Source organism: Sphingobium fontiphilum, from assembly GCF_014196635.1.
Lineage (GTDB): Bacteria > Pseudomonadota > Alphaproteobacteria > Sphingomonadales > Sphingomonadaceae > Sphingobium > Sphingobium fontiphilum.
Map to the genome: position 1 here is coordinate 1 of NZ_JACIEB010000006.1, position 56,731 is coordinate 56,731.

At 65.4% G+C, this 56,731-nt stretch carries 53 protein-coding genes and 1 tRNA gene (1 of these 54 cut by a window edge); 23 read left to right on the forward strand and 31 right to left on the reverse strand.

The genetic code is table 11. The features are described from left to right. The first annotated feature begins 559 nt into the window (after positions 1 to 559). From GGR44_RS12385 to GGR44_RS12415, 7 genes are all read left to right on the forward strand, one after another. On the forward strand, positions 560 to 3,598 hold the full coding sequence (locus tag GGR44_RS12385) for a BPTD_3080 family restriction endonuclease (protein ID WP_183955917.1): 3,039 nt from the start codon (positions 560 to 562) through the stop codon (positions 3,596 to 3,598). Then, entirely contained in the window at positions 3,595 to 4,662 is a 1,068-nt protein-coding gene (locus tag GGR44_RS12390; RefSeq protein WP_183955918.1) for a PD-(D/E)XK nuclease family protein, read from the forward strand. Before GGR44_RS12385 ends, GGR44_RS12390 begins: the two co-directional genes overlap by 4 nt. After that, on the forward strand, positions 4,662 to 7,466 hold the full coding sequence (locus tag GGR44_RS12395; protein WP_183955919.1) for a site-specific DNA-methyltransferase: 2,805 nt from the start codon (positions 4,662 to 4,664) through the stop codon (positions 7,464 to 7,466). The genes GGR44_RS12390 and GGR44_RS12395 overlap by 1 nt, the downstream gene beginning before the upstream one ends. Next, complete coding sequence (locus tag GGR44_RS12400; RefSeq protein ID WP_183955920.1) at positions 7,467 to 7,895, forward strand: hypothetical protein; 429 nt, start codon at positions 7,467 to 7,469, stop codon at positions 7,893 to 7,895. It abuts the gene before it with no gap. A gap of 65 nt (positions 7,896 to 7,960) precedes the next feature. Next, the gene (locus GGR44_RS12405) at positions 7,961 to 9,994 is read left to right on the forward strand and encodes a 3'-5' exonuclease (RefSeq protein ID WP_221214369.1); all 2,034 of its coding nucleotides are present in this window, start codon (positions 7,961 to 7,963) and stop codon (positions 9,992 to 9,994) included. 240 nt (positions 9,995 to 10,234) lie between these two features. Then, positions 10,235 to 11,044, forward strand: a complete 810-nt coding sequence (locus GGR44_RS12410; RefSeq protein WP_183955921.1) for a hypothetical protein — start codon at positions 10,235 to 10,237, stop codon at positions 11,042 to 11,044. A 225-nt stretch (positions 11,045 to 11,269) separates the two neighbouring features. After that, entirely contained in the window at positions 11,270 to 12,097 is an 828-nt protein-coding gene (locus GGR44_RS12415; protein ID WP_183955922.1) for a hypothetical protein, read from the forward strand. 1,094 nt (positions 12,098 to 13,191) lie between these two features. Here GGR44_RS12415 and GGR44_RS12420 read toward each other — a convergent pair. The 5 genes from GGR44_RS12420 to GGR44_RS12435 form a co-directional block, all read right to left on the reverse strand. After that, positions 13,192 to 14,043, reverse strand: coding sequence for a tyrosine-type recombinase/integrase (locus GGR44_RS12420; RefSeq protein ID WP_343052343.1), 852 nt, complete (start codon positions 14,041 to 14,043; stop codon positions 13,192 to 13,194). A 9-nt stretch (positions 14,044 to 14,052) separates the two neighbouring features. Then, a complete protein-coding gene (locus GGR44_RS16960) occupies positions 14,053 to 14,172 on the reverse strand; it encodes an Arm DNA-binding domain-containing protein (RefSeq protein WP_246344632.1) in 120 nt (39 codons plus the stop codon). Positions 14,173 to 14,370: 198 nt separating this feature from the next. Beyond that, a tRNA-Gly gene (locus GGR44_RS12425) sits at positions 14,371 to 14,444 on the reverse strand. Between the two features lie 90 nt (positions 14,445 to 14,534). Next, positions 14,535 to 15,314 carry a crotonase/enoyl-CoA hydratase family protein gene (locus GGR44_RS12430; RefSeq protein WP_183955923.1) on the reverse strand — a complete coding sequence of 260 codons (780 nt, stop codon included), beginning with the start codon at positions 15,312 to 15,314 and terminating at the stop codon, positions 14,535 to 14,537. Further along, on the reverse strand, positions 15,311 to 16,255 hold the full coding sequence (locus GGR44_RS12435) for an NAD(P)H-dependent flavin oxidoreductase (RefSeq protein WP_183955924.1): 945 nt from the start codon (positions 16,253 to 16,255) through the stop codon (positions 15,311 to 15,313). Before GGR44_RS12435 ends, GGR44_RS12430 begins: the two co-directional genes overlap by 4 nt. 169 nt (positions 16,256 to 16,424) lie before the next feature. Between GGR44_RS12435 and GGR44_RS12440 the strand changes: the two genes are divergently transcribed. Continuing rightward, positions 16,425 to 17,480, forward strand: coding sequence for a hypothetical protein (locus GGR44_RS12440; protein ID WP_183956102.1), 1,056 nt, complete (start codon positions 16,425 to 16,427; stop codon positions 17,478 to 17,480). A 7-nt stretch (positions 17,481 to 17,487) separates the two neighbouring features. On the opposite strand, the gene GGR44_RS12445 is transcribed toward GGR44_RS12440, so the two are convergent. From GGR44_RS12445 to GGR44_RS12460, 4 genes are all read right to left on the reverse strand, one after another. Further along, positions 17,488 to 18,285, reverse strand: coding sequence for an inositol monophosphatase family protein (locus GGR44_RS12445; RefSeq protein ID WP_183955925.1), 798 nt, complete (start codon positions 18,283 to 18,285; stop codon positions 17,488 to 17,490). Continuing rightward, complete coding sequence (locus GGR44_RS12450) at positions 18,272 to 19,618, reverse strand: TldD/PmbA family protein (protein WP_183955926.1); 1,347 nt, start codon at positions 19,616 to 19,618, stop codon at positions 18,272 to 18,274. Before GGR44_RS12450 ends, GGR44_RS12445 begins: the two co-directional genes overlap by 14 nt. A gap of 91 nt (positions 19,619 to 19,709) precedes the next feature. Continuing rightward, entirely contained in the window at positions 19,710 to 20,603 is an 894-nt protein-coding gene (gene nudC, locus GGR44_RS12455; RefSeq protein ID WP_183955927.1) for an NAD(+) diphosphatase, read from the reverse strand. Continuing rightward, a complete protein-coding gene (locus GGR44_RS12460; protein ID WP_183955928.1) occupies positions 20,593 to 21,672 on the reverse strand; it encodes an A/G-specific adenine glycosylase in 1,080 nt (359 codons plus the stop codon). Before GGR44_RS12460 ends, nudC begins: the two co-directional genes overlap by 11 nt. A 26-nt stretch (positions 21,673 to 21,698) precedes the next feature. Here GGR44_RS12460 and GGR44_RS12465 point away from each other — a divergent pair, with 26 nt between their 5' ends. Genes GGR44_RS12465 through smc form a run of 4 tightly spaced genes read left to right on the forward strand, consistent with a single transcriptional unit; the run spans position 21,699 to position 27,261 of the window. Continuing rightward, complete coding sequence (locus GGR44_RS12465; protein WP_183955929.1) at positions 21,699 to 22,229, forward strand: DUF721 domain-containing protein; 531 nt, start codon at positions 21,699 to 21,701, stop codon at positions 22,227 to 22,229. Positions 22,230 to 22,284: 55 nt separating this feature from the next. Next, on the forward strand, positions 22,285 to 22,965 hold the full coding sequence (locus GGR44_RS12470) for a thioredoxin domain-containing protein (RefSeq protein ID WP_183956103.1): 681 nt from the start codon (positions 22,285 to 22,287) through the stop codon (positions 22,963 to 22,965). A 55-nt stretch (positions 22,966 to 23,020) separates the two neighbouring features. Next, positions 23,021 to 23,755 carry a DsbA family protein gene (locus GGR44_RS12475; protein WP_183955930.1) on the forward strand — a complete coding sequence of 245 codons (735 nt, stop codon included), beginning with the start codon at positions 23,021 to 23,023 and terminating at the stop codon, positions 23,753 to 23,755. Positions 23,756 to 23,814: 59 nt separating this feature from the next. After that, positions 23,815 to 27,261: a chromosome segregation protein SMC gene (gene smc / locus GGR44_RS12480; RefSeq protein WP_183955931.1), complete on the forward strand. Its 3,447-nt coding sequence runs from the start codon at positions 23,815 to 23,817 to the stop codon at positions 27,259 to 27,261. A 4-nt stretch (positions 27,262 to 27,265) separates the two neighbouring features. Here smc and GGR44_RS12485 read toward each other — a convergent pair whose 3' ends face one another. Further along, complete coding sequence (locus GGR44_RS12485) at positions 27,266 to 28,450, reverse strand: GGDEF domain-containing protein (protein ID WP_183955932.1); 1,185 nt, start codon at positions 28,448 to 28,450, stop codon at positions 27,266 to 27,268. 162 nt (positions 28,451 to 28,612) lie between these two features. On the opposite strand from GGR44_RS12485, the gene GGR44_RS12490 reads away from it, so the two are divergent. Continuing rightward, a complete protein-coding gene (locus GGR44_RS12490) occupies positions 28,613 to 29,719 on the forward strand; it encodes a pyridoxal phosphate-dependent aminotransferase (protein ID WP_183955933.1) in 1,107 nt (368 codons plus the stop codon). 4 nt (positions 29,720 to 29,723) lie between these two features. Here GGR44_RS12490 and GGR44_RS12495 read toward each other — a convergent pair whose 3' ends face one another. Together GGR44_RS12495 and ubiA are read right to left on the reverse strand one after the other, a co-directional pair. Further along, positions 29,724 to 31,199, reverse strand: coding sequence for a phospholipase D-like domain-containing protein (locus GGR44_RS12495; RefSeq protein WP_183955934.1), 1,476 nt, complete (start codon positions 31,197 to 31,199; stop codon positions 29,724 to 29,726). Then, positions 31,196 to 32,098, reverse strand: a complete 903-nt coding sequence (gene ubiA / locus GGR44_RS12500) for a 4-hydroxybenzoate octaprenyltransferase (protein WP_183955935.1) — start codon at positions 32,096 to 32,098, stop codon at positions 31,196 to 31,198. Before ubiA ends, GGR44_RS12495 begins: the two co-directional genes overlap by 4 nt. Before the next feature lie 94 nt (positions 32,099 to 32,192). Here ubiA and GGR44_RS12505 point away from each other — a divergent pair, with 94 nt between their 5' ends. Both GGR44_RS12505 and GGR44_RS12510 read left to right on the forward strand, forming a co-directional pair. Continuing rightward, positions 32,193 to 32,939, forward strand: coding sequence for a 16S rRNA (uracil(1498)-N(3))-methyltransferase (locus tag GGR44_RS12505; RefSeq protein ID WP_183955936.1), 747 nt, complete (start codon positions 32,193 to 32,195; stop codon positions 32,937 to 32,939). 111 nt (positions 32,940 to 33,050) lie between these two features. Continuing rightward, positions 33,051 to 34,424 (forward strand): glutamate--cysteine ligase, encoded by a 1,374-nt coding sequence (locus tag GGR44_RS12510; RefSeq protein ID WP_183955937.1) that lies wholly within the window; start codon positions 33,051 to 33,053, stop codon positions 34,422 to 34,424. 6 nt (positions 34,425 to 34,430) lie between these two features. Here GGR44_RS12510 and GGR44_RS12515 read toward each other — a convergent pair whose 3' ends face one another. From GGR44_RS12515 to GGR44_RS12555, 9 genes are all read right to left on the reverse strand, one after another. Beyond that, a complete protein-coding gene (locus GGR44_RS12515) occupies positions 34,431 to 35,732 on the reverse strand; it encodes a methyltransferase family protein (RefSeq protein ID WP_183955938.1) in 1,302 nt (433 codons plus the stop codon). Between the two features lie 51 nt (positions 35,733 to 35,783). Then, complete coding sequence (locus GGR44_RS17100) at positions 35,784 to 36,395, reverse strand: methyl-accepting chemotaxis protein (protein ID WP_281374253.1); 612 nt, start codon at positions 36,393 to 36,395, stop codon at positions 35,784 to 35,786. A gap of 143 nt (positions 36,396 to 36,538) precedes the next feature. Next, positions 36,539 to 37,294, reverse strand: a complete 756-nt coding sequence (locus tag GGR44_RS12525) for a sulfite exporter TauE/SafE family protein (RefSeq protein WP_183955940.1) — start codon at positions 37,292 to 37,294, stop codon at positions 36,539 to 36,541. Positions 37,295 to 37,324: 30 nt separating this feature from the next. Beyond that, positions 37,325 to 38,542: an argininosuccinate synthase gene (locus tag GGR44_RS12530; protein ID WP_183955941.1), complete on the reverse strand. Its 1,218-nt coding sequence runs from the start codon at positions 38,540 to 38,542 to the stop codon at positions 37,325 to 37,327. Positions 38,543 to 38,638: 96 nt separating this feature from the next. Beyond that, positions 38,639 to 39,301: an MBL fold metallo-hydrolase gene (locus GGR44_RS12535; RefSeq protein WP_183955942.1), complete on the reverse strand. Its 663-nt coding sequence runs from the start codon at positions 39,299 to 39,301 to the stop codon at positions 38,639 to 38,641. A 41-nt stretch (positions 39,302 to 39,342) separates the two neighbouring features. Next, positions 39,343 to 39,759, reverse strand: coding sequence for an RrF2 family transcriptional regulator (locus GGR44_RS12540; RefSeq protein WP_183955943.1), 417 nt, complete (start codon positions 39,757 to 39,759; stop codon positions 39,343 to 39,345). An 87-nt stretch (positions 39,760 to 39,846) separates the two neighbouring features. Further along, on the reverse strand, positions 39,847 to 40,884 hold the full coding sequence (locus GGR44_RS12545) for a glycerophosphodiester phosphodiesterase (protein ID WP_425511320.1): 1,038 nt from the start codon (positions 40,882 to 40,884) through the stop codon (positions 39,847 to 39,849). Then, a complete protein-coding gene (locus GGR44_RS12550) occupies positions 40,881 to 41,237 on the reverse strand; it encodes an ArsC family reductase (RefSeq protein ID WP_183955944.1) in 357 nt (118 codons plus the stop codon). Before GGR44_RS12550 ends, GGR44_RS12545 begins: the two co-directional genes overlap by 4 nt. A 3-nt stretch (positions 41,238 to 41,240) precedes the next feature. Further along, entirely contained in the window at positions 41,241 to 41,621 is a 381-nt protein-coding gene (locus GGR44_RS12555) for a RidA family protein (protein WP_183955945.1), read from the reverse strand. 202 nt (positions 41,622 to 41,823) lie between these two features. Between GGR44_RS12555 and GGR44_RS12560 the strand changes: the two genes are divergently transcribed. Further along, positions 41,824 to 42,369, forward strand: coding sequence for a thermonuclease family protein (locus GGR44_RS12560; protein ID WP_343052337.1), 546 nt, complete (start codon positions 41,824 to 41,826; stop codon positions 42,367 to 42,369). 4 nt (positions 42,370 to 42,373) lie between these two features. Here GGR44_RS12560 and GGR44_RS12565 read toward each other — a convergent pair whose 3' ends face one another. The 3 genes from GGR44_RS12565 to GGR44_RS12575 are packed head-to-tail and all read right to left on the reverse strand — an operon-like array spanning position 42,374 to position 44,381. Further along, on the reverse strand, positions 42,374 to 43,342 hold the full coding sequence (locus tag GGR44_RS12565) for a bile acid:sodium symporter family protein (RefSeq protein ID WP_183955946.1): 969 nt from the start codon (positions 43,340 to 43,342) through the stop codon (positions 42,374 to 42,376). Further along, the gene (locus GGR44_RS12570) at positions 43,339 to 43,713 is read right to left on the reverse strand and encodes a hypothetical protein (protein WP_425511321.1); all 375 of its coding nucleotides are present in this window, start codon (positions 43,711 to 43,713) and stop codon (positions 43,339 to 43,341) included. The genes GGR44_RS12565 and GGR44_RS12570 overlap by 4 nt, the downstream gene beginning before the upstream one ends. Further along, positions 43,710 to 44,381, reverse strand: a complete 672-nt coding sequence (locus tag GGR44_RS12575; protein ID WP_183956107.1) for an EI24 domain-containing protein — start codon at positions 44,379 to 44,381, stop codon at positions 43,710 to 43,712. The genes GGR44_RS12570 and GGR44_RS12575 overlap by 4 nt, the downstream gene beginning before the upstream one ends. A gap of 122 nt (positions 44,382 to 44,503) precedes the next feature. Here GGR44_RS12575 and GGR44_RS12580 point away from each other — a divergent pair, with 122 nt between their 5' ends. Further along, positions 44,504 to 45,496 carry an adenosine kinase gene (locus GGR44_RS12580; protein WP_183956108.1) on the forward strand — a complete coding sequence of 331 codons (993 nt, stop codon included), beginning with the start codon at positions 44,504 to 44,506 and terminating at the stop codon, positions 45,494 to 45,496. A 15-nt stretch (positions 45,497 to 45,511) separates the two neighbouring features. On the opposite strand, the gene GGR44_RS12585 is transcribed toward GGR44_RS12580, so the two are convergent. The 3 genes from GGR44_RS12585 to tsaD form a co-directional block, all read right to left on the reverse strand. Then, on the reverse strand, positions 45,512 to 47,002 hold the full coding sequence (locus GGR44_RS12585; protein ID WP_183955947.1) for a lipopolysaccharide biosynthesis protein: 1,491 nt from the start codon (positions 47,000 to 47,002) through the stop codon (positions 45,512 to 45,514). 69 nt (positions 47,003 to 47,071) lie between these two features. Further along, entirely contained in the window at positions 47,072 to 48,043 is a 972-nt protein-coding gene (locus tag GGR44_RS12590) for an NAD(P)H-dependent glycerol-3-phosphate dehydrogenase (RefSeq protein ID WP_183955948.1), read from the reverse strand. Next, positions 48,040 to 49,074 carry a tRNA (adenosine(37)-N6)-threonylcarbamoyltransferase complex transferase subunit TsaD gene (gene tsaD / locus GGR44_RS12595; RefSeq protein WP_183955949.1) on the reverse strand — a complete coding sequence of 345 codons (1,035 nt, stop codon included), beginning with the start codon at positions 49,072 to 49,074 and terminating at the stop codon, positions 48,040 to 48,042. The genes GGR44_RS12590 and tsaD overlap by 4 nt, the downstream gene beginning before the upstream one ends. Before the next feature lie 44 nt (positions 49,075 to 49,118). Here tsaD and hemC point away from each other — a divergent pair, with 44 nt between their 5' ends. The 4 genes from hemC to GGR44_RS12615 all read left to right on the forward strand — a co-directional run bounded on the left by hemC (position 49,119) and on the right by GGR44_RS12615 (position 52,457). Next, a complete protein-coding gene (gene hemC / locus GGR44_RS12600; protein WP_183955950.1) occupies positions 49,119 to 50,045 on the forward strand; it encodes a hydroxymethylbilane synthase in 927 nt (308 codons plus the stop codon). After that, positions 50,042 to 50,713 carry a uroporphyrinogen-III synthase gene (locus GGR44_RS12605; protein ID WP_183955951.1) on the forward strand — a complete coding sequence of 224 codons (672 nt, stop codon included), beginning with the start codon at positions 50,042 to 50,044 and terminating at the stop codon, positions 50,711 to 50,713. The genes hemC and GGR44_RS12605 overlap by 4 nt, the downstream gene beginning before the upstream one ends. A gap of 9 nt (positions 50,714 to 50,722) precedes the next feature. After that, complete coding sequence (locus GGR44_RS12610; protein ID WP_183955952.1) at positions 50,723 to 51,610, forward strand: hypothetical protein; 888 nt, start codon at positions 50,723 to 50,725, stop codon at positions 51,608 to 51,610. A 109-nt stretch (positions 51,611 to 51,719) separates the two neighbouring features. Continuing rightward, positions 51,720 to 52,457 carry an alpha/beta fold hydrolase gene (locus tag GGR44_RS12615; RefSeq protein ID WP_183955953.1) on the forward strand — a complete coding sequence of 246 codons (738 nt, stop codon included), beginning with the start codon at positions 51,720 to 51,722 and terminating at the stop codon, positions 52,455 to 52,457. Between the two features lie 99 nt (positions 52,458 to 52,556). On the opposite strand, the gene GGR44_RS12620 is transcribed toward GGR44_RS12615, so the two are convergent. The 3 genes from GGR44_RS12620 to hisN form a co-directional block, all read right to left on the reverse strand. Continuing rightward, positions 52,557 to 52,985, reverse strand: coding sequence for a protein tyrosine phosphatase family protein (locus GGR44_RS12620; RefSeq protein ID WP_183955954.1), 429 nt, complete (start codon positions 52,983 to 52,985; stop codon positions 52,557 to 52,559). Between the two features lie 63 nt (positions 52,986 to 53,048). Continuing rightward, positions 53,049 to 54,818: a DNA helicase RecQ gene (gene recQ, locus GGR44_RS12625; protein WP_183956109.1), complete on the reverse strand. Its 1,770-nt coding sequence runs from the start codon at positions 54,816 to 54,818 to the stop codon at positions 53,049 to 53,051. 4 nt (positions 54,819 to 54,822) lie between these two features. Next, positions 54,823 to 55,617, reverse strand: a complete 795-nt coding sequence (gene hisN, locus GGR44_RS12630; protein ID WP_183955955.1) for a histidinol-phosphatase — start codon at positions 55,615 to 55,617, stop codon at positions 54,823 to 54,825. 72 nt (positions 55,618 to 55,689) lie between these two features. Between hisN and GGR44_RS12635 the strand changes: the two genes are divergently transcribed. Continuing rightward, positions 55,690 to 56,115 carry a VOC family protein gene (locus GGR44_RS12635; protein WP_183955956.1) on the forward strand — a complete coding sequence of 142 codons (426 nt, stop codon included), beginning with the start codon at positions 55,690 to 55,692 and terminating at the stop codon, positions 56,113 to 56,115. A 36-nt stretch (positions 56,116 to 56,151) separates the two neighbouring features. Then, on the forward strand, positions 56,152 to 56,388 hold the full coding sequence (locus GGR44_RS12640) for a hypothetical protein (RefSeq protein ID WP_183955957.1): 237 nt from the start codon (positions 56,152 to 56,154) through the stop codon (positions 56,386 to 56,388). 16 nt (positions 56,389 to 56,404) lie between these two features. On the opposite strand, the gene GGR44_RS12645 is transcribed toward GGR44_RS12640, so the two are convergent. After that, positions 56,405 to 56,731: the 3' end of a ribose-phosphate pyrophosphokinase gene (locus tag GGR44_RS12645; RefSeq protein WP_183955958.1), read on the reverse strand. It continues 609 nt past the right edge of the window; the window shows 327 of its 936 coding nt (coding positions 610–936); the start codon falls outside the window, past its right edge — the gene reads right to left on this strand; its stop codon occupies positions 56,405 to 56,407.

Genomic DNA, 56,731 nt, shown 5'->3' on the forward strand with positions numbered 1-56,731 from the left:
TTCGATGCCTTCATGCCGCGCCTCCTTGCCCAGCCAAGGAAATCTGAGGCTGAAAACTCTAGCTCAAAGCGATCCAGTTTTCAGGTGGCAGAGCAGTCGCCATCGGGCGGAAAACAGCCGGTTCTTCGAGGTGTCCAACTCGCACAGCCTCAATAAACCGCACCATCGCGGGATGGTAGCTTAAATTTTTCCGCACATATTATAAATATTTTCTCACAAATTAATAAATTTAACTTCGAAACATCGATATCTTGATCATAAAAATTGTATCAAACTTATATATTAAATTAATTTATTGGAGAAAAATCTCAACTTCAAATATATATATTTTTATATTGTAAAACCCCCCCAACGTACAGAAATTTTATTTAGGTGCCGAAAATTAGCATTGCTATTGCGACGATCATATGGCGGGATTATGCATCTGCAGGCCTTTCCCTTCGGGTAAAACAGGCGAAAGGCGCATTCATGAGTGTTCCAACCCGGGATAGAATTGATAGAACCATTCGAGAACGAGATTGGGGCTAGCAAGATGCGCGAGGCGATATGGTGATGAGGCATGAGTGAAGTATTTTTTCAGTCGCCAATTCTCAATTCGCCATACACCGAGCCTGATCGCCATTGGGAACTGGATGGCAATGGTCAACCAACCAGCAGCATTGTCGGGCGCCGCCGTCCGAGCGCGCTCGTTTCGCCCATCCCCAAGGCCAAGAAGGTCCGGGGCAAGTCCGTGCAGCCCGACTTGCTCGCCGACGCGACGGGCCAGGAATATAATCCGACAGAAGTGATCAACGGTATTCGTTCGTCAATCGAAAGCTGGCGCATATTGCCGGAGAGCCAATGGCAGGTCACGCCGACAACAGCGCGACTGCTTCGCCACTGGCGCACGCACAAGTTCGCCAACCAACGCCCTTTCTTCTGCCAGGTCGAGGCCGTGGAAACGGTAATATGGCTGACCGAGGTCGCGCCACGCTCGTCATCGCAAGGCCGCCGCTTCTGGACGCATCTTGAAGCGGCCAATGCAGCGTCGAACCCAGAATTGATGCGCATGGCGCTGAAACTTGCCACTGGTGCTGGCAAAACGACGGTTATGGCTATGTTGATAGCTTGGCAGACGCTCAATGCCGTGCGCCATCCCAACGCGAAGCGATTCTCGAGAGGTTTCCTCGTGGTCGCGCCGGGCATCACGATCAAGGATCGTCTGCGCGTACTCCAGCCCAACGACCCGGAGAGCTATTACCAGAGTCGGGAGATCGTGCCCGAAGACATGCTGCTCGACCTCGGCCGCGCCAAGATCGTCATCACCAACTACCACACCTTCAAGAAGAAGGACGAAGTATCGCTCAACAAGGTGCAGCAGGCAGCACTGCGCACCACCCCCAAGCCGGAGAGTGACGGGGCGATGATCCGCCGCGTCGCGGGCGAGCTTATGGGGCTCAAAAATGTCGTCGTGCTCAACGACGAAGCGCACCATTGCTACCGTGAGCGCCCACTGACGGAAGAGGAGCAGAAGGCGCTGAGGGGCGACGAACTCGCCGCCGCCAAGGAGGCGAACGAAGCCGCCCGCCTTTGGATTTCCGGGATCGAGGCGGTGAAGCGCGAACTCGGCGTGTCGATGGTTTATGACCTGTCGGCTACGCCCTTCTTCCTGCGCGGCTCGGGCTATCGCGAGGGATCGCTGTTCGGCTGGGTGATGTCGGATTTCAGCCTGATGGACGCGATCGAGTGCGGCATCGTCAAGCTGCCGCGCGTGCCGGTGATGGACAATGTCCCCGGCGGCGATACGCCGATGTTCCGGAACCTGTGGGATCATGTCGGCAAGCAGCTGCCCAAAAAGGGTCGCGGCAGCGGCGCCGGAAAGAAAGGCGGGGGGCTCGATCCCCAGAAGCTGCCCAATGAGCTGCTGACCGCGATCGACGCCTTGTATGGCCACTACGAAAAGACCCACGCGCTGTGGCGCGAAGCGGGAGTCGGGGTCGATCCGGTCTTCATCGTGGTGTGCAACAACACCGCCACCTCGAAGCTCGTCCACGATTACATCGCCGGGTACGAGATCGCCGACGATTACGGCAACGTCACGCCGGTGACCGGCAAATGCCCGCTGTTCCGCAATTTCGATCCGGATGGCTCGGCGCTTCCGCGAATGCGCACGCTGCTGATCGACAGCATCCAGCTGGAAAGCGGCGAGGCGATCAGCGCGGATTTCCGCGACGCCGCGAGCGACGAGATCGCCCGCTTCAAGGACGAGTTGGTCCAGCGCACTGGCGACCGCGCCGCCGCCGAGAAGATCGATGACGCCGCCATCCTGCGCGAAGTGATGAACACGGTCGGTCGCAAGGGGCAGCTTGGCGAAGGCATACGCTGCGTCGTATCCGTGTCGATGCTGACCGAGGGTTGGGACGCGAATACCGTCACCCACGTCCTCGGCATACGCGCCTTCGGCACGCAACTGCTGTGCGAGCAGGTGATCGGCCGGGCGCTGCGGCGGCAATCCTACCAGCTGCAGACCGAGGGGCCGGACGCGGGCAAGTTCAAGGTCGAGTATGCCGACGTGCTCGGCATTCCGTTCGACTTCACCGCCCAGCCGGTGATCTCAAAGCCGTCGCCGCCGGAGAATATGGAGCGCGTCCACGCGATCAGCCCGGCACGCGACATGTCCGAAATCCGCTTTCCGCGGGTGGAGGGCTATCGCACCGAACTGCCGAGCGAGCGTCTGTCAGCGTCCTTTTCCGACGATTCGACACTGGAGCTGACGCCGGAACTGGTCGGCGCCACGGAAACGATCAATTCCGGCATCATCGGCGAGTCGGCTGATCTGACGATCGAACATCTGGCCGACACCCGCGCCGCGACGATCCATCTGAAACTCGCCGAATGGATCGTGAAGCGTCGTATGACCAACGCCGGGGATCGTCCCAATGTCGGCCTTATCATTCAGGCCAAGTCGATCGTGCGGCAGTGGATGGCGAACCATCTTGTCCTCGCTGGCGGCACGCAGCCCGCCCAGCTTCTCTATTACAATATCGCCGACCGCGTCGCCGATCGCATCATGAACGCGATCACGCGCGGTCAGGAGGGCGGCGGCCGCGTCATCGCCATGCTCGATCCCTATAATCGGGAGGGCAGCACCCGGCACGTCAGCTTCATGACCAGCAAGGACCGCTACGAGACGGGCGCGCGGTGCCATATCAACTATGCCGTGATCGACAGCGACTGGGAGGCGGAGTTCTGCCGCGTCGCGGACAGGCACCCGCGCGTGCTCGCCTGGGCCAAGAACCATAATCTGGGGTTCGAGGCGCCCTATAGCGCCGGGGGCGAAGCGCGGCGCTATCGCCCGGATTTCATCCTGCGCATCGATGACGGCCACGGGGACGAGAACCCGCTCAACCTTGTGGTCGAGATCAAGGGGGCCCGCGACGAGGATGACAAGGACAAGGCCGAAACGATGCGCACCCTGTGGGTGCCGGGCGTCAACGCGCTGGGCGAACATGGGCGCTGGGGTTTCGCCGAGTTCACCGATGTGTGGACCATCGCCACCGAGTTCGCGGTGAAAGTAGAGGCATGGCTGGACGAGATGGGTGGCGGAGTCTTGAAATGAGCGAAGAATTCATCCCCACTCTCACTCACGCCACCGAGCGAGACATCGACTTGCTCATCGTGGAGGAGCTTTACGCATCTGACCACTTCGTCGGTTGGATTGCGCAACGGGCTGGAATTCAGGGCAAAATCAGCAGTTCGGTGGTGCTTCATAGCAAGCGCCGAACTCGAAATCGTCGTGAGATAGACATATTCTGCGAGCTGAAAATTAATGATGGTTCCGAGGCGGCGATTCTGATCGAGAACAAGCTTGATGCATTGGAGCAACGCGATCAGGCCGAGAGCTATCGGGAGGAGTTGGCTGTGCATGCCAACAAATATGCAAACCAAGCAATGTTGATAATCTGCCCGGCCGCATATGTTGCTCAACATCGGGTATTCACCGGTAAATTTGATGCGACCGTCACCTATGAAGAATTGGCGCAGTATTTCAGGTCGCGTGAAGAGATGTCTGACGAGCAATCACGACGATACCGCTTTCGACGCGAATTGATCGAGCAAGCTATCAACAAGGCTAGGCGTGGCTACGAGCCAGTTCCCAACCAAGTCATTGGGGACTTCAATGCCATGTATTGTTCAATGCTCGAACAAGCCGCCCCGGAAATCATACCGGGACCGAGCATGCGAAAGCCTGCCAATCCGGATGAAAGTGTTTCCATGATATTCGACGCAGCCGCCTCATTCGCCTCGTTGCCATCTGACCTCAGGCCTCGGCGCTTTGCTCATGAACTCGGTAAAGGGCAGTCTCATCGTGCGAACTATGTGGCCGTGACATTCGCCAACTGGGGACCAGCGTTGTCAGCTTTGCGAGAACTTTTCCAAGCGGATGCGCAGGATATAGGCGCAACCTTCGCTACTAAGCCACCGTCCAAGCGGACGCCCCAGCCTGGCCTTGTCATGAGCTGCCCTACGCCTGCCGCTGATAATCAAACTGATTTTGCGGAACAGACTGCCGTAATTCTAGCCGGAATGACGGCGGCCGATACCCTGCGTCGCTGGCTGCTTGATAACCAGAATATTCTGCGAAAATGGAAAGCTGCGGTGGAGAAGGAGCTTGCACGCTAATGGCCAAGAAGCCTCTCACCGTCGAAACGCTCACCCATGACGAGGCGTCGCGGCGGAATGCGCCGACGGCGGAGCTGGAGGCGTTTGTGCCGCCGGATGTGAAGGCGCCGATCCGTGCCGCCTATGAACGGCGCAACCCCGATCTGGACCCGCAACTGGTGTGGCGGGGCAAGGATGTGGCCGACTGGTCCGACCTGATCGTCGAGGCGCCGCCGCTGTATATTCAGGAGAAGATCCACCCCAAGGCGCTGGTCGAGGATCTGAAGCGCGCGAGCACGCGCAAGGCGGAACCGGAGGCCGCGCCCGACCTGTTCGCCGATTTCAACGGCATCGAACCGGATCAGCGCACCGAATTCTATGCCCATGACCAGCATTGGTCGAACCGCATGATCCTGGGCGATGGGCTCAAGGTCATGGCGTCGCTGGCGGAGCGCGAGGGGCTGAAGGGTCAGGTGCAGTGCATCTATATCGACCCGCCCTATGGCATCAAATTCAACAGCAATTTCCAGTGGAGCACCACCAGCCGCGACGTGAAGGACGGCAAGGCCGATCATTTCAGCCGCGAGCCCGAACAGGTGAAGGCGTTCCGCGACACCTGGGCCGACGGCATCCACAGCTACCTCACCTATCTCCGCGACCGGTTGACCGTCGCGCGCGACCTGCTGACCGAGAGCGGCAGCGTGTTCGTGCAGATCGGCGACGAGAATGTGCACCGCGTGCGGGCGCTGATGGATGAGGTGTTTGGGGACGAGAACTTTGTTTGCGCGATCTCCGCGCAAAAGACCGGGAGCCAATCGGGCAACTTCTTGCAATCCACCAGCGACGATATTCTTTGGTATACGCGAAATAAGACTTTGGCTGAGCGCAAATTCCGCCCGTTGTTTATGAATAGGGAAGGCGATGGGTCATCGCTCTCGACGATCGAGCGCGATGATTATGGCGCTTATCCCCTCACGTCAGACGGGGTTCGCAGCACGAGCACATGCAATTTTGAGTTTGAGGGGCGTGTTTTTCACCCCGGTAAACTCGCGCACTGGAAGGTCATACCGGATGGCTTGGACCGCGTCGGACGGGCAGGCCGGTTGATCGCTCAGAAGACCCAGATTCGCATGAAGTACTTTTTCGACGATTACCCCGTCACGCGGCTCGGTGACTATTGGAATGACGTCGGTGGTGCGACAGACAAAGTTTATGTCGTGCAAAGTTCTCCGCGGATTGTCCAACGCTGCATCCTGATGACCACCGACCCCGGCGACCTGGTCCTCGATCCCACCTGCGGATCGGGCACCAGCGCGTTTGTCGCCGAGCAATGGGGCCGCCGCTGGATCACGATCGACACCAGCCGGGTGGCACTGGCGCTCGCCCGCGCGCGGATCATGGGCGCGCGCTATCCCTGGTATCTGCTCGCCGACTCACGGGAAGGGCAAATGAAGGAGGGCGAGGTGACGAGGCAAGTCCCCGCCGACACGCCCACCTATGGCCGGCTGCGCCAGGGCTTTGTCTACAAGCGCGTGCCGCACATCACGCTCAAATCCATCGCCAACAATGCCGAGATCGACACGATCTGGGAAAGCTATCAGGCGAAGCTGGAGCCGCTGCGCGCGGCGCTCAACGCCGCGCTGGGCACGGCGTGGGAGGAATGGGAGATCCCGCGCGAGCTTCCTTCCCCTTCAGGGGAGGGGCCGGGGGTGGGGTCTCCCGGTTCACGCGACGCTGCGGGTGCGGCGACACCCCACCCCAACCCCTCCCCTGAAGGGGAGAGGCTATTGGCCGCGTGGTGGGACGCGCGCATCGCCCGGCAGCGCGAGATCGACGCTTCCATCGCGGCCAAGGCGGACACCGAATATCTCTATGACCAGCCCTATGAGGACAAGGGCCGCGTCCGTGTCGCCGGGCCGTTCACGGTCGAGAGCCTGTCGCCGCACCGCGTGCCCGCCGTCGATGTCGATGACAGCCTGTTCGACGAGCTGGAAGCCGCCGAGGGCCGCCGCCAGAAGAATGCCGCTGCGGCCGAAAGCGCCGACTTCGCCGAGATGGTGCTGGAGAACCTCAAGCGCTCCGGCGTGCAGCAGGCGCACAAGGCGGATCGGCTGGTCTTCGCCTCGCTCAAGCCCTGGCCTGGCCGCTTCATCTGTGCCGAGGGCACAGTGCGGCAAGCATCGGAGGGCGAGAGCGAGACGCTGGCCGACAGCCCGGAGCGGCGCGCCGCCATATTGGTCGGCCCGGAATATGGCACCGTCGCGCGTGCCGACCTGACCGCCGCCGCGCGGGAGGCGATGGAGGCGGGCTTCGACCTGCTGATCGCCGCCTCGTTCAATTTCGACGCCCATGCGTCCGAGTTCGACCGGATGGGCGCGCTGACCGTCTTGCAGGCGCGGATCAACCCGGACCTGCACATGCCGGACCTCGCCAACACCGGCGCGGGCAATTTGTTCACCGTCTTCGGCGAACCCGACATCCAGGTGCATGAAGAGGCAGACGGGTGCATCAGCATCGAGGTCGCCGGGATCGACATGTATAAAGGCGGCGAGATCGTCGCCAGCGACGCCGACGACATCGCCGTCTGGTTCATCGACACCGACTATAATTATGAGAGCTTCTTCGTCCGCCACGCCTATTTCCCCGGCGCGAACGACCCGTACAAGGCATTGAAGACCACGCTGAAGGCCGAGATCGACGCCGACGCCTGGGAAAGCCTGAAGCGCACCCGCTCCCGCCCGTTCCCCAAGCCCGCCAGCGGCAAGGTGGCGGTGAAAGTCATCAACCACCTCGGCGACGAGGTGATGAAGGTGGTGGGGGTGTAAATGGACAAGCGAAAAGCGACTGCCGCCGAAGTCACAGACGCTCCGACCCTGGCCATATCGCTGCCCAAAAGCGCCCATGCCTCCGATCCGATCAGTTGGGGAACAACCCCGGAAATCTACTCAAGCGCAGGCCTGAAAAAGGTCGCGATTGACAAACATGCCCGGACGGACGAGTTCGAGAAGCGCCTCATGGGGATATGGTGGGCGACTGGGGAAGCACCGGTTCCCTTCTTCTTCAAGACTCGGGACGGCACACTCCGATCGCTCGACGCCGGATGCGTTGGCTTCCTTCTAAACCGTTGGCGCCCGGAGATCGAAGCGATTGAGGCAGCGGATATGATCGTAGCGGTCATTCCAAAAGGTGATCTGCTGACACGATATGCTCCGATCAAAGAGCGGCTGATCGCACTGGTCACAGGTCAAAAATGACCCTTCTCTAAGCCTCGACCTTCACCAAAGCACTGGACCGCCTGACATCTGCCGAGCAGAAGCAGGTGAAGATCACCGCCTTCGACCTGGCGCAGGATGAGAGCGGCAATGGCCTGTCGCTCCACCGCGTCGAGGCGGCGCCCGGTTTCTGGACGGCCCGCGTCAGTCAGGACATTCGGATCGTCCTGCACAAGGATGGCCAGCATACGCTGCTGGCGTGGGTTGGCCATCATGACGACGCCTATCACTGGGCAGAGCGGCGCCGGCTGGTGCCGCATGAACGCACCGGGGCGATGCAGTTGGTCGAGATCGTTGAGCGAACCGAAGAGCGTCTCGTTTACACCAACACGGTCGAGGAAGCGGCGCCTGCGCCTGTCGCGGTACCCACGGGCGCGCTGGCGCGCCCGGCTTCGCGGGGCGACCTGCCCCCGGCAGGCCGCTCGCTCCCGCTACGCCCGTTCGCACAGCTTTCCGACGATGACCTGCTGAACGTCGGCGTGCCCCGCGACTGGCTGGACGCGGTCCGGTCGGCCGACGAGGCCAGCGTCGACGGCCTGTTCAGTTCGCTCCCGGATGAAGCGGCCGAAGCGCTGCTGGACTTTGCGACCGGCGGGCGGTTGCAGGATCACGTGGCGCTTCAGGCCAGCCCGGGCGCCGATCCGTTTGCGCATCCAGACGCGCAGCGCCGCTTCCGGGCGGTCGATGGCGTCGAGGAACTCAAGGCCGCGCTGGATGCACCCTTCGCCCAATGGGCGGTGTTCCTGCATCCCGCGCAGCGCGCTCCGGTGACGCGCGACTGGCGCGGGCCGGCCCGCGTGTCGGGATCGGCCGGCACGGGCAAGACTATCGTGGCCCTTCACCGCGCTGTCCATCTTGCGGGCCGGACGGAGGCGCAGGTGCTGCTCACCACCTTCTCGAAGCCGCTCGCCGCCAGTCTTGCTGGCAAGGCGGAACTGATGACAGAAGCGGCGCCGGACGCCCGCGCTCGTCTGACCGTGCGGGCCATCGATCAGGCCGCCTATGAGCTTTACGTCCGCGCTTTCGGCCAGCCGAACATGGCGACGGCCTCTCAGGTGCGGGCAACGATCAAGGCGGCTATGGATAGCGGACTGGGCGCCGGTCACAGTCCGGCCTTCCTCTATGAGGAATGGGACGAACTGGTCGATGCCTGGGGGCTGCATGATGCAGATGCCTATGCCACCGTTCCACGCATCGGCCGCCGCACACGGCTTGGGCCCAAGCAGCGGGAAAGTGCGTGGGCCGTATTCGCCTTCGTGCGCGAACGGCTGGCCGCCCGAGGCGTCGTGACGACGGCCGATGTCTATGGGCGCCTGACGCGGTGGGTCGAGGATGGCGGACGACTTCCGTTCACGCATGTCGTCGTCGATGAGGCCCAGGATCTGTCGGTGGCTCAGGCGCGCTTCCTGGCGGCGGTTGGCCGAGCGGGCATAGCGGATGCACTATTCTTCACCGGCGATCTTGGTCAGCGCATCTTCCACCTCCCATTCTCGTGGGCGAAACTCGGTCTGGACGTGCGGGGCCGGGCGCAGGTGCTGAAGGTTTGCTATCGGACTTCGCACCAGATCCGCCGCATCGCCGATCGGCTGTTGGCGAGCGAAATCACCGATCAGGACGGGATCGAGGAGAGCCGGCGCGGCACGGTTTCCGTATTCGACGGACCCGATCCTGCGATTGGACTGTTCGATGATGCCGTAGCAGAAGCAGCCAGTGTGTCCACATGGCTGCGTTCGAGATTGGCGGAAGGCGTAGCGGCAAACGAGTTGGTCGTACTGGTGCGCAGCGAGCAGCAACTCGACCGAGGCCACGCCGCAGTGAAAGCGACAGGTTCCGACATGCGGGTCATGACGATGCATGACGCCAAGGGGCTGGAGTTCCGCACCGTGGCGGTCATGGCACTGGATGAGGATGTCCTGCCGGATCCGGGGCGGCTCTCCGGTATCGGAGATGTCGCCGATCTCGAGGCAATTCAGGATGCAGAGCGGCACTTGCTTTATGTGGCGGCGACCCGAGCCAGAGATCACCTGATGCTGTCGGGTGTGGCACCGGGAAGCGAGTTCCTGGATGATATAATGAAATGATACTGCAGGCATGTTTGCAGGCCGGAGAGGCTACGATAAAATTGTGTCGGATGCGTGCGATGCGTGGGATAAGGCAACCGAAAATTAGATGAAACTAAGGATCGCACTCGACCATGCCGATCGTCCAGCCTTGGCTTTGAAATTGGAGCGCATAGCGTTGGCTGATCTTCCTTCCCGCGACCCTATGATCAAGACCAGAAGCCGGATGAAGGCGACCTTCATGAACGGCAAAGAATTCTCATGAGCGAAGAGGGGGCGGAGTTTTATTTCGCGGATGGCCTCCGAGCAGCACTCGGCGATAGTGTAGAGCGGTGGCTGCCCGCCATCATCGAGCAAGGGGTTGTGATCGAGGAGCGCGACGGCGCCTTTCTCCTCGCGTGGCCGACCCAGGAACACGGTATCATCGCATATATTCGCGCGGCCAAGAATGCGAAGAGCAATGCTGAGTTTGTCGCTGCATGGCCCTTCGCCCGGACTGGTAGGGCGCTTGATATCTGCATCAGGTGGTTCGACGGAGATCATGACAATCCAGATATCGTGCTGGCCCATTGTGCGTTCGGTGACGTCGGTTTCAGCGCTTTCGACACCTTCTGCCTTGCTTCCTATTATCAGATGAGTGTGGGGTTGATCGCCGTCCGGGCTTACGTGCATGGCTGGGCCGTAAAATTGGAGCTTCCGTCAACGCAGCCCATAGTCCTCCTGCCGGACCAGGTAAGCGCAAGTGTGCGGGAGGCGTTTGCGGAGCGTTTTGAGCAAGATGGCAAGGTGACCATCGAGACGAAGCAAATGGCAGCCCTCCTTCCGTATCGCAAGGAATCAACGCCTCTGCATGAGATACGGGGTGTCGTGCAGGCCGTTAGCGAAGAGAAGGAAATGCTCAGCCTGTCTTTCATCACGTTAATCGTAACGGTAGCCCGGCAGGACGATGGGACGCCGATGGACATCGAAATCACTGTCAGCAGTGAGGTCTGGCAGGGCGAGTGGCCAAAGGTCGGCAATGCCGTGCGCGGCCTCATATGGCTGCAAGCCATATTTGATGAGCCGTCATAGTGGCGCGCCGCCATGCCTCAACTTTCACCAAGGCGCTGGACCGCCTTACCGCCCTGCAGCAGAAGCAGGGGCAGATTGCCGCTGTTGATCTGACCCGGGAAGGAGATCGTCCCAATCGCGGAGTCATTGTTCTACTCCACCCCCCCGAAATCCAAGTAGAGCGGAACCGGCAAGGTCGACCTTCGGGAGTTGAACCACATTGTCAAATGTCCAGTCAGAGCAACCATGTCTAACGACCTGTCGGCAATCAAAAAGCTGGTGTCGGATGTTCGGGATACGTGGGACGAATCGACCGCTTCGATGACCAAAAATCATACCGAACTGCGCGTGGCCCTCGATCACGCCTATCGGCCTGCATGGGATCTAAAGCTGCAGCGTGTAGCATTGGTCGATCTTCCTGCCGACAAGCCTATGATCAACGGCCCGTTGTTCACCAGCGGAAAGCATCCCTGGCCTGCGGAGGAAGGCTTGCTCGCGGTACCGATTGTTCAACTCGACCTTGCGATCCTTGGTGCCTTATATGGGATCGATCTTGGCAAAGGACTTGTGCAGTTGTGGCACGGCGAGAAACGCCTGACTGCGCGTGTCATTGCGACCGAAGATCTCAGTCCATTCGCAGCAGCCATCACACCATTGATGCCAGGTGAAGCGATGGCGGCCTATCATTTCGAGCTTGGTGCTTATGGCCTGCCGTCATTCGTCAGCAACCCGCATCGCATCATCGGCTATCATGGCCCCTATCTGTTCGGCCCAATGGAGCATGATGAAGCGTTGAATCAGATGATTGCCGCACAATCGACGTCTAAGGTACTGCAAGCACAGCTAAAACGGCTTCGGAAGACGGTTCTGTCTGGGCGAAAACAATTTGCCCAGAATAATCGCATATTCGGCTCGTTCGACGCGTTGCACGTCGCCCCGGAAGATTTGCCGCCAACCCTTTTTTCCAGCATTGACGAGAATCTTCTCAATACAGGAGATGCGGGAATAATAACCTTGCATTATTCGAAATTGGATGAACAGATCATATTTTCGGGATATTTACAAAGTTATTGAACCGGAATATCTCTAATATTCAGTTGGCTAAATTGCTGATATTAAACTTAATTTAATTAAAACTTCTATAAATTATTGAATAATAGACCTGTATTTATTTGGTATATTATATAAATGCGTCTACGTGAGCGGGGCAATGGATGAACAACTCGACGCCAGCGGTATCGCCGCACTGGTACAATCCCCTGATGAGTGTCGAACTTCAAATCCGGCGACGGCTTACCGCCGCCGATGCTTCTCCGTTCATTGCTCATGTCGACCTCTCAGCCGCTGACGGGGATAAAGTTCGGGTCGGACTTCGTGCATTCGCGGAGGGTCGGGCTGCGAACATCGCGCAAGCGCTGACCAAGTTTCCCGCTGCAGCTGCATGGCTGATCGCCTCAGACCTCGCGCGCCAGTATCGAAGCGACATCGCCAGTGTCGTGACCAGTCAGATATACCCTCATATTGCCGCAGCGTTCGCGACCGATCCTATTGACCAAATGCATCGGCAGGAACTGGTAGGTGCGTTCCGCCGCGCGGCCGGGCGCTTCGGCTTGGTACTTCCTCCGCGGAAAACCAATTTCCTCGCCGACTCCTATGTCTGTCAGGCCGGGGCAGCGCGATCCCAGCTACCCGCGCTAGTGCGAGCTTTCCTCAAGGCGGAGGCATCTTTCGGATCACCGCCTGACGAGGACACCCAGCGCCTCAATATGTGGGAAGTCAGGTCGGCACAGACGTTTGCTCTTGGCCTGTCACGCATTCAGAACATCATGGTCTGGGACGAGAGCGCTTTTCATGCCGGCTGCTTTGCGCGTGCACGGCGCGGTGATGTCACTTGGCCACTGGCGAAGGAGATGGCGGCCGCAATCGCCGACATCGAAGCACAGGGCGGAATCGGCGGGCGGTCGATCGACGTCAGAGCGCGCATCGCACTTGTCGATTCCATTCCAGCCATCGTAGCTCCCGAGGGTGGCTCGATTGAAGTCAAGGTTGGCACTCGAACACGGACTGTCGCAGCCGGTCGTTCTTGGGAATTGCCAGCCCCGTGGCCGGCGCGGATCTATACCTCGAACCCCGGCAACCCCGACGAAGCCGGAACTGACCTGCCTTTCTTAGCCCAGCCGACGCAGCGCCGCGTTGATGGTGTTTTCGCTCATCGGGCGCGTGCGCGTCCGGATCGACGGAAAAACGAAGCCGGCCGGACCCGTCGCGCCACGCACCTCCATGAGCACGGCCAGCGCCTGGCGGGACAGCGGCACACGGTGCGGCTTGCGCATTTTCGTCTTTTCGGCCGGGATCGTCCACAGCGCCGCGTCAAGGTCGATCTCCTCCCATCGCGCCTGTCGCAACTCGCCCGGCCGGACGAACACATGGGGAGCCAGTTGCAGCGCGAGCTTCGTCAGCCCCTGGCCTTCGTAACCGTCGATCGCGCGCAGCAGCTCGCCGACACGCTTGGGCTCGGTAATGGCTCCATAGTGCGTGACGCTGGGCGCCGTCAGCGCGCCCTTCAGGTCGCGCGTGGGATCGGAACGCAGCCGGGCGGTGGCGACGGCATAGCGGAAAACAGCACCGGCGAGTTGCAGCGTGCGCCGGGCGCTCTCGAGCTTGCCCTTTGCCTCGATGCGACGGATCGCGCCCAGCACATCGGCCGGTTCAATCTGGTCGATCGGCAGGCGGCCGATGGACGTGTTGAGAAGCGACAGGAGATACTCGCTACGGTTCGCGGTCCCGGCCGCCCATGCCTTCTGACCGTCACGCTTGCGTTTGTCGCAATATTCGGCCGCCAGAGCCGCAAATGTGTTTTCGACCTGGAGAAGCGAACGCACCTTCTCGCGCTGCTTTTCGCGAGCCGGGTCCTTGCCGGACGCAATGAGCTCGCGCGCCTCGTCGCGCCGTCGACGTGCGTCGCCCAGGCTCACGCTGGGATAGGTGCCCAGCGCAAGTTTCTTCTCCTTGCCGTCGATCCGGTATTTCTACCGCCAGAGCTTGCCGCCGGATGGTTGGACCAGCAGGAACAGCCCGAACGCGTCTCCCATCTTGTAGGGCTTGGCCCGCGGCTTCGCGTTCCTGATCGCAATGTCAGTGAGGGCCATATTCCGCCTCCTTCCCATCCGTGGCCCCTTGGGAGGGGGCCAGCCAAATCGGCCTTTTGGCCCCCGGCCCCCAATATGGCCCCCGTCGATCTTTGAATGACCGCGAACGCGCGCGAACGCAATCGGCCGTCGAGTACCGGATTATCGCGCTTTTCGGTGGGCTGTAAAGACGCCTGCGAACGCCGTCGGAGAGGCAAGTGGAGCGGGTGAGGGGAATCGAACCCCCGTCGTCAGCTTGGGAAGCTGCTGCTCTACCATTGAGCTACACCCGCGCGCAGTCCCCTTCGCACGGAAAGCGTCCGGCGGTCAATATCGCCGGTGGGGCCGGTGCGGGCGTGCGAAAGGCATGTGTAAACGGGCCGCTAGTCGAGGAAGACCGGCTTTCGTCCCTCGCGCGCGGCCAGCAATGTTTCGGCGTGGTCCGGCCCGGCCAGCAGCGTCCGTTGCTCGTCGGATTCGGCGATCAGGATCGCGCCGGCATCCTGATCCGCCGGTTCGTTGAACAGGCGCTTTGCCGCCCGCACCGCACGAGGGCTGTTGGCGGCGATCATTCGCGCCAGAGCCGTGGCCTCCGCCAGCGGGTCGGCGGCGATCCGGGTGACGACGCCCAGCGCCACGGCTTCCTCAGCCGCGATGATCCGTCCGCTAAAGGTGAGGTCGCGCATCACATCGTCGCGGATGACGCCGCGGTAAAGCGCCATGCCGCCCAGATCGGGCACCAGTCCCCAGCGCGCCTCCATCACCGAAAGCCGCGCATCGGGCGCGGCAATGCGGATGTCGGCGGCCAGCGCGATCTGAAAACCCGCGCCCAGCGCCACGCCGCTGATCGCGGCGATCACCGGCACGGGCAGTGTGCGCCAGCCCCAGGCCGCCTGTTGCAGGGCGTTGGCCGGGCCATGGCTGCGCGCCATCAGGTCGGGCGCCTGCCCGCCCGCCAGCATGGCGAGGTCGATCCCCGCGCAGAAGTCGCCCCCCGCCCCCGACAGCACGACACAGCGCAAACCGGGCATGGCCGCCAGATCGTCGATCGCCGCGCGAATGGCGACGAAAGCCTCCGCGTCCAGCGCATTCTTGCGGTCCGGGCGGTTCAGCCGAACGTCGGCGACGCCATCGGCCAACACAACGGTGATGCGGTCGCTCATGCCCTGCCCGCGCACAGCCGGTCCAGCGCCTCCCCATATTCGCGCTTCAGCCGCGCAATGACCGTTGCCGCAGGTTCAACGGCGTGGATCGCCCCAATGCCCTGCCCGCATCCCCAAATGTCGCGCCACGCCTTCTTGTCGGCTGCAATGGCGGCGAAATCCATCTTGCTGGGGTCCGATTGCGGCAGATTGTCGGGGTCCAGCCCCGCCGCCACGATCGACGGACGCATATAATTGCCATGCACTCCGGTAAACAGGTTGGAATAGACGATGTCATCGGCGCTGCAGTCGACTATCGCCTGCTTATAGGCGGGTGCGGCATTCGCTTCCTGCGTCGCGATGAACAACGACCCGGCATAGCCCAGATCAGCGCCCAGGGCGCGGGCCGCGGCGATCGAGCGGCCATGGGCGATGGCCCCCGACAAGGCCAGCGGACCGTCGAACCACTCGCGAATTTCCTGAATCAGCGCAAAGGGCGATTGCACGCCCGCATGGCCCCCCGCGCCCGCCGCCACCGCGATCAGGCCGTCCGCGCCCTTTTCGATCGCCTTGCGCGCGAAGCGATTGTTGATGACATCGTGCAGGACGATGCCGCCATAGGAGTGAATGGCGGCGTTGACGTCCTCTCGCGCGCCCAGCGATGTGATGACGATGGGCGCCCGGTGCGCCACGCACAGGGCCAGATCCTCATCCAGCCGGGCGTTCGAGCGGTGCACGATAAGGTTGACGGCAAAGGGCGCATCCTGTTCGGTCAACTCGGACCCTAGCCGATGCAGCCATTCATCCAGCACGCCCGATGGACGGGCGTTGAGCGCCGGGAAAGCGCCGACGATGCCGGCCCGGCATTGCGCGATCACCAGTTCGGGCTGCGATATGATGAACATCGGCGCACCGATCAGCGGCAGCGACAGGCGCGACTGCAACAATGTTGGCAGAGCCATGCATCTCCCTCTCTTAACCCTTTGTCGTTCTGACACGGGGATCGCTAACACCGGCAACCCGGGCTGGCGAGCATCAAAATGCGGGATCGGAGGCTCCCACTGGCTGTATTGCCCGTACAATACAGTTGTGTTACCCTTGTCCCATAGTGGCGATTCAAGGAATATGGCGATGTATAGCGAAGGCGACCTGCAAGACGCCGTAGCGGCGGGGGCGATTTCGGCGGAGGCGGCTGATGCGCTGCGCGCCCATGTCGCGACCCTGCGCGCCAGCCCGGTGGTGGATGAAGAACATTTCCGCCTGCTGACCGGCTTCAACGATATTTTCGTCGGCATCGCCGCAATCATCCTGTTGGTCGCCGTCGCATGGCTGGGCAACAGCATGCGACTCGGCGCGTCGACGCATGCGCCCTCGATCATGTCCGGCCTGCTGGTGGCGGGGGCCAGTTGGGGGCTTGCCGAATATTTCACCCGCGAACGGCGCATGGCGTTGCCCAGCATCATCCTGCTGCTGGGTTTCACCGGCGGCGTCGCTTTTGGACTGGCTGCGCTGGTGGGACAGATCTTCCCCCATGCCGGGGACCGGCTGGCCGCTTTGCTGGCGGCGGGCATCGCGGCGCTGACGGCCGGGGCGACATGGCTGCACTGGCGGCGTTTCATGGTGCCCATCACCGTGGCGGCGGGCGCGGCGGCCGCCGCTGGCGTTGGCGGCGGCCTTATCCTGGCCGCAGTGCCCGCGATGGAGGATCATGTCTTCTGGCTGGTGCTGGCCGCCGGGATCGCCATCTTCACGCTCGCCATGCGATGGGACATGAGCGACCGGGGCCGCACGACGCGGCGATCCGACGTCGCCTTCTGGCTGCACCTGACGGCCGCGCCGATGATCGCCCATTCGATGTTCCAGTTGCTGGGCGTGTTCCAGGGCGACATCGGCACCGGCAGGGCGGTGATGATCATCGCCCTCTATATCGCCTTTGGTCTGGTGGCTCTGGCGGTCGACCGGCGGGCGTTGCTGGTGTCGAGCCTCGCCTATGTGCTCTATGCGCTTTATGCCCTGTTCCGGCAGGCTGGCGCGGTGGAATTGTCCTGGGCCTTCACGGCGCTGGTCATCGGTTCGGCGCTGCTGCTGCTCTCGGCCTTCTGGCACCGCGCCCGCGCCATGGTGATCGGCGGATTGCCCGACGGCATCATCGGGCGGCTGCCCTATCTGGATCGCGCGGCGGCCTGACGGGTTTTCAGCCGCCGCCCAAAATGTCGCGGGCGCGCACGGACAGCCGGTCGACGGCGGCGGCGTGGATGCCCGGCGCGCAGCACAGCACGCCAAAGGCGGTGGGCCGGGGCCGGTTGAACTGCAATGGCTGGCCCAGCGCGTCGCTGACCGCCGCCCCCGCCTCGCTGGCGATCAGGGCGGCGGCGGCGATGTCCCATTCATTGCCCCAACGCACGGTGGCGACCAGATCGGCCTCATCCGCCGCCACCATCGCCATGCGCAGGGCAATGCTGTTGGGCTTTTCCACCATGGTCAGATCCTGATCGACGCGGGGCAGATGGTCGGCGGGTACGCGCGCGCCTTGCAACATCGTCCGGCGTCCCGCCGCCAGATTCTGTCCGTTGCGTATCGCCCCCTGCCCCGCGACCGCGATCCAGGTTTCATTGCGCGCGGGGGCAGCCAATATGCCCAGCCGCACCACGCCATGTTCGACGAGCGCCACCGAAACCGCCCAGCCGGTGCGACCGCGCAGATAATCGCGCGTGCCATCGATCGGATCGACCACCCACACGCGGGCGAGGTCCAGCCGATGCACCGTGTCCGCCGTCTCCTCCGACAGCCAGCCTGCGGACGGATCTATGGCGGACAGGCTGTCGCGCAGCATGGCGTCGAGCGCCAGATCGGCCTCGCACACAGGCTCGCCCGGCTTCTTTTCCCACTGGCGCACCCGCGTGTCGCCGCCCGCCCACAGGGCAAGGGCATGGTCGGCCGCATCGGCCACGGCGGCGGCGACCGCCCGGATGGGAATATCAGGCGCCTGCAACGGTCATCCCGTCCACCCGCAGCGTCGGCACATTGACGGCATAGCGGAAATGAAGGTCGTTGGCCGGCGTCAGCGCGCGGAACATGTCGCGCAAATGCCCGGCGATGGTGATTTCAGACACGGCCTGAACCACCACCCCATTTTCGATCAGAAAGCCAGACGCGCCACGGCTGTAATCGCCGGTCACGGTGTTGACGCCCATGCCGATCAGTTCCGTGACGTAAAGGCCGCGCTTCACATCGGCCATCAATTCGCCAGCGGTAGCCGTTCCCGGCTCCATATGCACATTGCTGACGCCCGCGCCCGGCGATCCGCCTGCGCCACGACTGGCGTGGCCGGTGGGTTCCAGCCCCAGTTGCCGCGCCGACGCGCTGTCGAGCAGCCAGCCGGTCAGCACGCCATGGTCGATGATCGCGCGCCGCGCCGTGGGCAATCCTTCGCCATCGAAGGGACGCGAACGAAGCCCGCGCGGCCGCAACGGATCGTCGACGATGCTGACCCCGGCGTCGAACAAGGCCTCGCCCAGCGCATCGAGCAGGAAGCTCGACCGGCGGGCGATGGCCGGGCCGACAATGCCGCTCATCAGATGGCCGATAAGGCTGGACCCGATGCGCGGATCGAAGATGATCGGCATCACCCCGCTTTCGATGCGGATCGGGTTCAGCCGTGCGACCGCCCGCTGGCCGGCGCGGCCGCCAATGGCATGGGCGGCGTCCAGGTCGGCCAGGTGGCGCACCGAATGGCTGGCATGATCGCGCTGCATCCCCGCGCCCTCGCCCGCCAGCACGCTGGCCCAGGTCGAATGCGACGTCGCGCCATAGGCGCCCGCGAAACCATGGCTGGTGACGAGCGCGACCTGGCTGCGCCCGGTGGAGGCGCCACCGCCTTCCGAATTGGTGACGCCCGGCACGGCGCGGGCCGCGTCCTCCGCCTCCAGCGCGCGTTCGCGCAGGGTGGCGGGTTCCGGCTCCTGCGTGTCGATCAGGTCGAGCGATGGCGGGCGCTTGCGCAGCAGCCGGTCTTCGGGCGCCAGGCCCGCCCAGGGATCTTCGGGCGCTTCGCGGGCCATGGCGACGCAACGGTCGACCAGCGTGGCCAGCGTCGCCGGGTTCATGTCCGACGCGGAAATGGTGGCCGACCGTTGCCCGACGAACAGGCGCAGGCCGATCTCTTCCCCTTCGGAGCTTTCCACATCCTCCAGCGCGCCCATGCGCACCGCCACTGTGGTGGAGGCGTTGCAGGCATAAAGCGCGTCCGCCGCATCCGCCCCCGCCTTGCGCGCCGCCTTCACCAGATCTTCGGCGCGGGTCTGGGCTTCATCCAGGCTGAGCATGGGACGGCGTTGTTCCTTTCGCGGTTGAAGTCCCCGGCCTTACGCGCTTGCGGCAGGGGGCGCAATGGAGGGGCGATCCGAGCCTGGGGGGTCAGGCGGAGGCGTCCTGCCGGGCCAGCCAATGAACCAGCAAGTGACGGGCGACAGCCATGGGCGGCGGCGCAATAAAGGGCGCGCCCGCCTCCCCCGCGAGCGCCGCGCGCACCCCGGCCGCGTCGCACCAGAAGGCATGTTCGATCTCGCTTTCGTCCAGCGTCAGCCGGTCGTCGCGGGCCTGCGCGATGCAGGCGATCATCAGCGATGCGGGGAAAGGCCAGGGCTGGCTCATCACATAGCGGACCTGATCGACCCTGATCCCGGCCTCCTCCCATAATTCGCGGGCGACCGCTTCCTCGATCGTCTCGCCCGGCTCGACGAACCCGGCGAGCGCGGAATAGCGGCCGGGCGGAAAACGATGCTGGCGGCCCAGCAATATCCGCCCGCGATGTTCGGCCAGCATGATCGTCACCGGGTCGACGCGCGGGAAATGTTCGGCTCCACATGATCCGCAAAGCCGCGCCCAGCCGCCCTTTTCCGGCCGGGTTTCATGGCCGCAGCGGGCGCAGAAGGGATGGCGCGCATGCCAGTCGATCAGGCTGCGCGCCGCGCCGTAAAGCGCCAGTTGATCGGGTGCGAGAACGCCCGCCAATTCCCACACGGCTGGCGCAAAAACGGCGCCATGCGGAATGTCGCGCGCCAGAGGCGCGAACAGCGGACCGTCATCATCCACGCCCAGCAAAACATGTTCCGCCAGCGCCGCGCGGCGGGGGATCGGTTCGCAGGCCAGTCGCTCGCCATCCGCCACCGGGTCCAACCCGTCGAGCACCAGCCGTCGGGCGGATCGCTGCGCAAAGGCTTCAGCCAGCTTTTCCGGGCTCGTCCGTATCTGGTCGGCGCGATCCAGCGTGCCGCCGACAAAGCCGGGCATTGACAGGTCAGCGGGCATCTTGATCCTTTCGGTCGATCATCGCGACGTCGGCCGCGCGGGCGAATAATGTCGGCAGGCCTGCTTCACCGATACGGTCGATCGGCCACCATTCGCCCTCTCCGGGCGGCTCGCCATCCCATGCGGCGCGGTGCACGGTCAGCGCAAGCGAGAAATGGGTGAAGACATGGGTGACCGGCGGATCCAGTCTCCGCCAAGGGGCATCGACCGGCGGCGTGGCATCGGGCGCATCGCTCCAGTCGGAGGTGGGCAGCGCCCGCATCCCGCCCAGCATCCCGCGCCCCGGCCGCCGGACGAGCCACACATGGCCAGCCCGTTCGATCCACCAGCCATGGCCCAGCCGGTGCGGCCGCGCCTTTTTGGGCGCCTTGACCGGGAAGGCGGCCGGATCGCCGCCGCGGAAAGCGGCGCAATCTTTCCGCAGCGGGCAAATGCCGCAGGCGGGGTTGCGCGCGGTGCAGATGGTCGCGCCCATATCCATCATCGCCTGCGCGAAGTCGCCCGCGCGCGCCTCGGGCGTGATCGCGTCGGCGGCGGCGCGGATGGCGGCGCGCGCGGCCGGCAGAGGCTGCGCAATGGCGAACAGGCGGGCGACGACACGCTCGACATTGGCGTCCACCACTACCGCCCGGCGACCAAAGGCGATGGCGGCGATGGCGGCCCCGGTATAAGCGCCGATGCCCGGCAGGGCGCGCAACGCCTCCTCCGTATCGGGGAAAGCGCCGCCATGCTCACGCGCCACGACCCGCGCGCAGGCCAGAAGGTTGCGGGCGCGGGCATAATAGCCAAGGCCCGCCCAGGCGGCCATCACATCGGCGTCATCCGCCCCCGCCAGCGCCTCCACCGCCGGCCAGCGGGCAGTGAAACGATCAAAATAGGGAATCACCGCCGCCACGGTCGTTTGCTGGAGCATCACTTCCGACAGCCAGACGCGATAGGGATCGGTCGCATTGCTGCCCGGCGGCGCGCGCCAGGGCAGGCGACGGGCATGAACCTCATAATGCGCCAGCAAGTCGCGCGCGATGGTGGCGGGGGCAGCGATTTTCGTAACGGACGGCTCGACGGGCATGACCGCCCTATGCCATTAAGCAGCGCATGAAGGAACGCCCGCCCAAGCCGGAGAAGGAAAAGGCCGCTGACCGTGCGCGCACCGGCGGGCCGCGCGCCATTGCCGACCTGATGCCCGAAATCGGCCGCGCGGCGTTCCGCAAATTCGGCTTCGTGCAGGCGAGCATCGTGACCCGCTGGCCCGACATTGTCGGCCCCCATTATGCCGACATCACCATGCCCGATTTCATCCGCTTTCCCGTGGGCCAAAAATCGGGCGGCACATTGCAGATGACGGTCGAGGGCGGCCACGCGCCAATGGTGCAGCACGCCATTCCCGACATTGTGGAACGGGTGAACCGCTTTTTCGGCTATGGCGCGATCGCCAGGGTGACGATGAAACAGGGCCGGATCACACCCGCCCGAGCCGAAACCCGGCCGCCGCCCGCCAATCTGAAACCCGTGCCCCTCGACCTGGGCGATTCGCTGCGCGGCATTGGCGATCCGGAATTGCGCGCGGTGCTCGAATCGCTGGCGCAGGGTATCGCCAACAGCAGCGGCGTGCCCAAAATCGGATGATCAACCCGCCGTTCCGCCCCGGTTCAGGAACGGGCGACCAGATGGATAGCCCATGATGACGCGATTCGTGCCCTTTGCCCTTCTGGCCCTTGCGGCCGCCGCCCCCGCCATGCTGAGCGCCGCGCCCGCGCCCAAATGGACGGCGCAAGTCGCATTTTCGCCCGTGGGCGGCCATGTGATGGGCAATCCCGCCGCCCCCACCAAGCTGGTCGAATATGTCAGCTACACATGCAGCCATTGCGCCCATTTCGTGGCGGAATCGGCCGGCCCGCTGCGCACCGGCTATGTTTCGACCGGCAAGGTCAGCGTAGAGGTGCGCAACGCGGTGCGCGACAAATATGACCTGACCGCCGCACTGATCGCTCGATGCGGCGGCAAGGCGCGCTTCATGGGCAATCATGAGGCGATTTTCGCCAATCAGGATGCGTGGATGCCGAAAATCATCGCCTATGACGGCGACAGCGCGGCAAAGCCGACCGATCAGGTCGCCGCCATGCGCGACATCGGGCAGAAAACCGGCCTCTATGCGCTGATGGCGAAACGCGGCTTCACGCCCAAACAGCTCGACGCCTGCGTCGCCGATCCCGCCGCGCTCAAACAGGTGCTGGCCATGACCAACCATGCCTGGCGCGAGCTGAAGATCAGCGGAACGCCCGCCTTCACCGTCAACGACAAGATGGTGGGCGGCCCGACATGGGACGCCGTGCGCGCCGCATTGCCCGCTGCCGCCAACTGATCTAGACCACCCCCCGATCCCTCGCTTTCACCCGTTCAGGAGCCGCGTAATCCCCATGAAGCGTCTGTACAGCATCGCCGTCCTGGCCCTGTCCCTCTCGCTCGTCGCCTGCGGCAAGGAGGAGGGCAATGGATCGACGCCTTCGGGCGATCCGGTGGCCGCTGTCGCCGCGCCCGCCGGCACAAGCTGGGCCGACACGATCAACCAGACGCCCGAGGGGCATTTCGTAATGGGCAATCCCAATGCGGCGGTGAAAGTGGTGGAATTCGGTTCCTACACCTGTTCGCACTGCGCAGAGTTCAGCAAGGAAGCGAGCGAGGAAATCCGGGAGCTGGTAAACACCGGCAAGATGAACTTCGAATTCCGCCCCTTCCTGCGCGATCCCATTGACCTCACCTCCGCCCTGCTGGCGCGCTGCGGCGGCAAGGATGTGTTCTTCCCCATGACCGAACAGTTGATGGCCAATCAGCAGGCCATGTTCGAAACGCTCCAGTCCAATGAAAATGCGCTGAAGGCCGCCGAAACCGCGGCCCCGGCGCAGCGTTTCGGCATCATCGCCAGCGCCCTTGGCTTCATCGAATTCGCGCAGCAGCGCGGCATTTCCGAAAGCCAGGCCAGACAGTGCCTGGCCGATAGCGCCACCGCCGAAAAACTGGCGGCCGATGTTCAGAAGGTGAGCGAGGAATATGATATCCAGGGCACGCCCAGCTTCGTCATCAATGGCGCGCTTCAGGAAAACACATCCAACTGGGCGACGCTGCGCGCAAAGCTGCGCGAAGCGGGCATCTGATTGGAAAAAGGGGGGCGTCCTTCCTGCCTGACTGATCCCGCCGGGCGCGGAGCGCGGCGATGGAAATAAGACGCCTCAAGCTTTCCGGCTTCAAGAGCTTCGTCGACGCGACGGAATTGCGGATCGAGCCGGGCCTGACGGGCATCGTCGGCCCCAATGGCTGCGGCAAATCCAACCTGTTGGAGGCGATCCGGTGGGTGATGGGCGAATCGAGCGCCAAATCCATGCGCGGCGGCGGCATGGAGGATGTGATCTTCGCGGGCACCGCCAGCCGCGCCCGCCGCGATTTCGCGGAAGTATCGCTTCTCGCCATTCAGGAACAGGGCGACCTGTTCTCCTCCGCGCCGGTGGGCGCCGACGGCGAACTGGAGGTGATGCGCCGCATCGAACGCGGCGCGGGCAGCGCCTATCGCGCCAACGGCCAGGACGTGCGCGCCAAGGACGTCGCGCTGATCTTCGCCGACGCCGCCACCGGCCCGCATAGCCCGGCGCTGGTCAGCCAGGGCAAGATCGCCGCCGTCATCGCCGCACGTCCGCAGGAGCGGCGCGCGATGCTGGAGGAGGCGGCGGGAATCGCCGGCCTGCACGTTCGCCGCCGCGACGCCGAACAGAAATTGCGCGCGACCGAGGCGAATCTGGCGCGGCTGGACGAAGTGCTGGCGGACATGGACAATCGCGCCAACGCCCTGCGGCGGCAGGCGCGGGCGGCCGAACGCTATATCCGCCTGTCCGAGGAGATACGCGTTGCCGAGGCGCGGCTGATCTTTGCGCGCTGGCGCGAGGCGGCGGCGGCGGCGGACGCAGCGCGGGCCGAAGCGAAGGCGGCGGCGGACGCGGTGATCGCCGCGCAAGAGGCGCAAATGGCCGCCGCCGCCCATACCGAAGCCGCCGTGACCACGCTTTCCGAGCGGCGGGCGGCGGCGCAGGCCAGCCGGGAGGCCGTGTCGGACATCCAGAACCGCTTGCACATCATGACGGCCGACCGCGACCGGGCTGTGGCGCGATCATCGGAACTCAGGGCGCTGGCCGACCGGCTGGAGGAGGACCGGGCGCGCGAGGGATCGCTGGCCCATGACGCGGCGGCGGCGATCGAGCGGCTGGCGCTCGAAGGCGCGGCGCTGAAGGAACGGATCGCCGAGACGCAGGCAGCCCTGCCCGCCCTATCCGCCCGGCTGGCCGAACTGGAGCGTGCGGCGCGCGATGCGGAGGTTGATCTTGCCCGTGCGGTTGCGCGGCAGGCGACCGAACAAGCCGAATTGCGCGTGGCCGACGCGGCATTGGCGGGCGCGCAGGCGCGACTGGACCGCGCGAACAGGTCCGTCGCGCAACTGGACGCGGACAGCCGCGCCCTGCCCGACCTCGCGCCGCTCGAAGCACAACGCGCGCAGGCCGAACAGAGCCAGCGACAGGCGGCGCAGCATCGCGCCGACGCCGAAGCCGCCATTGCGCAGGCACAGGCAGCGCGGCAGGCCGCAGCCGAGGAACGCGGCTTAGCGCAGGCCGCCCTTGCCAGTGCGCGGGCGACGCTGGCCGCGCTGGACAGCGAAGCGGCGGCCCTGCGCCGCGCGGTCGACAGCGGCGGCGGCGGGTCGGCGCGGGCGCTTGACCGGGTGAAGGCGGCGCCGGGATATGAACGCGCTCTGGCTGCCGCGCTGGGCGACGATCTGGAAGCGCCCATCGGGGCGGAAGGCAAGCGGCGCTGGTCCGGCGCCAGCGCGATGCCAGACGACCCTGCTTTACCGCCCGGCGCCAGCCCGCTGGCCGCCCATGTCGACGCCCCCGCCGAACTGGCCCGACGACTGGCGCAGGTGGCTGTCGCGGACAGCGACGAAGGCCAGCCGCTGGCAGTAGGGCAACGGCTGGTGACGCGGGCTGGCCTGCTGCGCCGCTGGGACGGCTATGTTGCGAGCGAAAGCGGCGCGGCGGCGGCCGAGCGGCTCATCCGCATAAACCGGCTGGCCGAAATCGAGGCGCAAAGGGCGCCGGCGGCAGTCGCAATGGAAGAGGCGCAGGGCCAACTCGCCCTCGTAACGGCAACCGAACAGTCCGCCGTCGCCGCCGAGGATGCTGGACGCGCGGCGCTGAAGCTCGCCGAACAAAAGCTGCGCGACGCGATCCGCGCCGGCGACGAGGCGACCACCGCGATCGAACGGCTGGCCGGGCGACGCGAGGCCGTTGAGGAACGACTGATCGAAGCGCGGCGGGAGCAGACGGCGGCGCAAGAGGACGTCGAACGCGCGCGGACAGCGCGGGCCGCCGTGCCGGATGGAGCAGAAACCAGGGCGCTGGTGACGGCGCTGACCCAGGCCAATGAAGCCGCCCGCGCCGCCGTGGCCCAGATCGGCACGCAACAGGCCATGGCCGAACGGGCCATCGCCCATGACCGCGAGCGGCTTTCCGTCAGCGAGGCTGACGCGAAAGGCTGGCGCGCGCGCGCCGGGGAAGCGGCCAGGCGGATCGCCGCCATGGCGGGTCGCGCCGAAGCGATTGAAACGGAAAGCCTGGCGATTGCCGGCGAGCCGGAGCGGCTGGCCCTAGAGATCGCCGCCCTTAATGCCCAACGCCAGGCGCTGGATGCCACTGCCGCCGAGGCCCGAACCGCCGAGGCGGAGGCGGAAGCCGCGTTGAGGCAGGCCGAGGCGCGCGCGCGGGAAGCCGGCGAGGCGCTGGCCAATGCGCGCGAGGCGCGGGCCGGGGCGACCGCGCGCGCCGATGGCGCCGACGAACGCCGGGTGGAAATGAACCGCCTTTCGGGTGAACGCTTCGAATGCCCGCCGCCGCTGCTGCCCGAACGCATCGGTTTCGACAGCGCCGCCATCCGTATCGCCCAGACGGAACTCGCCGAACATGACCGGGTCCATGCGGAACGCGAACGGATTGGCCCGGTCAATCTGGTCGCCGCCCAGGAACTGGACGAACTGGAAACCACCCAGGCGAAGAGCCGGGTCGAGAGCGAGGAACTGACCGTTGCGATCAACCGCCTGCGCGGCTCCATCGGCAGCCTCAATCGGGAAGGGCGGCAACGGCTGCTGGCCGCGTTCGAGGCGGTCGACGGCCATTTCCGGCGACTGTTCACCACCCTGTTCAACGGCGGACAGGCGCATCTGGAACTGATCGACAGCGACGATCCGCTGGAGGCGGGGCTGGAGATCATGGCCCAGCCGCCGGGCAAGAAGCTGGCGGCGCTGACATTGTTGTCGGGCGGGGAACAGGCGCTGACCGCCGTCGCTCTCATCTTCGGCCTGTTCCTGACCAATCCGGCGCCAATCTGTGTGCTGGATGAAGTCGACGCGCCGCTGGACGACGCCAATGTCGAACGCTTTTGCGACCTGCTCGACGCGATGGTGGGGCAGACGCGCACCCGTTATCTGATCGTCACCCATAATGCCGTCACCATGGCGCGGATGCACCGATTGTTCGGCGTGACGATGGTCGAACCGGGGGTCAGCCGTCTGGTGTCGGTCGATCTGGGCGGCGCAGAGGCGCTGCTGGGCGCAGCAGGGTAAGCGCTCAGCCGCGCTGGGCGAAGGCGAGGCGCACCGGCTGCGCCGCATCGCCGCCTTCATGGATGCACACCCGGTCGCGGCCGAGCGATTTAGCGTCATACATGGCCTTGTCGGCGTGGGCGATGGCGGCGCTCAGGTCGCCGTCAGCGCCCATCGCGGCGATACCGAAGCTGGCGGTCACCCGCCCGCCATCGGGCAGGATCGCCAGGTCGCGCAGCGCGCGGCGAATCTGCTCCGCCAGCGCGCGGGCGGCATGGATGTCGGTGCGGCCGAGCATCAGGGCGAACTCCTCCCCGCCCATGCGCCCGAACAGATGATCGCCGCGCAAATGCCGCCGAACGCACGCCGCGACCGCGCGCAGCACGTCGTCGCCGCAACCATGGCCGAACAGGTCGTTGATCCGCTTGAAATGGTCGAGATCGATGAGGACGATGGAGGCCGCCTGCGCCCGGCCCCGGCGGCGCAGAGCATCGGCGCAGTCCTCTTCAAAACCGCGCCGATTGAGCGCCTTCGTCAACGGATCGGTGCGCGCGGCGATCCGCAACTGCCGAGCCAGATCGCCCGCCAGCAGCAACACGATGACGATGCCCGTCCCCATGAACAGCACCGGCAGGCCGGTCAGCAACACGGCCCGCCCGGCGTTGGTCTCGCACCCGCAATCGGTAAGCCGGAAAAAGCCCACGACCGCGCTGAAAATGGCGAAGCCCAGCAGGACGATGATCGCCATGATTTCGGTTCCGCTGCTGCGTCGCTCGCGCCCGACCAGCGTCAGGGCGGCAAGCGGCAGGAAGAGCGCGCGCACGAATTGCGGCACAGCCAGCGCATAATGGGCCTGCCCCAGCCAGTAAGTCACACCGACCAGAACCGCCGTCGCCGCCATGATCCCGACCAGCAGCGCCCATCGCCGGGGCGCGCCGATCCGTTCGCGAAAACCCATGAACAGCAGGATGGAAACCGCCCCGCCCGCCCATGTCGACCCGATGAAGGTCGGTGCGGTTTCAGGCAGGAAGCTGTTATAGCCGCCAATGATCGCCCATTGCACGGCGGCCAGACCAAAGGCCCCCGACCAGATGAGCGCATGGCGAACGCCGCCCAAAGCCCGCCACGACACCAGCAATCCTGCGCACAAGATCATGCTGACGAGCGAGAGCCCGAACATGATTGCAGCGTCGGAGGTGAAGGACATCATCGGGCGCTTATCGGGAAAACTGATTACCAACTGGTAAGGCCGGATTTTTCGGCGATCATCCCCCGGCATTGACGGGCAGGCCAATTTTCCCGGGGCGGTCATTGGCGCGGAACGGCTCATCGACCATGAAGGTTCGCTATCGTTCCGGAGACGCGCGCCGCCATGCACCTGCCCCCCTTTCGCCTCGACAACTGGTTGTCGGCACACGACTTTGCCGACCCTCCGATCGCATGGAATCTCGCGTCCAGCACTGGCCCGCGCTGGACCGTCGGCGCATTGTGCGCCCTTGGCGAAGAACCGCTCGACCTGTCCACGACCGTGATGAGTTATGCCCCGCCCCAGGGTAGCCCGGCACTGCGCACGGCGGTGGCGGATTTTCATGGGGTCGATGCCGGGCAGGTGTTGATATCCACCGGCGCGTCAGAGGCCCTGTCGGCGCTCTTCTGCCTGCTGGCGCGGCCCGGCGCCCATGTGCTGATGCCCGATCCCGGCTATCCCGCCTATGCGGCCATGGCGGGGGCCTGGGGCATGGAGGCGCGGCTTTACCGCCTCGACCGCGCTGATGGCTTTGCCCAGCGGGCCGATGCGATCCGCGCGATGGTGGACGACGATACGGCCGCAGTAATCGTCAACACGCCACACAACCCCACCGGGTCGGTCATGCCCCGCGCGGAAATAGCCGCGCTCGCCGCCGACCTTGAACACACGCAAGCGCCGCTGCTGGTCGACGAGGTCTATCATCCGCTCTATTTCGACCCGCCACAGGCGTCGGCGGCGGGCATCGCCAACACCATTGTGATGAGCGACATGTCGAAGGCGCTGTCGCTGCCGGGTCTGCGGATCGGCTGGATGGTGGTGGACGACCCGGTCTTGCGCGAACGGCTGGTCGACGCGCGCAGCTATTTCACCATCAGCGGCTCGCCCCTGACCGAAGCGCTGGCGACGCAGGCCCTGCGCCATCGCGGGGCCATCATCGACCGGCTGGAGGGAGTGGCCCGCGCCAATATCGCAACGCTCGACCAGTTGATCGCCGGTTCGGACGACCGGCTGCGCTGGGTGCGGCCACAAGGCGGCACGACATGCTATCCATGGATAGCGGACGGGCGCGACAGCCGGGCGCTATGCGAAAGGCTGGCGGCGCGCGGCGTGCTGCTGGCGCCGGGCGATTGTTTTGGACAGCCGGATCATATGCGCCTGGGCTTCACCCAGCAGGAGGATGGCTTCGCACAGGCCTGCGCCATCATCGCGGAAGAGGTCGCCCGGCTTTAGCGCCTCAGCCGCGCTTGCGGCGTTGGAACAGGCGCATATGCCGCAACCGGCGGAACAGGCCGCGCTGGTGCAGCGGTTCGAACATTTCCTGCGGCCCCTCGGGGTCCAGCACTTCATGATCGGCCAGCCATTGCTGCACATCATTGAGGTTCGGCGTGACATAGGGGCGCAACGTCCGCCCCGCCTTGTGCCGTAGTTCCTCGATCGCCGCGATCAGGCCGCGTTCGGCCATTACGGCGGCGACGCGTTCGACCGGCAGATCCAGATGCTCCGCGATCAGGCCATCGCGGATTTGCACGATCCTGTCCTGCGCACCGGCGTTAGCGGGAAGTGCGCCGTCGATAGTCACATCGCATTCCGTATCCAGCCGCATGGACCGGTTGTTCATGTTCGACGACCCCACCCGGATCGAACGGCCGTCGACGATCATCACCTTGGCATGAACATAGATGGGAACGCCGCGCGCCGTGAACGGGTGATAGATGCGCAGACGATCATGGATGTCGCGCGCCTTCAGCGCTTCGAACAGGCGCGCGCGCGCGGTGTCCATCGCCTGCTGCTCCAGCCAGCCATCGGCCTGCTGAGGATTGATAATCACAATTTCCGGGCCATCCGGCTCCACCAGCCGCGCGGCGATCGCCTCCGCCACCTTGCGGGATGCGAAATACTGGCTTTCGGCATAAATATGTCGGCGCGCCGACGCGATCTGGCGGATATAGAGCTGTTCGATCTCGGTGCAGGGCTGCTGATCGTCCAATTCCGGCGCGGTCCTGGCGATGGCGACATCGACATCGTGAAAATCGACGGCCAATGCTTCGGGCCAGCAATCATGCGCGCCCTCGACCGGTTGCAGGGGCTTGCCGCCCGCCGCGATCCAGCGGTCGCGGCCATGTTCGCCCAGCACGGCTGCGACCGGCCCCTGCAAGGCGGTTGTCGCATCGTGCCAGGGGCCATAGGGCGTGCCGTCGGGATGTTTGCGCCCCGGCTCGTCATCGCGGTGCAGGCGCGTGTCCCACCGATCGCCGGTCATGTCGATGCCGCCGCAAAAGGCCAGGCAATCGTCGATCACCACGATCTTCTGGTGATGGGACGCCGCCGGGGGATGGTGCCCATCCAGCTTCACCGTGATGCGCCGGTGCGCCATCCAGCGCCAGGTGGTGGCCAATGTCCGCGGTCGCACCATCGACTTGATCGCGCCGACATCCCAGCGGAGCAGGAATATTTCCAGATCGGGCCGGTTTCGGACCAGCCAGAGGATGAAATCGCCGATGATCGGCGGCGCGTCATCGCGGGCCTCCTGCTGCCGGATCATGGTGATGCCGGGGTCGAAATCCCAACCGATCAGCATGATCCGTTTCCTGGCGCGCAGCATCGCAGCGCGGGCGTGGCGGAAATAATCCTGCGCGTCGATGATGACGCTGGCCCGGTCGGCGCGGGCGATGCGCCAGCAATCCTCCCCCTCTTGCGGCCCCGCGTTCATGCGCTGCCGATGACAAGGCAGGCGAGCAGCATCACAAATCCGGCAAAACGATTGGATCGGAACTTGGCCAGCGGATCGACCCCATCCTCCTTGAGCGTCGCCACCTGCCACAGGAGATGCGCCGCCATCGGCAACAGGGCGAGCAGCGCCAGCGCCTGTGGCCGCACCTGCCAAAGCGCTGCGGCCCAAAGCGCCAGCGCCGCCGCATAACAAAGAGTGACCCCCGAACGCACATGCCGACCCATCGACAGGGCGCTCGACCCGATGCCAATCAATGCGTCGTCCTCCCGGTCCTGAAGCGCGTAGATGGTGTCATAACCCACGACCCAGAAAATGGTGCCGCCATAAAGGAGCAGGCCCGGCAGAGTCAGTGCCCCCGCCGCCGCCGCCCAGCCGACCAGCGCCGCCCAGGAAAAGACGAGACCCAGCCATATCTGTGGCCAGCCCGTGATCCGCTTCATAAAGGGGTACGCCGCAACCAGCGCCAGCGAGGCGAGCGCCACGATCTGCGCATAAAGCCGCAGTTGGAGCAGCACGACCAGCCCGATGAGGCAGAGGACCAGCAGCCACGCCCAGGCCAGTTTGAGCGACACGGCCCCGCTCGCCAGCGGCCGGGCGGCGGTGCGCGCGACCTGCCGGTCGAGATCGCGGTCGACAATGTCGTTGAACACGCAGCCCGCGCCGCGCATGGCGATGCTGCCGATCAGGAACCACAGGATGAGCGGCCAACGCGCGACCGCTTCGCCCGCCAGCGCGATGGCCCATGCGCCCGGCCAGAACAGCAGCCACCAGCCGATCGGCCGGTCAAGCCGCGCCAGCAAGACCAGCGCGCGCGGCGTTGCGGGCAGTCGCGCGACAAGGCCGCGCGTTTCGCTGTCGGGAACAATGGTATGATTCACGGCCGCTCCGTTCGGGCGCGCTTGTCGCCGCCCCGATCTTCCTTAAAGAGGGGCGTGGCCTTTCGACAAGCTCGGGGCGAAGGAAAGAGACAAAATGACCGCAACCCCCGCATGGCCGCCGCAAAGCGCGCCGCGCCTGTTTGTTGCAAGGCCGCTGGGCGAAGGGGTGGCCGTACCGGTTGACGGCAATGGCGCCCATTATCTGATCAGCGTGATGCGGGTGAAGGCCGACGACATCGTGCTGCTGTTCGACGGACAATCGGGCGAATGGGCGGCGCGGGCGCGCGACATTCGCAAGCGCGACCTGTTGCTGGTCTGCGAAACGCGAACGAAGCCGCCGGAAACAGCGCCTGATTTCTGGCTGTGCTGCGCGCCGATCAGGAAGGGGCGGATCGACCTGATCGCGGAAAAGGCGTGCGAACTGGGCGTCGCCCGGCTGCAACCGGTGCTGACCCGGCGGGCGGTGGTGGACAAGTTGAACCTTGACCGGTTGCACGCCCATCTGGTGGAGGCGGCCGAGCAATGCGGGCGCACCGCGCTGCCAGCCCTGTCGCCCATGGTGAAGCTCGACGCGTTGCTGCGCGACTGGCCCGCCGACCGCACGCTGTTCTTCGCCGATGAGACGGGCGGCCCGCCGATGGCGCAGGCCTTTGCCGATCATCCGGGGCCTGCCGCGCTGCTGATCGGGCCGGAGGGCGGCTTCGATCCGGCGGAGCGCGACGCCATTCGCGCGCACCCGGCCGCCGTCGCCATGTCGCTGGGACCGCGGATATTAAGGGCGGAGACCGCCGCCATCGCCGCCACCGCCGCCTGGATGACGATCAACGGCGACTGGCGCTGAAACAGAAAAACAGTTTCAATTCGAAATGAGATTGAAGCCATGATAGACGCGCCTTATGTAGCGCAAGCCGCGCTTGTTTGACGCGCGCAGGGGAAGGATTAAGGCCGGGGCATGAGCACCAGAACCGACTCAGGGGGGAATGATCCCGTCATCGAGAGCCGCGACCAGTTGATCGCGGCCTTTTCCAGAGGCGAAAAGCCCAAGGATCGCTGGCGGATCGGCACCGAGCATGAGAAATTCGTCTATGCGCGCAAGGACCATCACGCCCCTTCCTATGAGGAAAAGGGCGGCATTCACACGCTGCTCATCGGCCTGACCCGCTATGACTGGAAGCCGATTTTCGAGGGCGAGAATATCATCGCGCTCGCCGGGCCGGACGGCACGATCAGCCTGGAACCGGCCGGACAGCTTGAATTGTCGGGCGCCCCGCTCGACAATCTGCATCAGACCTGCGCGGAAACCGGGCGTCACCTGGAGCAGGTGAAATATGTCGGCGACATGCTGGGCCTGGGCTTTCTCGGCCTTGGCATGTGGCCTGACAAGAGCCGCGACGAACTGCCCATCATGCCCAAGGGGCGTTATGGCATCATGCTCAATCATATGCCGCGCGTCGGGTCGCTGGGCCTCGACATGATGCTGCGCACCTGCACCATCCAGACCAACCTCGATTATGGCAGCGAGGCGGACATGGCGCAGAAATTCCGCGTGTCGCTGGCGCTGCAACCGCTGGCGACCGCGCTGTTCGCCAATTCGCCCTTCACCGACGGAAAACCCAATGGTTATCTGTCCTATCGCAGCCACATCTGGTCGGACACCGACCCGGGCCGCACCGGCATGTTGCCCTTCGTGTTCGAAGACGGCTTCGGCTATGAACGCTATGCCGATTATGCGCTCGACGTGCCGATGTATTTCGTGTTCCGCGACGGCCAATATATCGACGCCGCGGGCCAGAGCTTCCGCGATTTTCTTGACGGGCGCTTGCCCGCCTTGCCGGGCGAAAAGCCGACGGAAAAGGACTGGGAGGATCACCTCTCCACCGCCTTCCCCGAAGTGCGGATGAAGAGTTTTCTGGAAATGCGCGGCGCCGACGGCGGTCCGTGGGGCCGCATCTGCGCCCTTCCCGCCCTGTGGGTCGGACTGCTCTACGACCAGGGCGCGCTCGACGCGGCGTGGGACGTGGTCAAGGACTGGACCATGGAGGAGCGGCAGACACTGCGCGATTCCGTGCCGAAACTGGGCCTCGACGCCCCCATTGGCGGCGGGCGGAAACTGCGCGACATTGCCGGGCAGGTGCTCGACATCGCGCGGTCGGGTCTTGCCGCACGCGCCCGGCTCAACAGCGCGGGCGACAATGAAACCGGCTATCTGGCCGCGCTGGACGAAGTGGTCGCATCGGGCAAGACCCATGCCGAACGGCTGCTCGACCGCTATCGCGGCGAATGGGCGGGCGACCTGTCGCGCGTCTATGCCGAGGAAAGTTTTTAGGACGCCCTATTCGGCCGGGTGCAGCCCGGCCCTTGCGCCTGATCGCTTGCCCGTCACCCAGGCAAAGAAGCGCGGCGCCGGACCGTTGCGTTCCATCCATTCGCTATAGGCGCGATAGTCGGGATCGGCGGACAGATGCTTTTCCTCGGTCTTCGCGCGCCAAAAATAGACCGCGTTGGTCGCGGCCAGCATCGCGCAATTGCGGGCGATGTCGGCGATGCTGCCCGACACCGCCAGGAACGGCATGCTGGAAAACCACCAGAAGAGATTCTTGGAAAGATAGGCCGGGTGCCGGGTCCAGCGATAGGGACCGTGGGTCAATATGCCGCGATGGGTGAGGTTCGAAAAGCGCAGGCCAAAGGCGACCGTCGCCCAGGCGTAAAGGCCCGTCAACACCACCAGCCAGCCGCCCAGCAGCCATTGCAGAGGCGTGTTCCCCTGCGTCCACACAAACCATTCAGCGCCACCCGCATGATAATCCAGCGGCCCGCCGCCGCCCATCAGCACGAAGGGCGGATAGCAGATCAGCGCCGCCAGCCAGCCCGCCAGATAGGGATTGGCGGTGCGGATATGCGCGTCGAGCGGCTTCATGGTCAGCACATAGCCGACGGTCGCCATCACCACGTCGATCATGAACATGACCGCAATCAGGAACAGCGCCAGATCGACCGGATTGCTGATCGCGCGGCCGATGCTCCAGCCGACGACGTCGGCGAAATTGCCCGGCACGATCGACACCATGAAGGCGAGGAAAAAGCCCTTCACCGCCCAGGCGCGGGCATGATGGGCGACCTGCGCCATGTCGGGCGCGCCCGCCGCCCCGCCGATCACCCATTGGCCAAAGGCGTATGTCGCGTCGCGCGGCTCCCTCAGGCGGCGGTCAAGCCATGTCACATAGGGGATGGACAGCAGCACAAGGCCAGGCGCCGACCAGGCGAACAGGTCCATGGCGAAATGATAATTGCCCTGCCAGTACCACCGCGCCAGACAATAGAAGATGGCGATGGCAAGCCAGGTCGCCCATAATCCGGCAATCTTGACCAGCGCAGTATCGAAGGCTGACCGCCATGGCCGTGGCGCCATGTCCCAGTCGATTCCCGTCGATGCATTGCGATGCACCCGGTCGACCAGCAGCGACCACAGCACCATGGGCAGCGCGCAGGCGGCGACCGCCGCGAAACCGGCATTCGGCCCGTTCATGCCATAATGGCGGGCGACCAGCGTCCAAAGGCCCAGGCCCACGAGTCCGGCAAGGCCGACGCCATGGCTGACCGCCGATTTCGGGCAAGGATCGGATGAAGGCTCCATCCCGCCTGCCTTAGCCAAAAATGGTAAGCAAGCGATGAAGGGCGGGCGGGATCATCGCGCGATCAGTCGACGGGCGCTGCCGGTTGCGGCCTGGGTGTCGACGGCCAGCTTCTTCACCTCCGCCGCGACCACGGCAAAGCCATGGCCGGCATGGCCCGCGCGCGCCGCCTCTATGGATGCATTGAGCGCCAGCAAATTGGTCTGGCGGGCGATGGTGTCGATGGTTTCGACGATGTCGGCAACCTTGCCCAGCACATCCTCGACCACGGTGCGCCGGTCTTCTTCCTGCATGAGCAGCGATCGTTCGGCATCGACGCGCGCGGCGATGGCGCGCTTTTCTAAACTGATGTCGTGGGCGAACTTGATGATGCCGGTCTGACGGCCATCGGCGTCGAACACCGGATTGTAACTGCCGCGAATCCAGACTTCCTCGCCCTGCTTGTTGCGCCGGGCATATTCGCCGGTATCGAAACGGCCTGACTGCAACCTGTCCCAGAAGTGGCGATAATTGGCCGTGCGCACATAGTCTGCATCGCAGAACAACCGGTGGTGACGCCCCGCAATCTCCTCAAAGCGATAGCTGAAAAGGTCAAGAAAGCGGTCATTGGCGGCTGTCACGTGGCCGGTCATGTCGAAGCTGATGATGGCTGTCGACCGATCCATGGCGCGGCACATTTCCAGGGGATCAATCGCAAGCCCGTGCATCATTACCTCCAAACTTGGGCCGCTTTGGAGGAAACAGGCCTAAAGAAACATTAACTTTGAAATTTTTGCTGGAAAAACAGATGAATGGCAGCGATTCTCCGCTATCCGGCCAGGCCGTCAAACACCAGCTTGCCGCCCAGCAGCACCAGCAGCACATTCACCAGGGTATAGAAAATCCGGCCATTGACCCGCCGGACCAACCACACGCCGCCAAAGGTCGACAGGATCGCAACCGGCATCAGCATAGCCGAAACATGCAGGTTGGCGGCGGAGAACTGCCCCAGCGCCCAATAGGCCGGGACCTTGGCCCAGTTGATGATGGCGAAAAGGATGGCGTTGGTGCCGGCAAATTCCAGATGCGGCAGCTTTTTGGGCGTCACCCACATCTGGAACGGAGGGCCGCCAGCATGGGCGACCTGGCTGGTGAAACCAGTCAACACGCCAAAGAGCGTGCCGACCCAGCCGGGCGACGTGGACGCCGCCACCCTGCGCCCGCCCCGCTCGATCCAAAGCCGCCACAGGCCGAACAGCATCGATATGCCGCCGACCACCGCCAATATCGCGCCGACCGGCAGTTTTTCCGCGAACAGCCAGCCAAGCGCGATGCCGATAATCGCGCCGGGCAACATGACCGCAACGATATGGCGGTTCCAGTGGCGGCGGAATGCCCAAACGCCCACCGCATCCTGCACGATCAGAATCGGCAGCAATATGGCGGCGGCCGTCACCGGCGACATCACCAGCGCCAGGATGGGCATGGGCAAGGCGCCGACGCCGACAAAGCCGCCCTTTGCGAAACCGACGATGATCGTCGCGACAATGACCAGCGCGATGACGGGGGCGGACCAGTCGATCATCGGCCAGCCGCCCGCGTCAATGAGGGACGATCAGCGATCGCGACGCCCCAGCAAGCGCAGGCGCAGGGCATTGAGCTTGATGAAGCCCGCCGCATCGCGCTGGTCATAGGCGCCCGCATCATCCTCGAACGTCACGACCTTCTCGCTGTAGAGCGAATAGGGCGACTTGCGGCCAACAACGTAGACGCCGCCCTTGTAGAGCTTCAGGCGAACCGTGCCGGTCACCTTCTGCTGGCTGTAATCGACGGCGGCCTGCAGCATCTCACGCTCCGGCGAGAACCAGAAGCCGTTATAGATGAGTTCGGCATATTTGGGGGCGAGTTCGTCCTTGAGGTGGGCCGCGCCGCGATCCAGCGTGATCTGTTCGATACCGCGATGGGCGAGGTGATAGATGGCGCCGCCCGGCGTTTCATACATGCCCCGCGACTTCATGCCGACGAACCGGTTTTCGACAAGGTCCAAGCGGCCGATGCCATGTTTGCGGCCATAGTCGTTGAGGGTTTCGAGCAGGGTGGCGGGCGACATGCCCACCCCATTGATGGCGACGCCGTCACCCTGCTCGAAATCAATGGTGATATATTCCGGCGCGTCGGGCGCATCCTCCGGATTGACCGTGCGCGAATAGACGAAATCGGGGGTCTCCTCCCACGGATCCTCCAGCACTTTCCCTTCCGAAGAGGTGTGCAGCATGTTCGCGTCGGTCGAGAAGGGGCTTTCGCCGCGCTTGTCGCGAGGAATCGGAATCTGGTGCTTTTCGGCGAATTCGATCAGCCTGGTGCGGCTGGTCAGATCCCATTCGCGCCAGGGCGCAATCACCTTCACGTCGGGCGACAGGGCATAATAGCCCAGTTCGAAGCGGACCTGATCGTTGCCCTTGCCGGTTGCGCCGTGCGATACGGCATCCGCGCCGACCATTTTCGCGATCTCGATCTGGCGCTTGGCGATCAGCGGACGGGCGATGGAGGTGCCCAGCAGATAGAGCCCCTCATACAGCGCGTTCGCGCGCATCATCGGAAAGACATAATCCTTCACGAATTCCTCGCGCAGGTCGTCGATGAAGATATGTTCTTCCTTGACGCCCATCAGCCGGGCCTTGGCGCGGGCGGGTTCCAGTTCCTCGCCCTGCCCCAGATCGGCGGTGAAGGTCACGACTTCGCAACCATAGGTCTGTTGCAGCCATTTCAGGATCACGCTGGTGTCGAGACCGCCCGAAAAGGCGAGAACGATGCGGTTGATCTTGTCGGACATGTACGGGGCGACCCTTCCTGAAATGGCGCGATTTACCGGCGCGCCGGTATCAGGCGCGGCGGCGAAGCGCAACGGAAAGAACGCCTTTGCGCCGCGTCAGGCGCGCGCCAGCACCGCGTCGGCGACATAGGGATTGGTGCGCCGTTCGATGGCGAAATTGCTCATTTCGCCATGGCCGGGGACAAAGGCGGTGTCGCCGCCCAGCGGCCAGAGCTTGTGCGTGATCGAGTCGATCAGATCCTGATGATTGCCACGGGGGAAATCGGTGCGGCCGATGGACCCCTTGAACAACACGTCGCCGACGATGGCCAGCTTGCTGGGCGCGTGGTGAAAAATCACATGGCCCGGCGTATGGCCGGGGCAATGGATGACGTCCAGCACCAGTTCGCCCACCTGCACCTGATCGCCATCCTTCAGCCAGCGATCCGGCTCGAAAGCCTCGCCCGGCAGGCCCCAGCGCACGCCATCCTGCGGCAGGCGGTCGATCCAGAAACGGTCGTCCTCATGCGGCCCTTCGATCGGCACGCCCAGGTCGCGGGCGAGCACCCCGGTCTGCCCGCAATGGTCGATATGGCCATGGGTGACCAGCAGCTTCTCGACCGTCACGCCATGCTGCTGCGCTGCGGCCTTCAACCGATCAATATCGCCGCCCGCATCGACAAAGGCGCCCTTCATCGTCTTCGTGCACCAGAACAGCGTGCAATTCTGTTGCAAGGGGGTGACGGGAATCAGCACGGCTTTGAGCGGGGGCGTGGTCATACGCCCGATGTGGCGAAGGCGCGAGGCCGTGACAACCCCCTCTATGCAGCGGGGAAAGGCTCCGCCAGGCTGATGCCGTCGAGCACCTTGGCCGTTTCGTCGCGCACGCGCAGCATCACACGATGCAGGCGACATTCCGATTCGGGCAGGCAATTGGTGCAGCTTTCATGGGCGAAGCGGCTGGCGCAGGGGGTCAGCGCCAGCGATCCGCGCGTCAGGCGGACGATGTCGCCATAGCTGATGTCGACGGGCGACAGCGCCAGCCAGTAGCCGCCGTCACGCCCGCGCTGGGTCGATACCAGCCCTTCGCGCGACAATTCGGACAGGATCACCGTCAGGAACTTGGCCGGGATGTTCTGACGGCTGGCGATCTCGGTCAGCGGCACCGGCCCCTGTCGATAACGGTCGGCAAGATGTTGCAGGGCGCGGATGGCGTAACGGGTCTTCTGCGACAACATGACCTATCCATCGCCCGCCCCGCCCCATATTACAAGGGAAACAGAAGACAAATCGTGCGACGAAGACATTTTGCCTCGACCGCCCGGTCAGGGCGCCAGAGCGGCGCGCGCCTGACCCGGAAAATCGCTGAAAATGGCGTCGACGCCGGTTTGCACGACGGAGCGCACATAGCCCGCGAAATCGCCCCGCCCTTCCCGGTCATCCAGCCGCTGGAAGGGCGGCGGCAGGAAGGCGTTTTCCATCCGCAGCGTCCACACATGCACCTGGAGCCCGGCGGTATGCGCGTCGCTGACCAGCATGGTTGCGCCCTGCGGCGTCCACACCATCGACGCGGCCGGGCCGATGCCGTCGGCATAGGCGGCGATGTCCGCCAGCCCCTGGGGCGTCAGCATGTCGGCATAGCGGGTCGCGGGCAGGTCGGCCGGACCGCCCTCCGCATCGACAAGCTGGATGAGGCGCAGGCGCGACATCGCGCGAATGGCGCGCAGATTGCCGACCTCGAACGACTGGATGAAGACCGGGTCGACTTCCGTCATGTACCCGAACCGGTTCAGCAATTCGAGGAGCGGCCCCTGATGCGGCAGGCCGATGCCCGCGAAATAGCTGGGATGCTTGGTTTCAGGATAGATGCCGATGCGCCGCCCGGCTTCCGCCTCCTTGGCGCGGACCAGCTTCAATATCTCTTCGAATGTCGGAATGAGATAGAGGTCGTCGAAGCGCACATTGGTCGGCCGTAATTGCGGCAGACGCTCGCGCGCGCGCAGCGTCCGCAGTTCGGTGAGGGTGAAATCCTCCGTAAACCACCCCGTCATCATCTGGCCGTCGATGGTCTTTGTCGTCTTGCGATCGGCAAATTCAGGATGGTCGGCGACGTCGGTGGTGCCGCCAATCTCATTCTCATGCCGGGCGACCAGCACGCCATCGCGGGTCAGCACCAGATCGGGCTCGATATAGTCGGCGCCCTGGTCGATGGCCCGTTCATAGGCGGCCAGCGTATGTTCGGGCCGTTCGCCGCTGGCGCCGCGATGGGCGATGATCAGCGGTTCGGCAAAGGCGGTCGCCTGCGTCATGCCAAGCGCCATAATGGCGATCAGGGCGCGACGGAAGAGCGCCCGGCCGATCACGCGGTCGCGCGCCCCAGCGCGGCTTCATAGGTCGACGCCTTGAACCCAACGATGGACCTGTCGCCCACTTCCAGGATCGGGCGCTTGATCATCGACGGGTTGGCCATCATCAGCATCACCGCCTTGTCAGCGTCGATATGCGCCTTGTCGCCCGCATCGAGCGCGCGGAACGTGGTGCCCGACCGGTTGAGAATGGTTTCCCAGCCATGTTCGACGATCCAGCCGCGCAGCTTCTGCTCGTCGACGCCCGACACCTTGTAATCGTGGAAACTGTAGGAGGCGCGCGCGCCGTCGAGGAAGTTGCGCGCCTTCTTGATGGTGTCGCAATTCTTGATGCCGAACATGGTGATCATGGCTTATCCCCGGAAAGCGGTGACTTCGATTTCAATCTTCATCTCCGGCTTGATGAGGCCGGCGACGACGCAGGTGGCGGCGGGGCGAATATCGCCGAACACAGCGCCGAGCGGCGCGGCGATCGCATCCCAATAGGAAGGATCGGTGATGTAATAGGTGGCGCGGACCACATCGGCGAAGGAAAATCCGCCCTGCTCCAGCGCCGCGCCAATGGTTTTCAGCGCATTGGCCGCCTGGTCCGCCACGCCTTCGGGCATGGTTTTGGTTTCAGGGTCAGTCCCGGTGGTGCCGGCGACGAAGCACCAGTCGCCCTGAACGACGGCGCGCGAATAGCCGACCTGCGCCTCGAAAGGCGAACCGGAAGATATGAGAGTGCGGGGCATGATTTTCCCTTGAGTCTGTCTGTCGTGGGATCGGGGCGGCTTGTGCCGGGGGCAGGCCGCGCTGTCCAGCCATTTTACCGCACCGCACCAGATCGGAGGAAAAGGCGGACAGGGTTTAAGACATGGTTGGGAATTGAGCGGCTAGAAATACGCCATGGCCAGCCGCTATCCCCGCAACCGTCGCAGAACAGGAAAAGACGCCGTGCGCCTCGCCTGGGTCAATGAAACCCGCGCAACGGGACATAGCCGTTTCAAAAAGCCGTTGCCAAAGCACCGGCTCCGGCTGCCCGGCATTGGCGCCATGCCATGGCTGCTGGGCATCGTTCTGGCGGCGCTGTGGTTCGCCCCCACCCTGCCTGACTGGATGGAGGAGCAGGTCGACCGGCCCGCGCCGGACGCGCTGTCCGCCGAGTTCGCCCTTTGCCACAGCGGCGGCGGCGCAAATTGCGTGGTCGATGGCGACACATTCTGGCTGGCGGGCGAGAAATACCGGATCGCCGACATCGACACCCCCGAAACCCATCCGCCGCGCTGTGAGAGCGAGGCGGAATTGGGTGCGCGCGCGACCGAGCGATTGCAGGCTTTGCTGAACGACGGCCCTTTTTCGCTGGAAAGCGGCGAGCGCGAAACGGATCGCTATGGCCGCAATTTGCGCATCGTGACCCGCGACGGCCAATCCATCGGCGCGATGCTGGTCAGCGAGGGGCTGGCGCGGCCATGGGAAGGCAGCCGCCGCCCCTGGTGCTGACGGCTCAGCCCTGCGCCGCTTCTTTGCCTTGGGCATAATGGCGGGCGATCATGGCGCAGGCGATCAACTGGATCTGATGGAACAGCATCAACGGCAACAGCATCGGCCCGACGCTGGCCGCCGGGAACAGCACGCCCGCCATCGGCACGCCGGACGCCAGGCTCTTCTTGGACCCGCAAAATTGCAGCACGATGGCGTCGACGCGCGGCAGGCCGAGCACCCGGCCGAGCAGCCATGTCGCCGTCAGCACCGCCGCCAGCAGGCCTATGCACAGCGCCAGGATCAGCGCCAGTTCGCCGCCGCTCAAACGCCGCCACAATCCTTCGACCACCGCCGCGCTGAAGGCGGAATAGACGATCAGCAGGATCGAACCCCGGTCGACCCGGCCCAGCCAGTCCTTGTTGCGGGCGACGAAATCGCCGATCCACGGGCGCAGCATATGCCCCAGGGCAAAGGGCAGCAACAATTGCAGCAGGATCGCTTCGACCGCCTGCAATGACGGCCCGCCGCCCACCTTGCCCATGAACAGCGCGACCAGCAGCGGCGTCAGCACGATGCCGATCAGGTTGGAAAAGGAGGCGCTGACCACCGCAGCCGCGACATTGCCGCCCGCAATGGCGGTAAAGGCGATGGAGGACTGCACGGTCGAGGGCAGCAAGGTCAGGAACAGCAGCCCCATGCCGACCAGCGGCGGAACACCCGGCAGCATGGCGATGCCCAGCCCCAGCAACGGGAATAACGCATAGGTGCTGCCGAGCGTCGCGAGGTGCAGCTTCCAAGCCTTCGCCCCGCTCAATACCGCCTGCCGCGACAAGCGGGCGCCGTGCAGGAAGAACAGCAGCACGATGCCTGCGTCGGCCACCACGCCGATAAAGGAGGCGAAAGCATCCCGCGCCGGCAGCAGTGAGGCGAGCGCAACCGTCGTCAGCAGCGCCAGCAGGAAGGGATCAAGGAAAACGCGCAGCCGGTTCATCGCGCCTGCAATGCTGCCGTACACGTCGCAATGTCGGTATCGACCCCGGCGGGCGTGCGGGCGTCGACATGGGTCACCACCTGATCCTTGCCCTTTGCCGGGGCATAGAGATAGGCGTCGAGCACGCAGCGGCCATTGGCAAATTGCAGCTTGCGCCCGGTCAGTTCCCGAATGTCGAGCCGAGGCGTTCCGAACATCTGCGTCAAATGGCGCGCGTCCAGCCCCTTGAGTGGACCGGATTGGGCGAAGGCGCTGGCCGGCGGCCCCGGCGGCGCGACGGTTCCGGGCGATTGCGGCGGCACGATCGCGCCGCCACAGGCGGCGAGCGCCATGGGCGCGGCGGCGGCGATCAGCCTGCGAACGAACATCATGGGCGGCGTTTCCGGTTGGCTTGCAGCATGTGGACGGCCATAGCCGCGCTCCACACCGGCGCAAACAGGTTTGCGACCGGGATCAGGAAGAGGAGCGTGCCCGCCAGGCCCATCAGCCAGCGCGCCGCGCCGCCGATGGGCGGCAGGTCGGGATGGCGCGGTTCCACCATGTCGGCCAGATCGCGCCCCAGCAGATAGGCGTTGAGCGCCAGGAACAGAGCGGCCGTGCCGACCCCTGTCACCAGCAAAGCGATATAGAGCGGCAGGGCAAGGACGTTCCAACCGATCATCCGCAGGACAGACCGGACGGCAAAGCGCATCCCCTGCCCCGCGCCCACGGGACGGGCTGTCACCGCCGCCGCCGGATAGGATCGCTGCTCGACCGCGACGACGATTTCGTCCGCGAAGAAGCCCAATATCGCCATCGCCACCGCCCGAAACAGCAACCAGAAAGCGAACAAAGCGATCAACGTGGCGGCGGCCGCGCCCGCAAGGCCCGCCTGTTCCCCCGATCCCATCCATGCGACCAGCGCCCGGATCGCCCACCACAGACCGACCCCCAGCAGCGCAAACAGGCCGATCGTCAGCAACAGACTGCGGATCAGCACCGCGCGCGCGGCGGGCAGGAAGATGTCGGGAAAGGCGCGGAACAGGGCAAGGGGAACCATCATGCCGCTATCCGCCCGGCCGCGACCGCCGTCAACCGGCGCGGTTGCGCCGGTCGGCGCGCGCGGATAGAGGAGCGGGCGATATCCCAACACGGCCAAAGGACTTCTGCTTGACCGCCACCATGCCCGCCACGTTCGACATCGTCGCCATCGGCAATGCCATCGTCGACGTCATCGCCCGCACCGACGACGCTTTCCTGGCCGAACATGCGCTGACCAAGGGCGCGATGCAGCTGATCGACACGGCGATGGCCGAAAGCCTGTATGCCGACATGCCCGCCGCGATGGAAATCAGCGGCGGTTCGGCCGCCAACACGCTGGCGGGCATGGCCGCGCTGGGCAATCAATGCGGTTTCATCGGGCAGGTGGCGGACGATCAACTGGGCAAGGTATTCGCCCATGACGTGCGCGCGCTCGGCGTTCATTTCACCACCCCCGTCCGCGCGCAGGAGCCGCCAACGGCCCGCTGCCTCATCATGGTGACGCCCGATGCGCAGCGGACGATGAACACCTTCCTTGGCGCGTCGCAGTTTTTGCCGAAAGAGGCGCTGGACCGCGACCTGATCGCCTCGGCGAAAATCCTCTATCTGGAAGGCTATCTGTGGGATCCTGAACAGCCGCGCGCGGCGATGCGGGCGGCGATCGACACGGCGCGGAGCGCGGGGCGCCAGGTCGCCTTCACCCTGTCGGACAGCTTCGTCATCGACCGCCATCGCGCCGATTTCCTGAAGCTGATCGAGGAAGGGCTGATCGACATCCTCTTTTCCAACGAGAATGAGATTAAGTCGCTGGCCGGGGTGGACGATTTCGAAGAGGCCATCGCCGCCTTTGCAGGCAAGCTGCCTGTGCTGGTGTCGACGCGCAGCGAGCATGGCGCGATCGCCGTGGTCGACGGCGAGCGGTATAGCGCGCCGGCCGCGCCGGTTGCGCAGGTGGTCGACACCACGGGCGCGGGCGACCTGTTCGCCGCCGGGTTCCTGTCGGCGCTGCTGGACGAACGCGGGATCGAAGATTGCCTGAAACTGGGCGCGGCGGCGGCGGCGGAAGTCATTTCCCACTATGGCGCGCGGCCCGAAGCCGACCTCAGCGTCATCCGCGACGCGCTGTTCGCCTGATCGCTGGCCGGGGCGCTATCCCTTGCGGAACAGCGCCCGGTCTTCCTTGCCGAACCCCCAGCGCCAGATGATGACCGCATAGGCGCCAAGGATAGAGAATATGCCGAAGACCAGTTGCACCCATTCATAATGGGGCGGCAGGGCCATGAAGCCCGCGCCGACAAGGGTCGCCGCCGCCGCCGCCCATAGCAGCGGCCAGCGCCAGGCGTTGATCGGCGCGCCCAGCAGGCGCGACAGAAGCCGCGCCTTCACAATCGCCCCCAGCCCCAGCGCCAGACACAGGCCCAGTGCGGGCGCAGCGGCCAGCACCATGTCGCCATAGCCCATTTTTTTCGCCGCCATGATCAGCGCGAAGCTGACCAGCGCCTGCGCCGCGATCATGCCGAGCGAGATCATCAGATTGCGGTGCCGGGCGATATAGACCAGCGCGGATTCGCTGACGACCGCGGTCGCCGCCACCACTTCGGCCAGCAGCAGGAAACCGAGCGCCAGCGCGCCGCCTGCGAATTGGGGGCCGACAAGGCCCATCACCGCCACCCCCGGAATGCCCAGCGCCAGCGCAATGCCCGCCTGCGCGGCGATGATCCAGAAGCCGACCTGGCTCACCTGCCGCGCGATGGCGGCCAGATTGCCTTCGGCGAGGTTGCGGGTGATGACCGGGCCCAATATCGGGTCGAAACTCGTCTTGAGCTTTTGCGGCAGCGAAGCGACCTGCTGCGCCACATAATAGATGCCGACCAGCGCCGGGCTGACGAACAGGCCGAGGATCGCCATGTCCAGCCTGCGCGAACCCCATTCCACCCCGTCCGCCGCCGCCAGCGGCAGGTTGCGCCGCGCCAGCCGCCACAATCGCCCGGCATCGGGCCGCCAGCCATGGGGGACGCCATAATGACGCGCCATCGGGATGATCGAGGCGGCCAGCGCCGCGACCATCGACAGGACATAGGAGAGGATCAGGCCGTCGCGGGTGGAATAGAACGCAAACACGAAGGCCCCGATGCTGATCGCCCAGGGTTCGATGATGGAGCGCGCCCGCACCGTCGCGCCGATGTCATAGCGATAGGCGCAGGCGGCGAGCGCCACATCGGACCCGGCGACCGCGATGACGATCAGGGCCAGAAGCCGGTCAAGCCCGTTGATGCCGCTGTTGGGGAACATCGCCTGCGGAAAGGCGATCAGCGCGCCCGCCGCCGCCAGCGACGCCAGCAGCGTGACGACCATGGCGTCGGTCACCACATGATTATGGGGCCGCTGCGTCTGCGCCAGCGCCCCGGCCAGCCCGCGTTTCAACCCCAGCGTCGCAAGCTGCGCGGCAAACTCCACCACCAGCACGGCATAGGCGAACCTGCCCAGCGTGTCCGCGCCATACCAGCGCCCGGCAATGAACAGGAAAGGCAGACGCGCGGCCAGACGCAGCAGGAAACCGAACACATTGGCCCGCCCGCCACGCGCCAGAGCGGCGATGTCGCGGCCATCGTCGTCCACAGTCTGGGCGTCAGTCGCCAAAGGAATCGCTCTCCGCTCTCACCCCGATGGCGACCATATTTAGGGGATAATCGAGGGGCACGGGCAAATTTATTCGGGCCGCAACGGACGCGACAGCAGCGCGCCGACAATATCGGCCACCGGCGCGCGTCCTTCCAGCAGGGCGCAGACGGCTTCGGCCACCGGCATTTCCACGCCCGCCGACCGCGCCGCGTCGCGCAGCACCGGCGCGGTGAAGGCCCCTTCGGCCACGGTGCGGCGATTGGCCAGCAGATCGACTGCCGACCGCCCCTCGCCCAGGCCCTTGCCCAGCGAGAAGTTGCGCGAATTGGTCGAGGAGCAAGTCAACACCAGATCGCCCAGCCCGGAAAGGCCGCTGAGCGTCTCGGCCCGCGCCCCGCGCGCCAGGCCGAAGCGCGTCATTTCGGCAAAGCCCCGGCTGATGAGCGAGGCGCGGGCATTGAGACCCAGCCCCGCCCCCTCGGCAATGCCGCAGGCGATGGCCAGCACATTCTTGACCGCGCCGCCGATTTCCGCGCCGATCACATCGTCGCTGACATAGGGGCGGAATGCCGGGCGGGCGATACGCGCGGCCAGCGTGCGCGCCAGATCCGCGTCGGAGCAGGCGAGCGTGATCGCCGTGGGCAGGCCCTGCGCCACTTCATGCGCGAAGGTGGGGCCAGACAGCACCGCCAGCGGCGCGTCTGGGCGGACTTCGGCCACCACTTCCGACATCAGCAACCCCGTGCCCGCCTCGATCCCCTTGGAACAGAGGACCAGGGGGGTGCACGCGGGCGTCTGCGCCACCATGGCGCGCAGATGCTGGGCCGGGCAAACGATCAGCAGCATGTCGCAATCGGCCATGTCCGCCATCACGCCGGTAGCGATGATCGTCGGATTGAGCGCGACGCCGGGCAGATAAGCGCTATTGGCATGGTCGCCGTTGATCGCGGCCACGACATCGGCCTCCAGCGCCCACAGGCGCACCGCTTCCCCGTCCATGCTGAGCGTATGGGCCAGCGCCGTGCCCCATGCGCCCGCGCCGATTACGCCAGCCTTCATGCCTTCACTCCCGCTCCGCGCGCCTTTTCAGCGTCCGGGTCCAGCGGCCATCGCGGTCGCGCCGGAACGCTCATATCGTCGACCAGCCCGACGGCATAGCGTTCCGCCCCCGCCCAGGCGATCATCGCCGCATTGTCGGTGCACAGCCACAGCGGCGGCGCGACGAAGGGGACGCCATGGTCGGCGGCGAGGTTCTCCAATGCCGCGCGGATCGCCTGGTTGGCGGCGACGCCCCCCGCCACGACCAGCGCGCCCGCGGGATGCCCGGCCGACAATTGCCGCCGGGTGCGGTCGACCAGACAGTCGATCACCGCCTGCTGAAAGGAGGCGGCGATGTCGTCCGCGCCGTATTGGCCGGACTGCGCCGCACGCATGACTGCGCTTTTGAGGCCCGCGAAGGAAAAATGCGGTTCGGCCGTGCCGACCAGCGGGCGCGGCAGGGGCACCGCCTTCGCGTTGCCCCGCGCCGCCGCTTGCTCGACTCTGGGACCGCCGGGATAGCCAAGGCCCAAAAGCTTGGCGGTCTTGTCGAACGCCTCGCCCGCCGCATCGTCGATGGTGGTGGCAAGCCGCGCATAGTCGCCCGGCCCCCGCACATGGAGCAACTGGCAATGGCCGCCCGAAACGAGCAACAGCATGTAGGGGAATTGGAGCGAGCGGTCGGCCAGCCGCGGCGAGAGCGCATGGCCCTCCAGATGATTGACCGCGATCAGCGGCTTGCCGGTCGCATGGGCGAGCGCCTTGCCGGTGACAAGGCCGACCATCACTCCGCCGATCAGGCCGGGGCCAGCGGTCGCGGCGATCACGTCGACATCGTCCAGCGTCATCTTTGCGTCGGCCAGCGCGGCTTCGATCAACGGCGTCAGCACCTCGACATGAGCGCGCGCCGCCAGTTCGGGCACGACGCCGCCATAGGGGCGATGTTCTTCCTCCTGCGTGGCGAGCCGGTGCGCCAAAATCCGCCCGTCGGCGCTCACCAGGGCCGCCGCGGTTTCATCGCAACTCGATTCAAGGCCAAGGATGATGGTCATTGCCGCTTCCCTCTAATGCCCATGGGCATTAGAGCAAGCCGCATATGACGATAGCCGACCGACCGTTGCGCCTTGGCACCAGAGGCTCCCCGCTTGCACTGGCGCAGGCGACCATGACCGCGCAGGCGCTGTGCGCCGCTCATGGCTGGGCGCAGGGCGCCATAGAGATCGTGATCGTCCAGACCAGCGGCGACCGGATTCAGGACCGGGCGCTGGCCGAAATCGGGGGCAAGGCGCTGTGGACGAAGGAGCTGGACCGGGTTCTGTTGGAAGGTGAAATCGACTTTGCCGTCCATTCGATGAAGGATGTCGAAACCATCCGCCCCGACGCCATCACCATCGCCGCCATGCTGCCCCGCGCCGATGTGCGCGACCGGCTGATCGGCGCGGAAAGCCTGTCCGCCCTGCCGCCCGGCGCGGTGGTGGGCACCAGTTCCCCCCGGCGCAGCGCGCAGGTGCGCCGCGCACGGCCTGACCTGTCGATCACCCTGTTTCGCGGCAATGTCGCCACGCGACTTGGCAAGCTGGACGCGGGCGAAGCCGACGCAACGCTGCTGGCGGCGGCGGGGCTGGACCGGCTGGGCCAGGGCGACATCGGCTGCGCCATTCCGGTCGACGCCATGCTCCCCGCCCCCGCGCAGGGCGCGGTGGGGATAGAGACGCTGACCGAAAACCGGGCGATGCGCGACCTGCTCGCCGCGATCAGCCATGCCGACACCTTCGATTGCGTGATGGCGGAACGCGCGGTGCTGCGTGGGCTGAACGGCACATGCCATTCGCCCATCGCCGCACTGGCGCAAATCGCGGGCGAAGCGATACGGATCGAGGCGGAGATATTGTCCGCCGATGGCGCGGAATGCGTGCGCGGCGAGGCCGGTATCGCACGCGGCGACGACGCCGGGGCGATGGCGCTGGGCCGGTCGCTGCTCGATCGCGCCAGCCCGGCGCTGCGGGCGCTGTTCGAGGCGTGAGCCGACTGTTGGTGCTCCGGCCCGAACCGGGCGCCGGCGCCACCATGCGCCGCGCGGCCGCAATGGGGATCGAGGCCCTGAGCTATCCTCTCTTCGCCATCGATCCGGTTGCCTGGACGCCGCCTGATCCCGCCGGCTTCGACGCCCTGATGCTGACCAGCGCCAACGCCGTGCGCATGGCGGGCGACGCTCTTGCTCAATATCGCAATCTTCCCGCCTATGCCGTGGGCCAGTGCACCGCCGATGCGCTGGCGCAGGCGGGTTTCGACCGGATCGAGACGGGCGAAGCCGACGGCAGCGCGGTCGCGCGGAAAATGGCCGAGGACGGCCGCCGCCATGTGCTGCACCTTCGGGGACAGGACGGCGCCCCGATTGACCCCGGACCGCTGCGAATCACGCCAGCCATCGTCTATGCCGCCTGCGAACGAGGCGATGCGACCGGGCTGGCCGCGATGCTCCAACCGGGCATAACGGCCCTTGTCCATTCGGCGCGCGCCGGGCGCAGGCTGGCGGCGCTAACGGACGATCGCCAGCGCCCCGGCATTTCCATCGTGGCGATCAGCGCGGCGGCGCAAACGGCCTGCGGCGAAGGCTGGCGCGCCATCGCCGCGGCGGCGCGACCCACGGACGAAGCGATGCTGGCCCTCGCCCGCCGTTTGTGCGATTGAAGTCCACGCATGGACGAAACAGCCACCACGGACAACAGCCCGCCGCCCGCGCCCATTCCCCCGGCCCGCGCCCGGCCCCGTTCGCTTATTCGCTCGCTGGGCCTGCCGATTCTGGGCTTTGCCCTGGGGGTCGGCCTGACCCTCTGGGCGCTGCCGCAGTTGGAACGTCTCTGGCAGTCGCAGCCCGCGCCCCTCACTCCCGCCGCGACGACTCAACAGACGCTGCCCATGGTCGCCAGCCCGGGCGCGGCGCGTCCGGCCGCCATACCCGACCAGATGCTCGACGCGCGGGTGCAGCAAATGGAGGAAAGGCTGACCCGAATCACGGTGGAGGCGCAGGGCGCATCCGCCAACGCCGCCCGGGCGGAAGGGCTGCTCGTCGCCTTCGCCGCTCGCCGTGCGCTCGATAGCGGCGCGCCGCTCGGCTATGTCGAGGGGCAGTTGCGCCTGCGCTTTGGCCAGGCTCAGCCCCGCGCCGTCGCCACCATCATCAACGCCTCGCGCCAGCCGTTGACCCTTGTCGACCTGCGCGGCGGATTGCTGGACATAGCGGAAGGGCTGACCGCTGCGGCCGAGCGCGACTGGTGGAGCGCCATGGAACAAGAGGCGAAGGCGCTTGTCACCTTCCGCCGATCGACAACGCCTTCGCCCCGGCCGCAGGCCGCGCTGGATCGCGCCTTGCGCTATATCGACGCTGGTCGCGTGTCCGCCGCGCTGGCGGAAGTGGACGCGATGCCCGGAAAGGGGGTCGCCGCCCGTTGGGTGCAATCGGCCCGCCGTTATCTCGACGCGCGCCGGGCGCTCGACCTCATCGAAACCGCCGCCATATTGGAACCGCGCCAGTTGCGCGCATCCGACGGGGCGACCGTGCAGACCACTTCACCACTGGCACCCTAAAGCCGATTATCGCCCAGCCGTTTCAAAGACGCGATGAAACCTGTGGACGATTGCAGCGTTTGTCACGACATTGTCATCTTTGCCGCAAGCGCAAGGGAGTGTCGTTGCCGTGCCGTTGTCCATCCCCCAATTGTCCGCGCGCAGCGCTCGTACGAAGGGCGCCATTGCACGGCCGGGGCTGTCGCATCTCATCGGCAATTTTGCGCTCCCCTATGATATCTGGCGCACAGGCCGGTCGCTGGATCTGCTGGCGTCCACCATGGCGCGCGGCGACGGCCGCCCGGTGATGCTGATTCCCGGCCTGCTGGCGTCGGGCCGCCGGATGGAGGCGATGCGCGATGTCCTGTCCCGCGCAGGCTATGAGGCGCATGACTGGGGCCTGGGCCGCAATTGCGGGCCGCGCACCGACATATTGGACCGGATCGACGCCAGCATCAGCGCCATCAAGCGCGACAATGGCGCGCCCGTCACGCTGGTCGGGTGGAGCCTGGGCGGCCTTTATGCGCGCGAATATGCCAAGGCGATGCCGCACCGGGTGCGCGGCGTCGTCACCATGGGCACGCCCTTTTCGGGCGACCCGCGCGCCAATCATGCCTGGCGGATTTATGAGAGGGTAGCGGGCTTTCCGGTCGACGCGCCGCCCTTCCCCTGTCGCCGCGAGGAAAAGCCGCCGGTGCCGACCATTGCCCTGTGGTCGCGGCGTGACGGGGTCATCCAGCCCGATTGCGCCGCCGGACGTTCGGGCGAGCGCGACCGCGCGATCGAGGTGGATTGCACCCATATGGGCTTTGCAGCCGCGCCCGAAGGCATAGCGGCGGTCGGCCGGGCTCTCGCCCTGCTGCCATAAGGTCGTTCCGGTTTTGACTGGACCGGAACGAACCGTATTTTTTGTTTGTTTCCCGTGATTTCCGCGTCGGCAGCTGTTTACACCTGCCTCGAAATCACTCTAACCGGCAGCCAGCGCGTCCATGATCTGGCGAACCGGGCTGATGTCATAGCCCGCCGCCGCCGCCTGCGCGCTCAGCACATCGGGATGTTCGCCCGCCCGCGCGCGGGTGAGCGACCACAGGAGCGTGCTGCGCGTGCCCGACCGGCAATAGGCCAGCGCCTTGCCCGTTCCCGCCTGCTCCAGCGCGGCGGCCATGCCGTCGAGCTGCCAGGGGGCAAAGCCGCCATGCGATACCGGCACGGCGGCATAACCAAGGCCCGCAGCCTTCGCCGCCGCCTCGACCTCTGCCCCGTTGACCTGTCCGGGTTCCTCGTCATCGGGGCGATTGTTGATGATCATCGTCACGCCCATGGCCCTGGCCTCCTCCACCTGATCGACGCTGATCTGCGGCGAAACATACATGTTGTCGGTCAATCGGCGGAACATCGGCGTCTCCTCTAATCTGCCCTGTCCATGCGCCCACGCAAGGCGGGTTTCAAGCCCCGCGCTTCAGGCAAAGGGCCGGATCGCGGCCAGGAATGCGTCGCCATAGGCGTCGAGCTTGCGCTGGCCGATGCCGCTGATCGTCGCCAGTTCGGACAGGCTGGTCGGCCGCTGCTCCGCCATTTCGCGCAGGGTCGAATCGTGGAAGATGACATAGGGCGGCACACCCGCCTCCTGCGCCAGTTCGCGGCGGCAGGCGCGCAGCGCATCAAACAGCGGATCGCCAACCGGATTGGCCGCGCCCGCCCCGCGCGCATTGCGGCGACGCTGGCGCTTGGGCGGCAGGATGACCCGCACCTCCTCTTCCCCGCGCAGGATCGGCCGGGCGTTGGGGCCCAGCTTCAGGCCGCCATGCTCGGTCGTTTCCAGCGCGTCGCGCACCAGCAAGGCGCGGGAGACGGGGCGCAGCAACGCCCCCTCGTCCCCCGCGACGATGCCGTGAACGGAAATGCGATCATGCCCGCGCTCGCGAATCCGGTCGGTGACGGCGCCGGTCAGCACCTGTTCGATATGGCCCAGGCCAAAACTCTGCCCGGTGCGGTAGACGGCGGACAGCAATTTGCGCGCGGTTTCCGTGGCGTCGATGCTGTCGGGTGGCGACAGGCAATTGTCGCAATTGCCGCAGCGTTCGGGCGGGCTTTCGCCAAAGTGGCGCAGCAGGATCGCGCGGCGGCATGTGCCCGTTTCCACCAGCGCGCCCAGCGCCGCGATCCGCGCCCGCTCGCCGGGCTGGCGCGCGGGCTCCAGTTCCATGATCCGCATTCGGGCGCGGGCAAAATCCTCCGCCCCCCAGAACAGATGCGCGACCGCCGGTTCGCCGTCGCGGCCCGCGCGGCCCGATTCCTGATAATAGCCCTCAATCGACTTGGGCAGGCCGGCATGGGCGACGAAGCGCACATCGGGCTTGTCGATGCCCATGCCAAAGGCGACGGTGGCGACCATCACCATATCCTCGCTGGCGATGAAGGCGGCCTGGTTGGCGGCGCGCACGTCGGGCGACAGCCCGGCATGATAGGCGCGCACCGGCCGCCCCGCCCGGCCCAGCGTCTCGGCCAGCTTTTCGGTCGCGGCGCGGGTCTGGGCATAGACGATGCCGGGGCCGCGCTCGGCGGCGAGCAGGTCGGTCAATTGCCGGGTCAGCCCATCGCGCGGCCCGACCGCATAGCGGATATTGGGTCGGTCAAAGCCCGAAATGATCATCCCATCGCGCGGGATGCCGAGCTGCACCAATATATCCTCGCGCGTATGCGCGTCGGCGGTGGCGGTCAGCGCAAGGCGCGGCACATCGCCAAATTCGTCCAGCATCGGCCGCAACAGGCGATAATCGGGACGGAAATCATGCCCCCATTCGGACACGCAATGCGCTTCGTCGATGGCGAACAGGGCGATGCGCGCCGACCGCAGCAAGGCCCGGAACCCCTCCGTCGTTGCCCGTTCCGGCGCGACATAAAGCAGGTCCAGCTCCCCGGCGCGCAGCCTGTCCTGCGTTTCGCGCCAGTCATTGTCGACGCTGGTCAGGCTGGCGGCGCGGATGCCCACCGCCTGCGCCGCGCGCAACTGATCGTGCATCAGCGCGATCAGCGGCGACACGACCACGCAACACCCGTCCAGCGCCACCGAGGGCAATTGATAGCAGAGCGACTTGCCCGCGCCGGTCGGCATGATCGCCAGCGTCGCCCGGCCCGCCATCACCCGGTCGACCACCTGCCGCTGCACCCCGCGAAAGGCGGGAAAGCCGAAAACATCATGCAGCAGGGTGGAAAGATCGCCCGCCATCCGATCAGCCGTGATGATGGCCGTCATGGTCCTGCGAAAGCGCCTCCAGCACATCATCCAGCCGCGCCGGATCGCCCAGCGCAATGACATTGCCGTCGCTGTCGGCGGTCAGCGGATCGCCCGACCAGTCGCACATCTGCCCGCCCGCGCCCTCGACCACCGGCACCAGTGCGGCCAGATCGTGCAGTTTCAGCCCCGCTTCGACGACAATGTCGACATGGCCCGACGCGACCAGCCCGTAATTATAGCAATCGCCGCCCCACACCGTGTCGCGGCACTGACCCGCCAGGCGCGAGAAATGCTCGGCGGTGCAGCCGGGGAAGGCCTGCGGCGCGGTGGTCGCGACGATGGCGTGGTCCAGGTCGCGGCAGGCGCGGCTGCGCACCGGGCGGCCGTTGAACATCGTGGGCTGCCCGGTCATCCCCGCCCAGCGTTCGCGCCCGATGGGCTGGTCGATGATCCCCACCGTCGGCCAGCCCGCCTGCGTCAGCGCGATCAGCGTGCCGAATATCGGCCGACCGGCGATGAAGCTGCGGGTGCCGTCGATCGGATCCAATATCCATACCCGCTCGGCATCCTCGCGGGTCGCGCCATATTCCTCGCCGATAATGCCGTCGCCGGGGCGTTCCTTCTCCAAAATCGCGCGGATCGCGGCCTCGGCGGCGCGGTCGGCCTCCGTCACCGGCGATTTGTCCGATTTGAACTCGGTGTCGTAGCGTGCGCGAAAAAAGGGGCGGATGGCGTCGCCCGCCGCATCGGCAAGGCGGTGGGCCAGGGCAAGATCGTCCAATGTCGTCATGCCCCCCGCCTAGCCGCTCGAACGCCGCTAGGCTAGACTGGCCGCACCCGATTCCGGAAAGGGAGAGGAAAGATGCCCGGTTCCCCGATGATCCCATGCCTGCGCTATGCCGACGCGCCCGCCGCCATCGCCTTTTTGTGCGAGGCTTTCGGCTTTGAGCCCCACGCCGTCTATGCCGATGATGCCGACCCGGCCATCGTCCACCACGCCCAACTGGTGCTGGGCGACGGGATGGTCATGCTGGGCAGCGCGCGCGGGGAGGATGGCGAATCGCTCTACCGCTGGTCGACGGTGCGCGATCTGGGCGGGGTGACGGGCTGCATCTATGTGGTCGTGCCCGATCCCGACGCGCATTGCCGCCATGCCCGCGACAGGGGCGCGGTGGTGGTGCAGGAACCGGCCGATAATGACGGCTATCCGGGGCGCGGCTACACCGCGCTCGATGGCGAGGGCAATGTCTGGAGCTTTGGCAGCTACGACCCCTGGGCGGCCGATTAAGCCTTCCGCAACGCAAGCGCGTTAAGCTTTGCGATCATGGCCGCCATCGGATGGATTTTCAGCCTGATCGCCCTCCTGGGCGGACTGACGCTGCTGCAGGACATGCCGATGGGCGGTTCGCCCATCATCGCGATCGGGTTGTTCCTTCTGGCGCTGCTCGCCTGCCCGCTGCTCTGGCGCGAACTGCCGCTGGGCGTGACGCGCGGCCAGCGCATCATCGCCGCACTGGCGCTGATCCTGTCGCTGCCTCTGGTGCTGCTGCCCGCCGCCTGAGCGACGAGGCCAGCCATCAATCAAACAGGCTGGAAACCGAGCTTTCGTCAGCGATGCGCTTGATCGCTTCGCCCAGCAACGGGGCGATGGGCAACTGGCGGATGCGGTTTGACTGGGCCACCGCGTCGGTCGCCTGGATCGAGTCGGTGATGACCAGTTCGTGCAGTTCCGACGCATCGACGCGCGCGACCGCGCCGCCCGACAGCACGCCATGGGTGACATAGGCGACCACGCCCTCGGCGCCCGCCGCCTTCAGCGCGGCGGCGGCGTTGCACAGCGTGCCGGCCGAATCGACGATATCGTCGATCAGCACGCAGAAACGGCCCGAGACGTCGCCGATGAT

Excerpts from the sequence above, each read along its gene's own strand:
- GGR44_RS12570 (WP_425511321.1), bottom strand. The coding sequence starts at position 43,713 with ATGATGTTCGTTCGCAGGCTGATCGCCGCCGCCGCGCCCATGGCGCTC.
- GGR44_RS12410 (WP_183955921.1), top strand. The coding sequence starts at position 10,235 with ATGAGCGAAGAGGGGGCGGAGTTTTATTTCGCGGATGGCCTCCGAGCA.
- hemC (WP_183955950.1), top strand. The coding sequence starts at position 49,119 with ATGACGATAGCCGACCGACCGTTGCGCCTTGGCACCAGAGGCTCCCCG.
- GGR44_RS12540 (WP_183955943.1), bottom strand. The coding sequence starts at position 39,759 with ATGTTGTCGCAGAAGACCCGTTACGCCATCCGCGCCCTGCAACATCTT.
- recQ (WP_183956109.1), bottom strand. The coding sequence starts at position 54,818 with ATGGCGGGCGATCTTTCCACCCTGCTGCATGATGTTTTCGGCTTTCCC.
- GGR44_RS12525 (WP_183955940.1), bottom strand. The coding sequence starts at position 37,294 with ATGATCGACTGGTCCGCCCCCGTCATCGCGCTGGTCATTGTCGCGACG.
- GGR44_RS12610 (WP_183955952.1), top strand. The coding sequence starts at position 50,723 with ATGGACGAAACAGCCACCACGGACAACAGCCCGCCGCCCGCGCCCATT.
- GGR44_RS12490 (WP_183955933.1), top strand. The coding sequence starts at position 28,613 with ATGCACCTGCCCCCCTTTCGCCTCGACAACTGGTTGTCGGCACACGAC.
- GGR44_RS12440 (WP_183956102.1), top strand. The coding sequence starts at position 16,425 with ATGTATAGCGAAGGCGACCTGCAAGACGCCGTAGCGGCGGGGGCGATT.
- hisN (WP_183955955.1), bottom strand. The coding sequence starts at position 55,617 with ATGACGACATTGGACGATCTTGCCCTGGCCCACCGCCTTGCCGATGCG.
- GGR44_RS12575 (WP_183956107.1), bottom strand. The coding sequence starts at position 44,381 with ATGGTTCCCCTTGCCCTGTTCCGCGCCTTTCCCGACATCTTCCTGCCC.
- GGR44_RS12505 (WP_183955936.1), top strand. The coding sequence starts at position 32,193 with ATGACCGCAACCCCCGCATGGCCGCCGCAAAGCGCGCCGCGCCTGTTT.
- GGR44_RS12530 (WP_183955941.1), bottom strand. The coding sequence starts at position 38,542 with ATGTCCGACAAGATCAACCGCATCGTTCTCGCCTTTTCGGGCGGTCTC.
- GGR44_RS12400 (WP_183955920.1), top strand. The coding sequence starts at position 7,467 with ATGGACAAGCGAAAAGCGACTGCCGCCGAAGTCACAGACGCTCCGACC.
- GGR44_RS12555 (WP_183955945.1), bottom strand. The coding sequence starts at position 41,621 with ATGCCCCGCACTCTCATATCTTCCGGTTCGCCTTTCGAGGCGCAGGTC.
- GGR44_RS17100 (WP_281374253.1), bottom strand. The coding sequence starts at position 36,395 with ATGGATCGGTCGACAGCCATCATCAGCTTCGACATGACCGGCCACGTG.
- GGR44_RS12470 (WP_183956103.1), top strand. The coding sequence starts at position 22,285 with ATGACGCGATTCGTGCCCTTTGCCCTTCTGGCCCTTGCGGCCGCCGCC.
- GGR44_RS12620 (WP_183955954.1), bottom strand. The coding sequence starts at position 52,985 with ATGTTCCGCCGATTGACCGACAACATGTATGTTTCGCCGCAGATCAGC.
- GGR44_RS12450 (WP_183955926.1), bottom strand. The coding sequence starts at position 19,618 with ATGCTCAGCCTGGATGAAGCCCAGACCCGCGCCGAAGATCTGGTGAAG.
- GGR44_RS12435 (WP_183955924.1), bottom strand. The coding sequence starts at position 16,255 with ATGGCTCTGCCAACATTGTTGCAGTCGCGCCTGTCGCTGCCGCTGATC.
- GGR44_RS12510 (WP_183955937.1), top strand. The coding sequence starts at position 33,051 with ATGAGCACCAGAACCGACTCAGGGGGGAATGATCCCGTCATCGAGAGC.
- GGR44_RS12590 (WP_183955948.1), bottom strand. The coding sequence starts at position 48,043 with ATGAAGGCTGGCGTAATCGGCGCGGGCGCATGGGGCACGGCGCTGGCC.
- GGR44_RS12635 (WP_183955956.1), top strand. The coding sequence starts at position 55,690 with ATGCCCGGTTCCCCGATGATCCCATGCCTGCGCTATGCCGACGCGCCC.
- tsaD (WP_183955949.1), bottom strand. The coding sequence starts at position 49,074 with ATGACCATCATCCTTGGCCTTGAATCGAGTTGCGATGAAACCGCGGCG.
- GGR44_RS12550 (WP_183955944.1), bottom strand. The coding sequence starts at position 41,237 with ATGATCACCATGTTCGGCATCAAGAATTGCGACACCATCAAGAAGGCG.
- GGR44_RS12475 (WP_183955930.1), top strand. The coding sequence starts at position 23,021 with ATGAAGCGTCTGTACAGCATCGCCGTCCTGGCCCTGTCCCTCTCGCTC.
- GGR44_RS12460 (WP_183955928.1), bottom strand. The coding sequence starts at position 21,672 with ATGCCCGTCGAGCCGTCCGTTACGAAAATCGCTGCCCCCGCCACCATC.
- GGR44_RS12385 (WP_183955917.1), top strand. The coding sequence starts at position 560 with ATGAGTGAAGTATTTTTTCAGTCGCCAATTCTCAATTCGCCATACACC.
- GGR44_RS12535 (WP_183955942.1), bottom strand. The coding sequence starts at position 39,301 with ATGACCACGCCCCCGCTCAAAGCCGTGCTGATTCCCGTCACCCCCTTG.
- GGR44_RS12430 (WP_183955923.1), bottom strand. The coding sequence starts at position 15,314 with ATGAGCGACCGCATCACCGTTGTGTTGGCCGATGGCGTCGCCGACGTT.
- GGR44_RS12415 (WP_183955922.1), top strand. The coding sequence starts at position 11,270 with ATGTCTAACGACCTGTCGGCAATCAAAAAGCTGGTGTCGGATGTTCGG.
- GGR44_RS12390 (WP_183955918.1), top strand. The coding sequence starts at position 3,595 with ATGAGCGAAGAATTCATCCCCACTCTCACTCACGCCACCGAGCGAGAC.
- GGR44_RS12640 (WP_183955957.1), top strand. The coding sequence starts at position 56,152 with ATGGCCGCCATCGGATGGATTTTCAGCCTGATCGCCCTCCTGGGCGGA.
- GGR44_RS12465 (WP_183955929.1), top strand. The coding sequence starts at position 21,699 with ATGAAGGAACGCCCGCCCAAGCCGGAGAAGGAAAAGGCCGCTGACCGT.
- smc (WP_183955931.1), top strand. The coding sequence starts at position 23,815 with ATGGAAATAAGACGCCTCAAGCTTTCCGGCTTCAAGAGCTTCGTCGAC.
- GGR44_RS12580 (WP_183956108.1), top strand. The coding sequence starts at position 44,504 with ATGCCCGCCACGTTCGACATCGTCGCCATCGGCAATGCCATCGTCGAC.
- GGR44_RS16960 (WP_246344632.1), bottom strand. The coding sequence starts at position 14,172 with ATGGCCCTCACTGACATTGCGATCAGGAACGCGAAGCCGCGGGCCAAG.
- GGR44_RS12395 (WP_183955919.1), top strand. The coding sequence starts at position 4,662 with ATGGCCAAGAAGCCTCTCACCGTCGAAACGCTCACCCATGACGAGGCG.
- GGR44_RS12485 (WP_183955932.1), bottom strand. The coding sequence starts at position 28,450 with ATGATGTCCTTCACCTCCGACGCTGCAATCATGTTCGGGCTCTCGCTC.
- nudC (WP_183955927.1), bottom strand. The coding sequence starts at position 20,603 with ATGCCCGCTGACCTGTCAATGCCCGGCTTTGTCGGCGGCACGCTGGAT.
- GGR44_RS12515 (WP_183955938.1), bottom strand. The coding sequence starts at position 35,732 with ATGGAGCCTTCATCCGATCCTTGCCCGAAATCGGCGGTCAGCCATGGC.
- GGR44_RS12565 (WP_183955946.1), bottom strand. The coding sequence starts at position 43,342 with ATGAACCGGCTGCGCGTTTTCCTTGATCCCTTCCTGCTGGCGCTGCTG.
- GGR44_RS12495 (WP_183955934.1), bottom strand. The coding sequence starts at position 31,199 with ATGAACGCGGGGCCGCAAGAGGGGGAGGATTGCTGGCGCATCGCCCGC.